Origin of the sequence: Streptomyces griseoluteus, assembly GCF_004784465.1 — a bacterium.
GTDB classification, from domain to species: domain Bacteria; phylum Actinomycetota; class Actinomycetes; order Streptomycetales; family Streptomycetaceae; genus Streptomyces; species Streptomyces griseoluteus.
Window position 1 is genome coordinate 55,478 of the sequence record NZ_SRRU01000014.1, and the last position, 55,993, is coordinate 111,470.

51 protein-coding genes (1 of these 51 only partly in view) are annotated in these 55,993 nt (G+C 72.3%); 18 read left to right on the forward strand and 33 right to left on the reverse strand.

What is annotated here, in order from left to right:
• The 4 genes from E5082_RS29700 to E5082_RS29715 all read left to right on the forward strand — a co-directional run.
• A protein-coding gene (locus E5082_RS29700) for a ribonuclease H family protein (RefSeq protein WP_135794343.1) crosses the window boundary here: on the forward strand, positions 1-509 show its 3' portion. 193 nt of this gene lie to the left of the window's left edge; 509 of the gene's 702 nt are visible here — the last part of the coding sequence; its start codon lies beyond the left edge, outside the window; its stop codon occupies positions 507-509.
• 97 nt (positions 510-606) lie between these two features.
• The gene (locus E5082_RS29705) at positions 607-1,818 is read left to right on the forward strand and encodes an FAD-dependent monooxygenase (RefSeq protein WP_190045445.1); all 1,212 of its coding nucleotides are present in this window, start codon (positions 607-609) and stop codon (positions 1,816-1,818) included.
• 108 nt (positions 1,819-1,926) lie between these two features.
• A complete protein-coding gene (locus E5082_RS29710) occupies positions 1,927-3,414 on the forward strand; it encodes an MFS transporter (protein ID WP_135794344.1) in 1,488 nt (495 codons plus the stop codon).
• Positions 3,411-3,977 carry a TetR/AcrR family transcriptional regulator gene (locus E5082_RS29715; RefSeq protein ID WP_135794345.1) on the forward strand — a complete coding sequence of 189 codons (567 nt, stop codon included), beginning with the start codon at positions 3,411-3,413 and terminating at the stop codon, positions 3,975-3,977. The genes E5082_RS29710 and E5082_RS29715 overlap by 4 nt, the downstream gene beginning before the upstream one ends.
• A gap of 230 nt (positions 3,978-4,207) precedes the next feature.
• On the opposite strand, the gene E5082_RS29720 is transcribed toward E5082_RS29715, so the two are convergent.
• Entirely contained in the window at positions 4,208-4,513 is a 306-nt protein-coding gene (locus E5082_RS29720) for a putative quinol monooxygenase (protein ID WP_135794346.1), read from the reverse strand.
• Positions 4,514-4,738: 225 nt separating this feature from the next.
• Positions 4,739-5,617: a LysR family transcriptional regulator gene (locus E5082_RS29725; protein ID WP_135794347.1), complete on the reverse strand. Its 879-nt coding sequence runs from the start codon at positions 5,615-5,617 to the stop codon at positions 4,739-4,741.
• Positions 5,618-5,754: 137 nt separating this feature from the next.
• On the opposite strand from E5082_RS29725, the gene E5082_RS29730 reads away from it, so the two are divergent.
• Together E5082_RS29730 and E5082_RS29735 are read left to right on the forward strand one after the other, a co-directional pair.
• Positions 5,755-6,666 (forward strand): SDR family oxidoreductase, encoded by a 912-nt coding sequence (locus tag E5082_RS29730; protein WP_135794348.1) that lies wholly within the window; start codon positions 5,755-5,757, stop codon positions 6,664-6,666.
• Between the two features lie 38 nt (positions 6,667-6,704).
• Positions 6,705-7,199 (forward strand): DUF6328 family protein, encoded by a 495-nt coding sequence (locus E5082_RS29735; RefSeq protein ID WP_135794349.1) that lies wholly within the window; start codon positions 6,705-6,707, stop codon positions 7,197-7,199.
• Here the strand turns inward: E5082_RS29735 and E5082_RS29740 are convergent.
• The 6 genes from E5082_RS29740 to E5082_RS29765 all read right to left on the reverse strand — a co-directional run bounded on the left by E5082_RS29740 (position 7,196) and on the right by E5082_RS29765 (position 13,272).
• Positions 7,196-7,849 (reverse strand): DUF2238 domain-containing protein, encoded by a 654-nt coding sequence (locus E5082_RS29740; protein WP_190045441.1) that lies wholly within the window; start codon positions 7,847-7,849, stop codon positions 7,196-7,198. The genes E5082_RS29735 and E5082_RS29740 overlap by 4 nt on opposite strands.
• A 98-nt stretch (positions 7,850-7,947) precedes the next feature.
• Positions 7,948-8,982 (reverse strand): hypothetical protein, encoded by a 1,035-nt coding sequence (locus E5082_RS29745; protein WP_135794350.1) that lies wholly within the window; start codon positions 8,980-8,982, stop codon positions 7,948-7,950.
• 115 nt (positions 8,983-9,097) lie between these two features.
• Complete coding sequence (locus tag E5082_RS29750) at positions 9,098-10,096, reverse strand: polyprenyl synthetase family protein (RefSeq protein WP_135794351.1); 999 nt, start codon at positions 10,094-10,096, stop codon at positions 9,098-9,100.
• Positions 10,093-11,133, reverse strand: a complete 1,041-nt coding sequence (locus E5082_RS29755) for a tetratricopeptide repeat protein (RefSeq protein WP_135794352.1) — start codon at positions 11,131-11,133, stop codon at positions 10,093-10,095. The genes E5082_RS29750 and E5082_RS29755 overlap by 4 nt, the downstream gene beginning before the upstream one ends.
• 176 nt (positions 11,134-11,309) lie before the next feature.
• Positions 11,310-11,987 (reverse strand): AIM24 family protein, encoded by a 678-nt coding sequence (locus E5082_RS29760; protein ID WP_086694711.1) that lies wholly within the window; start codon positions 11,985-11,987, stop codon positions 11,310-11,312.
• Between the two features lie 73 nt (positions 11,988-12,060).
• Positions 12,061-13,272, reverse strand: coding sequence for a serine hydrolase domain-containing protein (locus E5082_RS29765; RefSeq protein WP_135794353.1), 1,212 nt, complete (start codon positions 13,270-13,272; stop codon positions 12,061-12,063).
• Positions 13,273-13,585: 313 nt separating this feature from the next.
• On the opposite strand from E5082_RS29765, the gene E5082_RS29770 reads away from it, so the two are divergent.
• Both E5082_RS29770 and E5082_RS29775 read left to right on the forward strand, forming a co-directional pair.
• Positions 13,586-15,382: a M4 family metallopeptidase gene (locus E5082_RS29770; RefSeq protein ID WP_135794354.1), complete on the forward strand. Its 1,797-nt coding sequence runs from the start codon at positions 13,586-13,588 to the stop codon at positions 15,380-15,382.
• Positions 15,383-15,703: 321 nt separating this feature from the next.
• Positions 15,704-16,243 carry a manganese efflux pump MntP gene (locus E5082_RS29775; RefSeq protein WP_135794355.1) on the forward strand — a complete coding sequence of 180 codons (540 nt, stop codon included), beginning with the start codon at positions 15,704-15,706 and terminating at the stop codon, positions 16,241-16,243.
• Between the two features lie 89 nt (positions 16,244-16,332).
• On the opposite strand, the gene pqqE is transcribed toward E5082_RS29775, so the two are convergent.
• From pqqE to E5082_RS29820, 9 genes are all read right to left on the reverse strand, one after another.
• The gene (pqqE, locus tag E5082_RS29780) at positions 16,333-17,475 is read right to left on the reverse strand and encodes a pyrroloquinoline quinone biosynthesis protein PqqE (protein ID WP_135794356.1); all 1,143 of its coding nucleotides are present in this window, start codon (positions 17,473-17,475) and stop codon (positions 16,333-16,335) included.
• Positions 17,468-17,797, reverse strand: a complete 330-nt coding sequence (pqqD, locus tag E5082_RS29785) for a pyrroloquinoline quinone biosynthesis peptide chaperone PqqD (protein WP_135794357.1) — start codon at positions 17,795-17,797, stop codon at positions 17,468-17,470. The genes pqqE and pqqD overlap by 8 nt, the downstream gene beginning before the upstream one ends.
• A 5-nt stretch (positions 17,798-17,802) precedes the next feature.
• Positions 17,803-18,510, reverse strand: a complete 708-nt coding sequence (pqqC, locus tag E5082_RS29790; RefSeq protein ID WP_135794358.1) for a pyrroloquinoline-quinone synthase PqqC — start codon at positions 18,508-18,510, stop codon at positions 17,803-17,805.
• Positions 18,511-18,514: 4 nt separating this feature from the next.
• Positions 18,515-19,402 carry a pyrroloquinoline quinone biosynthesis protein PqqB gene (gene pqqB, locus E5082_RS29795; protein ID WP_135794359.1) on the reverse strand — a complete coding sequence of 296 codons (888 nt, stop codon included), beginning with the start codon at positions 19,400-19,402 and terminating at the stop codon, positions 18,515-18,517.
• Positions 19,403-19,523: 121 nt separating this feature from the next.
• Positions 19,524-19,619: a pyrroloquinoline quinone precursor peptide PqqA gene (pqqA, locus tag E5082_RS29800; RefSeq protein ID WP_135794360.1), complete on the reverse strand. Its 96-nt coding sequence runs from the start codon at positions 19,617-19,619 to the stop codon at positions 19,524-19,526.
• Between the two features lie 47 nt (positions 19,620-19,666).
• A complete protein-coding gene (locus E5082_RS29805) occupies positions 19,667-21,370 on the reverse strand; it encodes a PQQ-dependent dehydrogenase, methanol/ethanol family (protein WP_135794361.1) in 1,704 nt (567 codons plus the stop codon).
• A gap of 16 nt (positions 21,371-21,386) precedes the next feature.
• On the reverse strand, positions 21,387-21,848 hold the full coding sequence (locus tag E5082_RS29810) for an MSMEG_3727 family PQQ-associated protein (protein ID WP_135794362.1): 462 nt from the start codon (positions 21,846-21,848) through the stop codon (positions 21,387-21,389).
• Between the two features lie 334 nt (positions 21,849-22,182).
• Positions 22,183-24,423 carry a catalase/peroxidase HPI gene (katG, locus tag E5082_RS29815; RefSeq protein ID WP_135794363.1) on the reverse strand — a complete coding sequence of 747 codons (2,241 nt, stop codon included), beginning with the start codon at positions 24,421-24,423 and terminating at the stop codon, positions 22,183-22,185.
• A gap of 40 nt (positions 24,424-24,463) precedes the next feature.
• Complete coding sequence (locus E5082_RS29820; RefSeq protein WP_135794364.1) at positions 24,464-25,858, reverse strand: DNA-binding protein; 1,395 nt, start codon at positions 25,856-25,858, stop codon at positions 24,464-24,466.
• A 319-nt stretch (positions 25,859-26,177) separates the two neighbouring features.
• Between E5082_RS29820 and E5082_RS29825 the strand changes: the two genes are divergently transcribed.
• Positions 26,178-27,386, forward strand: a complete 1,209-nt coding sequence (locus tag E5082_RS29825) for an SGNH/GDSL hydrolase family protein (RefSeq protein WP_229919039.1) — start codon at positions 26,178-26,180, stop codon at positions 27,384-27,386.
• A gap of 7 nt (positions 27,387-27,393) precedes the next feature.
• Here E5082_RS29825 and E5082_RS29830 read toward each other — a convergent pair whose 3' ends face one another.
• Genes E5082_RS29830 through E5082_RS29840 form a run of 3 tightly spaced genes read right to left on the reverse strand, consistent with a single transcriptional unit; the run spans position 27,394 to position 30,883 of the window.
• Entirely contained in the window at positions 27,394-27,744 is a 351-nt protein-coding gene (locus tag E5082_RS29830; RefSeq protein WP_135794366.1) for a UBP-type zinc finger domain-containing protein, read from the reverse strand.
• Entirely contained in the window at positions 27,741-29,210 is a 1,470-nt protein-coding gene (locus tag E5082_RS33510; RefSeq protein WP_135794367.1) for an ATP-binding protein, read from the reverse strand. Before E5082_RS33510 ends, E5082_RS29830 begins: the two co-directional genes overlap by 4 nt.
• Positions 29,207-30,883, reverse strand: coding sequence for an NAD(P)/FAD-dependent oxidoreductase (locus E5082_RS29840; protein ID WP_135794368.1), 1,677 nt, complete (start codon positions 30,881-30,883; stop codon positions 29,207-29,209). The genes E5082_RS33510 and E5082_RS29840 overlap by 4 nt, the downstream gene beginning before the upstream one ends.
• Before the next feature lie 169 nt (positions 30,884-31,052).
• Here E5082_RS29840 and E5082_RS29845 point away from each other — a divergent pair, with 169 nt between their 5' ends.
• Positions 31,053-31,937 (forward strand): universal stress protein, encoded by an 885-nt coding sequence (locus tag E5082_RS29845; RefSeq protein ID WP_135794369.1) that lies wholly within the window; start codon positions 31,053-31,055, stop codon positions 31,935-31,937.
• Positions 31,938-31,940: 3 nt separating this feature from the next.
• Here E5082_RS29845 and E5082_RS29850 read toward each other — a convergent pair whose 3' ends face one another.
• The gene (locus E5082_RS29850; RefSeq protein WP_135794370.1) at positions 31,941-32,687 is read right to left on the reverse strand and encodes an MBL fold metallo-hydrolase; all 747 of its coding nucleotides are present in this window, start codon (positions 32,685-32,687) and stop codon (positions 31,941-31,943) included.
• Between the two features lie 57 nt (positions 32,688-32,744).
• A complete protein-coding gene (locus E5082_RS29855) occupies positions 32,745-33,374 on the reverse strand; it encodes an alpha-ketoglutarate-dependent dioxygenase AlkB (RefSeq protein WP_135794371.1) in 630 nt (209 codons plus the stop codon).
• A gap of 133 nt (positions 33,375-33,507) precedes the next feature.
• Here E5082_RS29855 and E5082_RS29860 point away from each other — a divergent pair, with 133 nt between their 5' ends.
• The 3 genes from E5082_RS29860 (at position 33,508) to E5082_RS29870 (ending at position 37,413) form a co-directional block, all read left to right on the forward strand.
• Positions 33,508-34,122, forward strand: a complete 615-nt coding sequence (locus E5082_RS29860) for a TetR/AcrR family transcriptional regulator (protein ID WP_135794372.1) — start codon at positions 33,508-33,510, stop codon at positions 34,120-34,122.
• Positions 34,123-34,148: 26 nt separating this feature from the next.
• Complete coding sequence (locus E5082_RS29865) at positions 34,149-35,822, forward strand: FAD-binding dehydrogenase (protein WP_135794393.1); 1,674 nt, start codon at positions 34,149-34,151, stop codon at positions 35,820-35,822.
• A 163-nt stretch (positions 35,823-35,985) separates the two neighbouring features.
• Positions 35,986-37,413 carry a M1 family metallopeptidase gene (locus E5082_RS29870; RefSeq protein ID WP_135794373.1) on the forward strand — a complete coding sequence of 476 codons (1,428 nt, stop codon included), beginning with the start codon at positions 35,986-35,988 and terminating at the stop codon, positions 37,411-37,413.
• 3 nt (positions 37,414-37,416) lie between these two features.
• Here the strand turns inward: E5082_RS29870 and E5082_RS29875 are convergent, their stop codons facing one another.
• Positions 37,417-38,637 carry a saccharopine dehydrogenase family protein gene (locus tag E5082_RS29875; protein WP_135794374.1) on the reverse strand — a complete coding sequence of 407 codons (1,221 nt, stop codon included), beginning with the start codon at positions 38,635-38,637 and terminating at the stop codon, positions 37,417-37,419.
• A 141-nt stretch (positions 38,638-38,778) separates the two neighbouring features.
• Between E5082_RS29875 and E5082_RS29880 the strand changes: the two genes are divergently transcribed.
• Positions 38,779-39,501, forward strand: a complete 723-nt coding sequence (locus E5082_RS29880; RefSeq protein WP_135794375.1) for a TetR/AcrR family transcriptional regulator — start codon at positions 38,779-38,781, stop codon at positions 39,499-39,501.
• Here the strand turns inward: E5082_RS29880 and E5082_RS29885 are convergent.
• On the reverse strand, positions 39,467-40,351 hold the full coding sequence (locus E5082_RS29885) for a LysR family transcriptional regulator ArgP (protein WP_135794376.1): 885 nt from the start codon (positions 40,349-40,351) through the stop codon (positions 39,467-39,469). The two genes, E5082_RS29880 and E5082_RS29885, sit on opposite strands and share 35 nt — an antisense overlap.
• Before the next feature lie 66 nt (positions 40,352-40,417).
• On the opposite strand from E5082_RS29885, the gene E5082_RS29890 reads away from it, so the two are divergent.
• Together E5082_RS29890 and E5082_RS29895 are read left to right on the forward strand one after the other, a co-directional pair.
• Positions 40,418-41,035: a LysE/ArgO family amino acid transporter gene (locus E5082_RS29890; protein WP_135794377.1), complete on the forward strand. Its 618-nt coding sequence runs from the start codon at positions 40,418-40,420 to the stop codon at positions 41,033-41,035.
• Between the two features lie 61 nt (positions 41,036-41,096).
• Entirely contained in the window at positions 41,097-42,425 is a 1,329-nt protein-coding gene (locus E5082_RS29895) for an MFS transporter (protein ID WP_135794378.1), read from the forward strand.
• Positions 42,426-42,433: 8 nt separating this feature from the next.
• On the opposite strand, the gene E5082_RS29900 is transcribed toward E5082_RS29895, so the two are convergent.
• Both E5082_RS29900 and E5082_RS29905 read right to left on the reverse strand, forming a co-directional pair.
• A complete protein-coding gene (locus E5082_RS29900; RefSeq protein ID WP_086696486.1) occupies positions 42,434-42,889 on the reverse strand; it encodes a cyclic nucleotide-binding domain-containing protein in 456 nt (151 codons plus the stop codon).
• A gap of 261 nt (positions 42,890-43,150) precedes the next feature.
• Positions 43,151-43,408, reverse strand: coding sequence for a hypothetical protein (locus E5082_RS29905; protein WP_135794379.1), 258 nt, complete (start codon positions 43,406-43,408; stop codon positions 43,151-43,153).
• Positions 43,409-43,558: 150 nt separating this feature from the next.
• Here E5082_RS29905 and E5082_RS29910 point away from each other — a divergent pair, with 150 nt between their 5' ends.
• Together E5082_RS29910 and E5082_RS29915 are read left to right on the forward strand one after the other, a co-directional pair.
• A complete protein-coding gene (locus E5082_RS29910; RefSeq protein WP_135794380.1) occupies positions 43,559-43,996 on the forward strand; it encodes an ATP-binding protein in 438 nt (145 codons plus the stop codon).
• Between the two features lie 50 nt (positions 43,997-44,046).
• A complete protein-coding gene (locus E5082_RS29915; protein ID WP_135794381.1) occupies positions 44,047-44,874 on the forward strand; it encodes a SigB/SigF/SigG family RNA polymerase sigma factor in 828 nt (275 codons plus the stop codon).
• A gap of 9 nt (positions 44,875-44,883) precedes the next feature.
• Here the strand turns inward: E5082_RS29915 and E5082_RS29920 are convergent, their stop codons facing one another.
• The 7 genes from E5082_RS29920 to E5082_RS29950 all read right to left on the reverse strand — a co-directional run.
• Complete coding sequence (locus E5082_RS29920) at positions 44,884-47,046, reverse strand: FUSC family protein (protein WP_373310128.1); 2,163 nt, start codon at positions 47,044-47,046, stop codon at positions 44,884-44,886.
• Between the two features lie 285 nt (positions 47,047-47,331).
• A complete protein-coding gene (locus tag E5082_RS29925; protein WP_229919052.1) occupies positions 47,332-48,726 on the reverse strand; it encodes an NAD(P)/FAD-dependent oxidoreductase in 1,395 nt (464 codons plus the stop codon).
• 201 nt (positions 48,727-48,927) lie between these two features.
• Positions 48,928-49,362, reverse strand: a complete 435-nt coding sequence (locus E5082_RS29930; RefSeq protein ID WP_135794383.1) for an ATP-binding protein — start codon at positions 49,360-49,362, stop codon at positions 48,928-48,930.
• Positions 49,363-49,509: 147 nt separating this feature from the next.
• Positions 49,510-51,414 carry an AMP-dependent synthetase/ligase gene (locus E5082_RS29935; protein WP_135794384.1) on the reverse strand — a complete coding sequence of 635 codons (1,905 nt, stop codon included), beginning with the start codon at positions 51,412-51,414 and terminating at the stop codon, positions 49,510-49,512.
• 256 nt (positions 51,415-51,670) lie between these two features.
• Complete coding sequence (glgB, locus tag E5082_RS29940; protein ID WP_135794385.1) at positions 51,671-53,878, reverse strand: 1,4-alpha-glucan branching enzyme; 2,208 nt, start codon at positions 53,876-53,878, stop codon at positions 51,671-51,673.
• A gap of 3 nt (positions 53,879-53,881) precedes the next feature.
• A complete protein-coding gene (locus E5082_RS29945; protein ID WP_135794386.1) occupies positions 53,882-55,246 on the reverse strand; it encodes a maltokinase N-terminal cap-like domain-containing protein in 1,365 nt (454 codons plus the stop codon).
• Between the two features lie 31 nt (positions 55,247-55,277).
• On the reverse strand, positions 55,278-55,993 hold a 716-nt coding region (locus tag E5082_RS29950), incomplete at its 5' end, for an alpha-glucosidase C-terminal domain-containing protein (protein ID WP_208766261.1).

Genomic DNA, 55,993 nt, shown 5'->3' on the forward strand with positions numbered 1-55,993 from the left:
CCGTCGAGCCGGACGTGCCGCTGGAGGTCCGGATGGACTCCCAGTACGCGATGAAGGCCGTCACCACCTGGCTGCCCGGCTGGAAGCGCAACGGCTGGAAGACCGCCGCCGGCAAGCCGGTCGCCAACCAGGACCTCGTGGTCCGTATCGACGCGCTGCTCGACGGCCGCTCGGTGGAGTTTAAGTACGTCCCCGCCCACCAGGTCGACGGCGACCCGCTGAACGACTTCGCCGACCGCGCCGCCAGCCAGGCCGCCGTGGTGCAGGAGGCCGCGGGCAGCGCCCACGGCTCGCCCGAGCCGCCGCCCTCGCCCGACACCCCGGCCCCCTCCGCCCGCCGCAAGTCGCCCCGGCGGGCCACCGGCGCCTCCGGTTCCGCCTCCTCGCGGACCATCAAGGCCAAGTTCGCCGGCCGCTGCCTCTGCGGCCGCTCCTACGCGGCCGGCGAGTCCATCGCCAAGAACGCGCAGGGCTGGGGCCACCCGGAGTGCCGCACCGCCACCGGCTGACCCGCCACTACCGGATGTCTCCGGGCCCGGCCATGCCCAGACGCTGCTACCCTGCGAGGCCGATCGACTACGTCCGGTGACTTCCAGGGGTGTGCGCGTGAAGGTCGTCTGCGTCGGGGGCGGGCCAGCCGGCCTGTACCTCGCCATCCTGCTCAAGCGGCGGAACCCGTCCCACGACATCACCGTCCATGAACGCGCCCCCGAGGGTTCCACCTACGGCTGGGGCGTCACCTACTGGCAGGGCCTGATGGACCGGCTCCGCGCCCACGACCCAGAGTCGGCGGACGCCATCGCACGCAACTCGGTCCACTGGCACGAAGGTGTCGCCCACGTCCGGGATTCGAGTACCCGTCAGCCCGGCGACCAGGGCTCCGGCATCGGCCGCCACCGTCTCCTCGAACTGCTCGCCGAGCGCGCCCGAACCCTGGGCGTACGGCTGGAGTTCACGAGCGAGATCACCGCACCCCCGGCCGGCGCCGACCTGGTGGTGGCCGCCGACGGCATCGGCAGCGCCCTGCGCACCCGGTACGCGGAGGCGTTCGGCACCCATGTCACCCACGGCCGCAACCACTTCCTCTGGCTCGGCACCACCAAGGTCTTCGACGCCTTCACCTTCGCCTTCGTCGAGACACCGCACGGCTGGATCTGGGCCTATGGCTACCCCTACGACACCGGGCACAGCACCTGCGTCATCGAGTGCTCGCCCGAGACCCTCACCGGCCTCGGCCTGCACAGCGCCGACGAGGGAGACGGGCTCGCCCTGCTGGAGCACCTCTTCGCCGACCTCCTCGACGGCCACCCCCTCATCGGCCGCGCGTCCGACGGCACCAGCGTCCCCTGGCTGAACTTCCGCACTCTCACCAACCGCACGTGGCACCACGACGGCCTCGTCCTGCTCGGCGACGCCGCCCACACCACCCACTACTCCATCGGCGCGGGCACCACCCTCGCCCTGGAGGACGCCATGTGCCTGGCCACCGCCCTGCAGGAGCACCCCGCCCTGCCCGATGCCCTCGCCGCCTACGAGAAGCGCCGCCGCTCCGAGCTGCTGTCCGCGCAGAGCGCCGCCCGCTACAGCGCCCGCTGGTACGAGAGCCTGCCCCGCTACATCGAACTGCCCCCGCACCGCATGTTCGCCCTGCTCGGCCAGCGCCACTCCCCGCTGCTGCCCTACGTGCCGCCGCAGCTCTACTACGGCCTCGACAAGGCGGCCGGACAGCTCGAACCGCTGCGCCGGCTCAAGCGCTGGCTCGGCCCCCGCGCCGCCCGCGCCCTGCACGCCGCGCGCACCCCCGGCCGCTCCCGCTGACCCCCTGCACCCCAGCTCAGGGTACGGGCACCGGTTGGTGAATGGTCATTCACCGGATAGAGTGAATAGCTATTCACCAGTCACGCACATTCCCCCGCAGGAGCGTCGATGGACCCCTCCGCCCCCATACCCGAGCCGCCCGGCACCCTCGCGGCGCCGCCCCGGCTGCGGGAGCGCCTCACCATCCCCGTGCTGGCGTCGGGCGGCATCCTCATGGCCGTCATGCAGACCGTGGTCGTCCCGCTCCTGCCGGACCTGCCCCGGCTCACGGGATCGTCACCGGCCGCCGTCTCCTGGATGGTCACCGCCACCCTGCTCTCCGGTGCCGTGCTCACCCCGGTCCTCGGCCGCGCCGGTGACATGTACGGCAAGCGCAGGGTGCTGACTTCCGCGCTCGCCCTGATGACCGTCGGCTCGGTGCTGTGCGCGCTGTCCTCCGACATCACCGTGCTCATCACCGCCCGCGCCCTCCAGGGCGCCGCCGCCTCCGTCGTCCCGCTGTCCATCAGCATCCTGCGCGACGAACTCCCGCCTCAGCGGCGGGGATCGGCGGTCGCGCTGATGAGCTCCACCGTCGGCATCGGCGCCGCCCTCGGCCTGCCGCTGGCCGCGCTCGTCGTGCAGTACGCCGACTGGCACACCATGTTCTGGCTGACCAGCGCCCTGGGGCTGCTCGGGGTCGCGGCCACCTGGTGGGCGGTTGGGGAGTCGCCGGTACGCGAGGCCGGCCGGTTCGACGTGGTCGGCGCGCTGGGCCTGGCCGTCGCGCTGGTGGCCCTGCTGCTCGCCGTCTCCCAGGGTGGCCAGTGGGGCTGGACCAGCCCCGCCGTCCTCGGGCTGTTCGCCGCCTTCGCCGTGGTGGTCGCCCTGTGGTGGCGCCAGCAGTTGCGGACCGCCCGGCCGCTGGTCGATCTGCGGCTGGTGACCCGGCCGAGGGTGGGCCTGTCCCATGTGGCGGCCCTGCTCACCGGATTCGCGTTCTACGCCAACTCGCTCGTCACCGCCCAGCTCGTCCAGGCGCCCGAGGCCAGCGGCTACGGGCTTGGGCTGTCCATCGTCGCCACCGGACTCTGCCTGCTGCCCGGCGGCGTGACCATGCTGCTCTTCTCGCCGCTGTCCGCCCGGATCTCCGCCCGGCGCGGGCCCCGGATCACCCTCGCCCTCGGCGCCGCGGTCATCGCCTGCGGCTACGCGCTGCGCATCGCCGACAGCCGCGACCTCTGGATGATCATCCTCGGGGCGACCGTGGTGGCCACCGGCACCACCCTCGCCTACTCCGCGCTGCCCACCCTGATCCTGCGCGCGGTACCGGCCGCCCAGACCGCGTCCGCCAACGGTGTCAACGTCCTGATGCGGACCATCGGCCAGGCCGTCTCCAGCGCCGCCGTCGCCGCCGTACTGGTCCACCACACCAGCCTCGTCGGCGGGCTGCCGGTGCCCACGCTGCACGGGTATCTGATGGCCTTCGCCATGGCCGGTGCCGTCGCGCTGGCCGCCTGCGCGGCCGCCCTCACCATCCCCGGCGACGGCACCCCCGACGGCACCCCCCGCGCCGAGGGCGCCACCCTGGGGACCCGTGCCCTGGAGGAGGCGTGACCACCGCACCCGCTCCCGCGCGCCGGGACGCCGAGGCGACCAAGGCGGCCATCCTCAAGGCCGCCCGGCACCTCCTGGCCCGGCACGCGCACGCCGACATCACCCTCAAGGCCGTCGCGGAGCGGGCCGGGGTCAGCCCGCCGCTGGTGGTGAAGTACTTCGGCAACAAGGACGCCCTGTTCGCCCGCGTCATGTCCTTCGACACCGACGCCGACGACCTCCTCGACGCCCCCCTCGCCGGCCTGGGACGGCACATGGTCCAGCACGTCCTGGCCAGCCAGCGCGACCGGGGTGCCGACCCGCTGCTGCGCATCGCCTTCGCCCCGCTGCACGGCGACCACGGCGACGTCCTGCGCGCCAACTTCCGCGCCCAGGTCACCGACCGCCTCGCCGCCCGGCTCACCGGCCCCGACGCCGGGCTGCGCGCCGAACTGGCCGTCGCCGCACTCATCGGGGTCGGCGTCATGTACGGCATCGCCCGCGGCCCCCACCTGCGCGAGAGCGACCCGGACGAGGTGGCCGACCGCTACGGACCGCTCGTCCAGGCCCAGCTGACGCCCTGACTCATCCCTGGGGCGGGTCTTCCGGATCTCGCCGACAGCGCGGGCCCTGGCACGCGCTCTCCCAGGCTCTCCGAGCAGGGGGACCCCAGCCGCGTTGTCGTCACTCGCCGACTTCCCCACGCTGCGCTGCACTCGCGCGGGGCGCCCCCCATCGCGTCGACTCCCTCCTCCGCCTTGAATCTGCACGCACCAGACCCGGCCCCGCCGGGCCGACCGGCCGCCTCCGGTTTTCAGGGAAGTTTGTGGGCGAGAACGTCGAGTCGCTCGATGGAAGGCGGCTGGGAGAACAGATCGCCGGCTCGTTCCATCAGGGCGCTGCCCAGCCGGCCGTTGAGATGGGTCTGACGTGCGGAGTCGGTGGGGAAGGCGTCGAAGATCGCGAAGCCGGTCGCGCTCAGGCGCACGGCGAACCAGGCGACGGTGTCGGGCTCCTCCCGCACGAGGTCAAGGCCGCTGCGGAGAAAGTCGGCGACCTCTTCCTCCTTGCCGGGCTTCGCCTCGACGTATACGTACAGCCCGACCTTGACGTCTGCCATGAGGGGACTCCTATCGGTGCTCGGCCGCCCGCGAGCGCCCAGGCACTTCCGTGACCGGTTGGCATGGAACGAGCCTATTATCGCCGGGTTAATACGCCTTTGCGTACATTCGCCTGTCGCTGGCAGGTCGAATCACCCTCACCCCGCCGCAGGACCCGCGACGGGCGGGCCGGACGCACGGCTCAGGCGGCACCCACAGAGGCACGAAGCTCCGGGGGAAAGGCCCTACGCGCCGGTCAGCACTGCCTCCGCGCAACGGCGGAACGCGGCGAGCAGACGGCTGTTGTCGCCCGCGCGGGTGGCCAGCGCGACATGGCACGGTTCCACGCCGTGCAGCGGGATCGCGGTCAGATCCGGTCGTGCCGGCATCCCCGGCGCGGCCGCCGCGATCGCCAACGCCTGGCCGGACGCGACCAGTTCGAACTTGTCCTCGATGTCCCCGATGAACGGCCCGTCCGGCGCCGGCCGTCCGTCCGGGCGCGGGTCGATCCGCCAGAACGCGTCCCACAGCGGGTCCGGGACGCGGGGGAGGGGCTCGTGCGCGATGTCGTCCAGCGTCACCGACTCCTTGCCCGCCAGCCGGTGGTCCAGCGGGACCACCACCACGCGCGGCTCGTCGTAGAGCACGGTCACCCGCAGCCCGTCCGTGGCGAACGGCAGCCGGGCCACCAGCGCGTCCACCCGGTGGCCGAGCAGCGCCTCCCGCGCCTCGTGCCAGCGCACGTGCGCGGCCCGCACGTCGGCGTCCGGGAACTTGCGCCGCATCTCCCGCACGGCCGGGGTGACCAGCACGCCGGTCGTGTAGCCGACGGTGATCCGGCTGGGTTCGGCGGCCGCCCGCGCCTCCGTCGCCGCCTGATGCGCGGCCCGCAGCAGCGACCTGGCGCGGGGCAGGAAGACCTCGCCGGCCTCGGTGAGCCGGGTGCCCCGCGGGGTGCGGTCCAGCAGCTCGACGCCCAACTCCCGCTCCAGCCGCCGTACCTGACGGCTGAGCGAGGGCTGGGTGATGTGGAGGGCGGTGGCCGCGCGGCCGAAGTGCCGGTGCTCGGCGACGACCGTGAAGTACCGGACCAGCCGGAGATCGAGATCCGCGAAGTCGGACATGCCCTCCAGCGTACGGCCCTCGCACCAGCGGTGATGCCTGGAACGTATTGCGCCATGCGGAAGAAGCCTTGGACGCGCGGCTTCTGTCCGGCCGACGATGGAGGCACTTCCACCGACCATCCGAGGAGAGCTTCACCATGCGTGTTTTCGTCACCGGTGCCACCGGGTTCATCGGCTCCGCCGTGGTGCCCGAACTGATCGGCGCCGGGCACGAGGTCGTCGGCCTCGCCCGGTCGGACGACGGCGCCGCCGCGCTGAAGGAGGCGGGCGCCGAGGTGTTCCGGGGCAGCCTGGACGATCCCGAGGGCCTGGCCCGCGCGGCGGACGGCGCCGACGGTGTGATCCACCTGGCCTTCGTCCACGACTTCGTCGACTTCGACGCGGCCGGTGCCACCGATCTGCGGGCCATCGAGGCGATGGGCGCCGCCCTGGCGGGCTCCGACCGGCCGCTCGTCGTCACCTCCGGCACCGCGATCGCCCCGGCGGGCCGCCTCGTCACCGAGGCCGACGCGCCCGCGCCGGGCACCCACCGCACCCCGTCCGAGGAGGCCGCCGTCGCACTGGCCGAGCGAGGGGTGCGCGGTTCCGTGGTGCGGCTCGCGCCCTCCGTCCACGGGCCCGGCGACCGGGGCTTCGTACCACACCTCATCCGCATCGCCCGCGAGAAGGGCGTCGTCGCCCAGGTCGGGGACGGCGCCAACCGCTGGCCCGGTGTGCACCGGCTCGACGCCGCCCGGCTGTTCCGGCTGGTGCTGGAGCAGGCCCCGGCCGGTACCCGGTGGCACGCGGCCGCCGACGAAGGCGTGCCGTTCCGGGAGATCGCGGAGGTCATCGGCCGCCACCTGGACATGCCCGTGGTGAGCGTCTCCCCGGAGCGGGCGGGGGAGCACTTCGGGTTCCTCGGCCGGTTCGCCGGGGTGGACAACCCCACCTCCAGCGCCGCGACCCGCGAACGGCTCGGCTGGCGGCCCACCGGGCCCGGACTCCTCGCCGATCTGGACCAGGGCCACTACTTCGAGTGGACCAGCACAGTAGAGCCGATCAAGTGAGCGGTTTGAAAGAACGTTTGCGCGGTTAATTGCACCGCATGACCGAGCAGGCACCGCGCAGGGGGCGGGACGAAACCAGGGAAGAGCGGGCCGACCGCAAGTGGGGCGAACTGATCCAGGAGGTACGTGTCGCGCAGACCGGTGTACAGATCCTGTTCGGCTTCCTGCTGACGGTGGTCTTCCAGCCCAAATACGCCCAGCTCTCCAGCGCCGACCAGATCATCTACATCGTCACCGTGGTCCTGGGGGCCTGTGCGACCGGCGCCCTGATCGGGCCGGTCTCACTACACCGCCTGGTCTCCGGGCGCCGGGTGAAACCGGAGGCGGTACGGCTGGCGGGGAGGCTGACCTTCGTCGGCCTGCTGCTGCTCCTGGCCACCATGACCTGCTCGCTGCTCCTGATCCTCCGGGTGGCCACCCACGACGGCTATGTGCCGTGGCTGGTCGGCGCCGTCGTCTGCTGGTACCTGGTCTGCTGGTACGGCCTGCCGATCTGGGCCCGTTTCCGGCACTCGGACCCCGAGGACAGCTAACGCCCGGTACGGGCCGCGAGGGCCGCCAGTGAGCGGTCGTGGACCCGGCTGAGCAGCAGCAGGGAGAGCACGGAGCCGATCAGGGCGCAGAACATGTCCCACTGGGTGTCCCACACATCGCCCTGGGTCGCGAGGAAGGCGTCGGCTCCGTGTCCGCCGATCACGGCGGCCAGCCATTCCAGCAGCTCGAAACAGGCGCTGAAGGCCAGGCAGGCGCACACCGTCAGCGGGGCCAGCCAGCGGCTGCCGCGCAGCGGCGAGGTACGGGTGAGCAGCTCCCGTACCAGGATCGCCGGGACGAAGCCCTGCATCAGATGCCCGAACCGGTCGTACGGATTGCGGCTCAGGTGCAGGGTGTCCCGCACCCAGTCGCCCGCCGGTACCTGTGCGTAGGTGTAGTGGCCGCCGACCGCCAGCACCAGGGCGTGCGCGGCGAGCAGACCGCACAGCAGCCCGGTGAGCGGGAAGCGCCGCCACAGCAGCACCACCAGGGGCAGCCCGATCAGCACCCAGAAGGTCTCCAGGAACCACGTCGTACGGTCTCGCGCGCCCCACGCGGAGACGGCCAGGCCCACGGCGGCCACGCCCGCGAACACGACGGGCGGCACCGTGCGGCGGACGGTCGGCCGGGCGGGGTGGACTGCTGCCATGGCGGGCTCCAGAGGCTGGGCGGTGTCGGTCGCCCCATCGTCCGGCCGCCCGGCGCGCGGGGCATGAGTACCGGTACTCATGCCCCCGCCGCGCGTCCCTAGGGCTTCTCTCCCACGGCGCCGCGCAGCGCGGTGAGGCAGGAGCCGATCGCCTGCTGCAGCTCCTCCAGACGCCGGACCATGTCGTCCTCGTAGAAGTCCCGGGCGTCGTCGAAGGTCAGCTCCTCGAAGGCGCGGGTCGCCTTCTGCAGGCTGCCGTAGAACTTGGTGCGTCGCTCCTGCACCCGGAGTTCGGGGTCGGCCTCGACGGTGTCGGCGACCAGCGTCTTCAGCGTGTCGTACGCCTCCACCGCCCACTCGCCGGTGTCCTCGTCGTCCTCCAGCTCGTCGATCAGCGACAGATGACGCTCGGCCTCCTCGCGCAGCGCGGCGGGGGCGTCGACGGTCTGTCCCGCCGGGGTCCTGATCTGCCCGGACTCCGCGATCTGCCGGACGTAGCCGATCTTGTCGGCGGCGCGGCTCTCGGTGGCGACGGCCTTCTTCAGGTCGTCGGTGCGCACCACGTCCCGCGCCAGCTCGGCCTGGAGCTCCGGGTCCTCCTTGATCCGGTCCAGCAAGGCGGTGCGGGCCGCGCGGGCCGTGGAGGGGTCGGCCAGGATGGCGGCGCGCAGCGCGGTCGGGTTCTCGGCCACCTCCAGCGCCTTGGTCGGCCGGATGCCCTCGGCCCCGGCGGCCTCCGCGATGGCCGTGCCGCGCTCGGACGTGGCGCTGCTACGGGCGGAGTAGTAGCTCAACCAGACGTCGGAGTCCGGGAGTTGGACGTCCTGGCCCGGCTCCAGCGTCTCGAACTGCGGGACCAGGCCGTCGTCGGCGGCCCGGTCCCACGCCCGGTAGTAGCGCATGACCCGCTCCGGGGAGCACTCCGCCAGCTCCGCGAACTCCTTCGCGGACACCTTGGGGGTCTCCCCGGCCGCCTGCCCGCCCGGCCGCACGCTGCGCGCCACCATCAGCGCGAAGGCCCAGCCGCCGGTGCGCGCGTACACCCCGAACTCGCGGGCGTCACGCGCCACCAGGTCGGACAGGGGTGTCGGAGCGGCGGCAGTCGTCTCGGAGGGGTCGATGGCCAGGGTCACGGATGGCTCTCCTGCGTAGGGGGGCTCGGTGGTGCGGCCACCCGGCCGGCCGGGCGACGAGGGCAGCCTATATGGCCCGATAGGCGATGTTTGGCCGCAGCCGCTGCCGGCTCCCTCAGCGCTCGCGGTTGGCGAGCGTGTCCAGCAGGGCGCCCAGCTCGGCGGCCGCGCCCGGCTCCAGCGGCAGCCCGTCGAGCAGCGTACGGGCGGCGGCCATGTGCGCGTGAGCCTCCGCCAGGGCCGCGGCCCGCCCGCCCGCCGCCTCGATCAGCGCCGCCGCCTCCGCCGTACGGTGCCCACGGAGCAGGCCGGGCAGACGGGCGCCCTCGGGGGCGGCGAGTGCGGTCAGTACCGGGTACGTCCTCTTGCCCTCGCGCAGGTCGCCGCCCACCGGCTTGCCGGTGACCTCGGGGCGGCCCCAGATGCCCAGCACGTCGTCCGCGAGCTGGAAGGCGACCCCCGCGTGCCGCCCGGCCCGGTCCAGCGCGGCGACGACCGGGCGCGGAGCCCCGCCCAGCAGCGCGCCGAGCGCGAGCGAACAGCCCAGCAGGGCACCCGTCTTGCCCTCCGCCATCACGCGGTACTCCTCGGGCGCCACCGCTTCCGGGCCGGTCCAGGGCCGGGAGGCGAACAGCAGGTCGTCGGCCTGCCCCCGCATCACGTCGGCCAGCGCGCCCGAGAGCAGCCGCACCCCGCCGGGGACGTCGGCCAGGACGCCGACGGCCAGCGCGAACAGGGCGTCGCCGGCGAGAACGGCGGGACCCGTGCCGTACGCCTTCCACAGTGCCGGGCGGCCGCGCCGGGTGGCGTCACCGTCCATGATGTCGTCGTGCAGCAGCGAGAAGGCGTGCACCAGTTCCACCGCGACCGCGCCCGGCACCCCCGCCCCGGCATCCGCACCGGCCGCCCGCGCCCCGAGCACCGCCAGCGCCTGCCGCACCCCCTTGCCGCCGGCCTCCGCGCCCTCACGCCAGCCGAAGGAGTACGCGGCCATCTCGGCCAGCCACGGGTGCAGCCCGGCGACCGCCTCCCGCAGCGCGGGCCGCACCGACTCACGTGCTCCAGAAAGAATTTGGTCCGCCGAGATCCGCTCAGCGCGGAACACCGCCGTCACCGGGCACCCTCCGCCTCGGGCACGAACTCGGCCTGCGCCCGCGCCACCATCTCCCGCGCGTGCCGCAGCCCCGAGCGCTCCAGCACGAGGGCCAGCTCGGCCAGTTCGGCCGCCGTCTCCTCCGGGTCACGCCCCAGCCGGGCCAGGGACTTGGCCAGACCCAGCCGGGACAGCGCCTCGCCACGGGGTTCGTCCATCGTGCGGAACTCGGACAGCGCCAGGCCGTACAGGTCCCGTGCCTCCTCATAACGCCCGGCGCGGTACAAGACGTTGCCGCGCATCTTGTGGTTGTAGGCGAGCGCGCTGGACAGGTTCATCGTCCGGCACGTCTCCTCCGCCCGCGACAGCAGCTCCAGCGCCCGGCCGGTGTCCCCGTCCCGCGCCGAGAGGATGTCCGCCAGCCCGCGCAGCGCCCAGGCGTGGCCGCGCCGGTCGTCGGCGCGCTCGGCTATCTCCGCCGCCTCCTCGAACAGCGCGTACGCCCGGTCGAAGTCACCGGTGTTGCGGTGCATCTGGGCGATGCCCTCCAGCGCCCACACCGTGTGCCGGGCCTCCCCGCGCCTGCGGGCCTCGGCCAGCAGCTGTTCGTGCAGTCGGCCGACGGCCGCGTAGTCGCCCTGGATGCGGCCGGTCTCCGCCAGCCCGGCCAGCGAGTAGCCCCGGACCACGACGTCGCCGCCGCGCTCACCGAGTTCTGCCGCCAGCCCCAGCAGCCGCCAGGCCAGCGGGAACGCCCCCCGCTGCCGGGCCAGCGTGCCGCCGCTCCACAGCGCCCACGCCATCGCCCCGGTGTCCCCGGCCGTACGGGCCGCGCGGTAACTCGCCTTCCACGCGCGGTCGGCCTCCGCGGTGCTGCCGAGCCGCCGGTGTGCCTCGGCCACCGCGAGACCGCAGCGGGCCACCTCGGCGGGGTGCCCGGCCCGCTCGGCCTCGCGCAGCCGCTCCAGGCCCTCGGCGAGCACCTCGGTCAGCGAGGAATTGACGGACAGGGTGGTCAGGGCGCCCTGATACTCCGGGGCGAAAGCCTTGCCGTACATGTGAGCCCTTCTATACACCACGTGTATACGCGAGGCGTATAGCACGCGGGCGAATCGCCCCGGTCCACCGGGGGGCCGGGGCGTGGTCGGTCGTGGGGCAAGACGCGGGGACGGCGACGGGGGTTGCCCGTGCGACGCGGATCACTCCGAGTGGCGCGGGGAACCCCCGTACGGAATCAGTGCTGTTGGGGCTTCTGCGGGGTGGCCTCGCTGGGCCGCACCACCACGACACCCTCGCCCTGGAGCATGAGCTGGACGGCTTCGCCCGAACCGCCGCGCAGCATCGACCCTATGGACTGCGAGCGGTGGAGCGAGGTGCGCAGGTTCGCGGTCCAGCCGACCACCGCGTCCGTGTCGACGTACACCGGCGCCTGCTCGGACACCGGGATCACCAGCGGGTTGCCCTCGCAGATCAGGCCGAGTCTGCCGTGCCCGCTGAAGACGCTGTTGAACAGGCCGCCGCCCGCGATGCCGGAGCCCTTCACGGTCTTGATCTCGTAGGACAGCGATGCGTCGAAGCACAGCACGTTGCGGCCGTTGACGGTGAACTGGTCGCCGGGCTCCACCTCGACGATGAAACAGTTCTGGGCCTCGTGCGCGAACCACGCCTCGCCCCGCCCGCGCACCGACATCAGCGGGAGCCCCTCGCCGGTCACCGCGCGCTTGAGCATGCCGCCCACGCCCTGGCCCTTGCGCTCGAACTGGAGGCTGCCCCGGTGGGCGATCATCGCGCCCTGGCGGGCGAGCATCTCACCGTCCACCGCGTACCTGACGCACTTGCCGTTCTCTATCGCCATCCCCGGCTCGACGGCCGGACGGACCATGTGCTCACTGGAAAAGAGGTCACCCTTCATGAGCGCATGGTGTCCCGGACGGACCCGTTCCGCCAAGATCACGCGAGTGACGGGCCCGTCCGGGACGGGGAGTTCAGCGCGCCGTGGCCGGGGCGACGTCCGCGTTGCGCTCCACCAGCGCCGGGCCGCGACGCTGCTTGGCGCTCTTGCCGCAGAACGCCGGCTCCAGGGCGCCCGCCAACGCGTTGAGCACCTTGCCGTTGTTGGAGGTGGTGGCCACCGCCGTCAGCGCCCGCTTGCCGTCCTTCGTGGCGAACGCGTAGGTGTAGTAGCCCTGCACGGCGCCGGTGTGCCCGTACACCGACACCCCGCAGGACAGGTCCCGGCGGCGCAGGCCGAGGCCGTAGGCGGTGGTCGCGTCGACCTTGGTGAAGCGCTCCATCTGGGCGAGCCCGGCGGCGGAGAGCAGCTTGCCGCCGAGCAGCGCCGCGTAGAAGGTGTTCAGGTCCTTGGCGGTGGAGATGACGGCGCCCGCGCTCTGCGCCCAGGACACGGTCTGCTCGGTCGCGTCGACCAGCGGGTCGCCGGACCGGTCCGGGGTCAGATAGCCGCGCGCGAACCGGCCGGGAATCCTGGTGTCGGGGTGGACGTAGAAGGTGTCCCGCAGCTTCAGCGGGCCCGTGATCCGGCTCTGGTACGCCTCCTTGACCGGGCGTTTGGTGAACTTCTCGATGAGCATGCCCGCCACCACGAAGTTGGTGTTGGAGTACGAGTACGCCGCGCCGGGCGCGTTGACGCGCGGCTTCTTCAGGGAGAGCGCTACCAGCTGGGGGTAGGTGAACACCTTCTTGCGCACCGCCTCGAAGCCGGAGACGCTCTGGGCGAACATGTCGTTGGTGTAGTCGTACAGCCCGCTGCGGTGGCTCAGCACGTGCCGCACGGTGATGGCGTCGCTCGGCAGCAGCTTCGGCAGGTACCGGTTCACCGGGGCGTCCAGGTCCAGCCTGCCCTCGTCGGCCAGTTGGAGCAGGACGACCGAGGAGAACGTCTTGGTCACGCTGCCGATGCGGAACCGGTCGGCCGTGCTGGCCGCGCGGCCGGTGCCCCGGTCGGCGACGCCCCGGCTGATCAGATGGCTGCGGCCCTGGTCGTCGATCCGGGCCAGCGCGGCCGGGGCGCCCTGGGTGCGGACCGTGCGCAGCACCCCGTCCACGCCCGCCGTGTCGGGCGCGGGGAGCGCGGCCGCCGCGCCCTGCTGCCCGGTCGCCGCCTGTGCCGGGAGGGCGAGGAGCGACAGCGCCACCGCCCCGAGTACCGCGCTCCTGCGCACCGTTGCCGAGACCATCAGGTCACCACTCCCGTCCACACCGCCGTTGCTGCGACACGCGTCACATTCCGGCCTGGAACCTAGGGGATTGACGGCCCGTCTCCCCAGTCGACACACAGTCGGCATGCGGCGATCACTCCGGGGTGTCCTTTGGGTAAAGGATTGTCCCGGAGAGCAGCGAAATGGATCATTCCTTCTTTACGTGGCCATGACTCATCCGAAAGGGTGAACCCTCGGGGCGCGACCCGCCTGCCCCGATGGCTGCCCAACGGCGCCATGTGTCACGGCGGCCGGCGCGTCCGGCCGCCGTCGAACGAAGGAACAACCCCTGGTGCGCAGACCGCACATACGCAGTGTGGCCGTCGCCGTCGCGGTGGCGACGGCGGCCACGGGCCTGGCCGGCACGGCCTTCGCCCGCCCCGCGCCCTCGACGGCCCACAAGGCCGCCGAAGCCGTCCGGACCGCCGCACGGACCGCCCCCGTGGTGAACGCCGCCCGCGCGGCCGCCGTCGCCCACGCCGACGCCTCCGGGGTCGGCACGGGTGACGAACTCCGCGTGCAGGACGTCATGTTCGACCCCGAGGGCGGCCGTCACGTCCGCTTCCAGCGCGCCCACAGCGGCATGCCGGTGCTCGGTGGCGACCTCGTCGTCCACCTCGACCGGCAGCTCGCCTACACGGGCGTGACCACCGCGGCCGGCCAGTCCGTACAGGCCACCGCCTCCGACGCCCGGATCACCCCCAGGCAGGCAGCCGCCAAGGCGGCCGACGCCGCCGAGGGTGATGCCGGCACCGCCGAACTCGTCGTCGACGCGCGCGACGGCGAGACCGCGCTCGCCTACCGGGTCACCGTCACCGGCAGTGCCCTGGACGGCGCGAGCGGCACCCGCACGGTCGTCGTGGACGCCGTCACCGGCGAGGTCCGCAGCAACACCCCGGACGCGGACGAGTTCCTCTCGCCCAAGCTCCGCAAGGCGCTGCGGGCGCGCGGTGAGACGGTCGCCCCGTCCACCTCCGCCCAGAGTGCGCCGGGCCTCCTCGCGGGCATCACCTCGGGCGCCTCCGGCTACCCGGCCACCGCGCGCGGCACCGGCAAGACCCTGTTCGCGGGCAGCGTCCCGCTGACCACCACGCAGACCTCGCGCGGCCACTTCCAGCTCAAGGACCCCACCCGGTACAACACCGAGACGCGGGACGCCAAGGGTAAGTACACCGAGTCCTTCGGCGGCGGCAGCACCATCACGGGTACCAGCAACGTCTGGGGCAACGGCAGCACGAGCAACCGCAACAGCGCGGCCGCCGACGCCCAGTACGGCATCACCAAGACCCTGGACTTCTACAAGAAGACCTTCAACCGGTCGGGCATCGCCAACAATGGCAAGGCCGCCCGCGCGATGGTCCACTGGGGCCGCGGGGTCGGCAACGCCTTCTGGGACCCGGCCTGCGGCTGCATGCTGTACGGCGACGGCGACGACATGATCACGAAGCCGCTGGTCGTCCTCGACGTCACCGGTCACGAGCTGACCCACGGCGTGGTCGACGCCACCGCCAAGCTGGAGCCGACCTACGTCGACCGCGACGGCAACCAGTACGGCGAACCGGGCTCGCTCAACGAGTCCCTCGCCGACATCTTCGGCTCCAACGTGGAGTTCTTCGCCGCCAACGCGAAGAACCCGCCGAACTACCTGCTGGGCGAGAAGCTGGGGCTGAAGCAGAAGTTCCTGCGCCGCCTCGACCACCCCTCCCTGGACAAGCTGGAGGGCACGGTCGACTACTGGTCGAAGGCCACGTACGACACCGAGGTGCACGCCGGTTCCGGCGTCTCCTCGCACGCGTACTACCTCCTGGCCGAGGGCAGCGGCAAGAAGAAGATCGGCGGGGTCTCCTACGACTCCCCGACCTACGACGGCGGCGCCGTCAAGGGCATCGGCCGCGCCAAGGCCACGGCGGTCTTCTACCGCGCCCTGACCCGCTACATGGTCTCCACCACCGACTTCCACGACGCCCGTGTGGCGACACTGAACGCGGCCAGGGACCTGTACGGCGCGACGAGCACCGAGTACCGGACCGTCGACCGGGCCTGGGCCGCGGTCAACGTCAAGGCCGCCAACACCCCGGCGCCCCGCTGACGCACACCGGCTCCGCCAGGGCCCCGTCCCGCGCTCGCGCGGGGCGGGGCTCCTAGGGACTGGATTTCCGTGCCGTGATTTGCCGGAACGCTACGGGCCTGGCGGACGGTCTACGAGCGGTTCGCCCGCAGTTCCGCGCCATCGCCACCCGCCGCGACAAACTCGCCGCCCGCTATCGGGCAGGAAGTTCCGCATCGTGTCGACGGATGAGGTGCGTAGGTTCAATTCTTCCGGAATTGGCTTACCCGGTTTTTATCGCGGACCATCTGAGATATTATATGCAATTATGGCGGTTAGTAGTCGCGGCAGAGTCTTTTCGTCATGATCTGGGAAATACTGGTCCTGGGTTTCGTACTCAGTCTCGACAATTTCCGGGTATCGATCGCGCTCGGCACCGTCCCATTCGGTCTGAAGCGTGCGGTGCAGGTCGCGCTGACCTTCGGGCTGTGGGACGCGATCATGCCCCTGGTCGGGCTGTTGATCGGTCGCCAGATCGGTGAGTCCGCCGGGGACGTCGCCGATCTGATCGGCGCGGCCGCGCTCGGCGGGTACGGTCTCTACCTCGTCATCTCATCCCTCCGGAAGCCCGAACCGGACGAGCTGGACCACCCGTGGGCACTGTTCGGCATTCCGTTGACGCTGAGCCTGGACAATCTGTTCGCCGGGGCGAGCCTGGGGGTCCTCGGGCTCTCGCCGTGGTTCTCGGCCGCCGTCTTCGGCGCCATGACGGCAGTGTTGTCGCTGGTCGGACTGCTGCTCGGACAGGCCGCGGCGCGCCTCATCCGGATCCGCTCGGACCTGCTGAGCGGAATCACCTTGATCATCGCCGCTGCGGCGCTGCCTTTGTGGTTCGGCGGCTAGCCCGCTCACTTGACCCCGGGAGCAGGCTCGGCCCGCTCTCCACCAGGAAGCGACCCGGCAGGGAACAGCGGAAGATCGTCGGCCGTGAGTCAGCCTGGCCGGCGTCGAGCCCCCGGCCGACCAGGTCGTGACCGGGCGACAGGGGGCGGACCGGGTCGGTGCGGGCGGGGAACCAGCGGAGGGTCGTCGTCCCGCGAGCCGGCGTTGGCGGCCTCGACCGCCTTGGCGACCAGGTCGTGGTCAGGCGACAGGTGACAGACCGGGTCGGTGCGGGCGGCGTCGCCGGTGAGCAGGAACGCCTGGCAGCGACACCCGCCGAAGTCCACCTCCCGCCGGGGGCAGCTCCGGCAGGGCTCAGGCATCCAGTCGGTCCCCCGGAACGCGGTCATCACCGGGGACTCGGCCCAGATCCGCTCCAGTGAGTCCTCCCGCACGCTGGCCCGCGGCAATGGCAGGGACTGGGCGGCCGGGCAGGGCAGGACGTCGCCGTTCGGCGTCACGGTCAGCTGCCGGGAGGCCCAGCCGCCCATGCAGGGCTTCGGGTAGCGGCTGTAGTAGTCGGGGATGACGTAGATGATGTCCATACGGTCCCGCAACCGCTCGCCGGCGGCCCGTGCGACGGCCTCGGCCGCCTCGAGCTGGGCCCGGCTCGGCAGCAGCGCGGCACGGTTTCGCCAGGCCCAGCCGTAGTACTGGGTGTTGGCCAGCTCCACCCGGTCCGCGCCCACCTCCTCGGCCAGAGCGAGCACGTCGGCGACGCGGTCGATGTTGTGCCGGTGCAGCACCACGTTCATGGTGAGCGGCCAGCCCAGCTCCTTGACCACGCCCATCGCTTCGATCTTGCGTCGGAAGGAGGTGATCCCGGCGATCCGATCGGACACGGCCGGTTCGTCGGCCTGGATGCTGATCTGCACGTGGTCCAGGCCGGCGGCCCGCAGTTCCTCGGCCTTCCGGCGCGAGAACCCGAGGGCGCTGGTGATGAGGTTGGTGTAGAGGCCCAGGGCGTGGGCGTGCGCGACGAGCTCCACCAGGTCGCGTCGCAGCAGCGGTTCCCCGCCGGACAGATGGCACTGCAGAACTCCCAGGTCCTCGGCCTCGGTCAGCACCCGCAGCCATTCGTCGGTGGTCAGCTCGTCCTGGTAGTCGGCCAGGTTCAGCGGGTTGGAGCAGTACGGGCAGGCCAGCGGGCAGCGGTAGGTGAGCTCGGCGAGCAGCCCGAAGGGGCTATCCATCGGTGAGCTCCACCCAGCGCCGGGCGACGAGCCGGGCCAGGAACTGCCGGACCTCGTCGTCGGGGACGGTCTCATAGCGCGCGCCCAGTTCGGTCACGATCTCGGCCACGGTGTGCCGCCCGTCGCACAGCTCGAGGATGGCCGCGCCGCTGCCGTTCAGAACCACCACCGTCTCGGGGTGCAGCAGGGCCTTGCGCTGCCTGGTCCGGGAGAAGGTGAGCCGGACATGGGCCGCCAACCGGGGGCGGTCCGATCCGGACACCCCGACGCCGGGAGGGGTCGTGCTGCGGGTCCGGGTCGGTCCGGTACGGGTCGGGTCCATGGTGGTCACTCCAGGTAGGCCTGGTCGATGGCGTCCATCAGGCTCCACAGGACGTCACACTTGAACGACAGGGCGTCCACGGCGCGCGCCTGGGACTCGGCGGAGAGGCAGTGCGCGGTGACCACCTCGAGGGCGTGCTCGCAGTCGCGTGGCGCCTGCTCCAGGCGGGCGCGGAAGTAGGCAAGGCCCTCGGGGTCGATCCACGGGTACCACCGCTCGAACGCGGCGAGCCGCGCCGCCATCAGGTCGGGCGCGAACAGCTCGGTGAGCGAGGACGCCACCGCCTCCACCCACGGGCGGGTCCGGGCGAAGTTCACGTAGGCGTCGACGGCGAACCGCACCCCGGGTACCAGGTGCCGGTGGTCCCGGATCTCCTCGCGGGTCAGCCCGGCGGCCTCGCCGAGGCGCAGCCAGGCCTCGATGCCGCCCTCGCCCGCGGCAGTGCCGTCGTGCTCGACGATCCGTCGGATCCAGCGGCGACGGACCTCGAGGTCGGGGCAGTTGGAGAGGATCGCGGCGTCCTTGCGGGGGATGTTCTCCTGGTAGTAGTAGCGGTTGGCCACCCAGCCCCGGATCTGCCGGCGGCTCAGCCGGCCGGCGTTCATCCGGACATGGAACGGGTGCTGGTCGTGGTATCGCCGCGAGTGGGCCCGCAACGTCTCGACGAAGCCGTCGGCGCCGGTCGGTGTGGTTGTGGTGGCTGTCGTCGTCACGGCTCTACACCTGGATCTCGAGGCCGTCCATGGCCACTTCCATGCCGCTCTCCTCCAAGGTGCGCCGCTCGGGCGTGTCCTCCAGGAGTATCGGATTGGTGTTGTTCATGTGCACGAAGATCGTCCGCCCCAGCCCCAGCGACGGGAGCTGTGCCAGACTGCCGTCCGGGCCGTCGATGGGCAGGTGGCCCATCTCCCGTGACGTCTTGCGGGCGAGGCCGAGCCGTATGAGTTCGTCGTCGTGCCAGCAGGTCCCGTCGATCAGCAGGCACGCGCACCCCTCGAGCTCCACGCGGAGTGCGGCGGTCAGCGACTGCACGCAGGGCAGGTACACCAGGCTTCCCCCGCCGCGCTCGTCGGTCAGCCGGTAGCCCACGACGCGGCCGTGGTCCACCCCGGCTCCGAAACGGTCGCGCTTGGTGGTGGGTACGCCGAACGCCCGGCAGGACAGCCCGTCCGCCAGGGCGAAGCCGGTGCCGGGGAGCACTGCCCGCCACTCGACCGGGCAGTAGCGCTCCAGCGTGCGCAGAATCCCCGAGCCGTCGGACAGGGTCTTGCGCACCGCCGGTGTGGCGTACAGCCGCAGGGCGCGGGCCTCGCGCAACAGGAGCAGGCCCAGCGTGTGGTCCAGTTCGGCATCGGTGAGCAGCACCGCCTCCAGCGGCGTCGTCCGGTCGTCGTGCGGGTGCAGGCCGGGAAAGTCCTCGATCTGGGTGGGGACATCGGGCGAGGCGTTGATGAGGAACCACCGGCGGCGGTCGGCGCTGACCACGACCGACGACTGGGTGCGCGCGAGACCGGGCCGGGCGCGAACCGCGGCGCACACCGGGCAGCCGCAGTTCCACTGCGGGGAGCCGCCTCCCGCCGCCGAGCCCAGCACGCGCACCAACACGCCCGCACTCCGTTCATCGTTCCTCGTTCATCGAGGTCCGGGGCCGTCGCCGACCCGGCCGTCCGTGACCTCCCGAGCCGTCGGGCGGCGCCTGACCAGGTCCGGCGCCGCCCCATATCAGCTAGTCCTCCAACCGAGCGAGGTACATGGTCACCTCGGCCGCGACCGCGATCTCGTCGAATTCGGGCGTCTCCCACACAGTTCGCTGAGACTCCATGGATTCACCTCCTCTCCGCCGGGTTCACGGCACGCTCCGGTCACGCGCTACGACGGTTCCGGGAGGGCGAAGACGATCAGGGCGCTTCCGTGCCCCGCGCCGAGCATGCCGGGGAGGAATCCCTCGGCCCATCCGCCCCAGCCGACCGGCACGGCCACGTACTGCCTGCCTTCGACCATGTAGGTGGTCGGGCTGCTGTGGTGGCCGCTTCCGCACTGGAACTGCCACAGCATCTCCCCGGTGCGGGCGTCGAGCGCGTTGAACTCCCCGGACGGTTCACCGGCGAACACCAGGTCACCGCCGGTGGCCAGCGTAGAGGCGCACATGGGGAGTTCGTTGCGCCAGCGCCACTTCTCCTCGCCGGTGGCGTCGAACGCGCTGATGGACCCCGCCATGTCCTCGATGTCCACCTGAACGCCCGCACCCCAGTAGGGAATGCTCTCCTTGAATTCCCGGCGCCGCCGGGTTGCCGTGGCACCGGTGTCCTGGACCGGGACGTAGAAGAGCCCGGTCTTCGGGCTGTAGGACGCGTGGGTCCATTCCTTGGCACCGGCCGGACCGGGGTAGAAGTGGACCGGTTCTCCCTCCTTGTCCGGGTACACCTTGGCCGTCACCTGGCCGTCCCTCGTGATCGCCCCCCAGGTGATGCGGTCGACGAAGGGAGTGATCCCGACCCTCTCGCCGTTCGTGCGGTCGAGGACGAAGAAGTAGCCGTTCTTGTCGAAGTGTCCGAGCAGTTTGCGCCCGTCCTGCTCGAACAGGATGCACTCGGCGATGCTGTCGTAGTCCCACAGGTCGTGCGGGGTGCACTGGTAGTGCCAGCGGATCTGTCCGCTGTCCACATCGACGGCGATGACGCTGTCGGTGAAGAGGTTGTCGCCCTCGCGGACGCCTCCGTCGAAGTCGGGCGCCGGGTTGCCGGTGCCGACGTACAGCAGGTTCGTCTCCGGGTCGAAGGTGCCGGTGACCCAGCAGTTTGCCCCGCCCCGTGCCCAGGCCTCGCCGTCTGCGGGCCAGGTCTCCGAACCGGGCTCCCCCGGCTTCGGCACCGTGTAGCAGCGCCACTGGTGCTCGCCGGTTTCGAGGTCGAACGCGTCGAGGTGGCCGCGTACGCCGAACTCACCGCCGGAACTCCCTACGATGACCATGTTTTTCACGATCAGCGGGGCGACGGTGGCGCTCTCCCCGGCCCGGACGTCTCCGTAGGTCTTGTCCCAGACCCGCTTGCCGGTGGTGGCGTCGAGCGCGAGCAGACGGGCATTCGCCGTGACGAAGAAGACCTTCCCCTCAGCCACGGCCACCCCTCGGTTCACGTTCCCGCAGCACAAGGACACGTCGAAGGGGACCGCATGCTTGTACCGCCAGATCTCCACACCCGTCTTCGCGTCGAGGGCCCAGACCCAGCCGTCCCAGCCGGAGAGGAACATGACGCCGTCGACGATGATCGGGGCGGCCTCGAACGAGTAGGTCGACGCGCCCGCGATCAGGCCGGTCGTGCCGGCCTGGAAGACCCATGCCGGGACCAGGCGCTTGACGTTCTCCGTGTTGATCTGGTCCAGCGGGCTGTACCGCTGCCCGTTGTAGGCGCCGTAGTAGGTGAGCCAGTTCTGGGGTTCCTCGCCGGCATTGAGTATGCGCTCGTAGTTGATGCCTGCCACTACCGGCGGCGCGACGTCCCCGCCCGCGATCTTGCCGCTCAGCTTCCCCTGGTCGACAGCCTCTCCCGCGTCCACGTAGTCGACGGTGGTCATTTGTTCCTCCTTCTTCCTACGGCCGCGGCTGTTCGGGACGGTCGAGGCGAGCCTCCGGCGGAGCGTCCCCCAGGACGACGATGGCACCGGTCAGTCCCCGGCCCTCGTCATTGCCCGTGGGCGAGCTGAACCAGTAGTAACCAGGCCCGTCGAGGTTGAGGTGCGCCCGTCCTCGCGAATGGTTCACCAACCAGATGAACTTCCGGTCGCCATTGCTCGGCAGGAGCGCGCAGTGCGTGTTGTCGTCGTCATTGACGAGCTCGAGCTCGATATCACCGCCATGGGGCATGACCAGAATGGAGGGATCCCAGGTCAGCTCATCCGGCTGGATACGAATGGTGGCCTGCATGCGGCCTTCCGGTCCCTCGGTGGCCTCACTCACACTTCCGGTACACAGCACCTGTCCCAGCGTGGCTTTGTTCTGTGCGTCCAGCCCGATCCTGTCCAGCAGGTCGGCTCGCTCCTGCGCGGTCGTCATCGGGGCTTCACTCCCCTCATCCCGAATCTCTGTTCATTCCGCATCGGCCGCGCTGAAGGCGGCACGTCACAGCCAGCTGCGCGCACCGCGAAATTCCCCTTTGGTATCGCCTGATGTCCGGCTGTAACCGGTGCTAAAGGAGCGCCCCACGCCGAATGAATAGCACCGGAAAGGATGCGAAATCGGTGGTCAGGAAAGACGCTACGCCGGACGAATCACACCGACAAGGCGAGCCCTGTTTCGGGCCGGCTCATACCGTTCGTTCGCGACCGGCTGCCGTTCGTACCCGATGTGCCGCCGTTGAGAGCGGTCGCGCCGCACTGCGACGCGTCGATCAGGCGAGGTCGTACCGATCGAGGTTCATGACCTTGGTCCACGCGGCGACGAAGTCCTGCACGAACTTCTCCTGTGCGTCGTCGCTCGCGTAGACCTCCGCGACGGCACGCAGCTCGGGGTTGGAGCCGAAGACGAGGTCGACGCGGCTACCGGTCCACTTGACCTCGCCGGTGGCGCGGTCGCGCCCCTCGAAGGCTTCCGCGGTCGCGGACGTCGGCTTCCATTCCGTGTCCGCGTCGAGCAGATTCACGAAGAAGTCGTTGGTCAGCGAACCGGGCGCCGCGGTGAAGACGCCCAGCGGCGACTGCTGGTGGTTGGCGCCCAGCACCCGCAGGCCACCCACGAGGACGGTCATCTCGGGCGCGCTCAGGTTCAGCAGGTTCGCGCGGTCGACCAGCAGGTGCTCCGACGGCAGCCGGCCGCCCTTGCCAAGGTAGTTGCGGAACCCGTCGGCGGTCGGCTCGAGCGGGGCGAAGGACTCCACATCGGTCCACTCCTGCGTGGCGTCCGTGCGTCCCGGACTGAAGGGGACCTCGACGTCGTGGCCGGCGGTGCTGGCGGCGTGCTCCACGGCGGCGGCTCCGCCGAGCACGATGAGGTCGGCCAGCGAGATCCTCTTGTCGCCCGCCTGGCAGCTGTTGAAGGACTCCTGGATCCCCTCCAGGGTGTGCAGCACCTGTGCCAGCGTGTCGGGGTCGTTGACCTCCCAGTCCCGCTGCGGCTCGAGGCGGATGCGGGCCCCGTTCGCCCCGCCACGCCTGTCGCTGGCGCGGAACGTCGAGGCCGACGCCCACGCGGTGGAGACGAGCTGGGAGACGGACAGCCCGGAGGCGAGGACCTGGCTCTTGAGCGCGGCTATGTCCGCCGCCCCGACGAGCATGTGGTCCACGGCGGGGACCGGGTCCTGCCAGAGCAGCGTCTCGCGGGGAACCAGCGGTCCGAGGTAGCGGTGGATCGGCCCCATGTCGAGGTGCGTCAGCTTGAACCAGACCCGGGCGAACGCGTCCGCGAGCTGGTCCGGGTTCTCCAGGAAGCGTCGCGAGATCGACTCGTAGACGGGGTCCGACCGCAGAGCGAGGTCCGTCGTCAGAATCGTCGGGGCGTGGGTCGCCGACGGGTCGTGGGCGTCCGGCACTGTGCCGGCCCCGCCGCCGTCTCTCGGGATCCACTGCCACAGACCGGCGGGACTCAGCTCCAGGTCCCACTCGTAGCCGAACAGGGTCTCGAAGAAGCCGTTGTCCCATGTCGTCGGGGTGGGTGTCCACGTACCCTCGAGCCCACTGGAGATGGCGTCCCTGCCCTTTCCGGTGCCGTAGCTGCTCTTCCAGCCCAAGCCCTGCTGTTCGAGGGGGGCGCCCTCGGGTTCGGGGCCGAGGTGGGCGACCGGGTCCGCCGCGCCGTGGGTCTTGCCGAACGTGTGGCCGCCCGCGATCAGCGCGACGGTCTCCTGGTCGTTCATCCCCATGCGCCGGAACGTCTCGCGGATGTCCCGGGCCGCGGTGAGCGGGTCCGGGACGGTGTTCGGTCCCTCGGGGTTGACGTAGATGAGGCCCATCTGGTCGGCGGCCAGAGGGTTCTCCAGTTGCCGGACGCCGCCGTGACGTTCGTCGCCGAGCCAGACGTGCTCGGGGCCCCAGTAGACGTCCTCGTCGGGCTCCCAGACGTCCGCCCGGCCGCCGGCGAAGCCGAAGGTCGTGAGGCCCATCGTCTCCAGGGCGCGGTTGCCCGCGAAGATCATCAGGTCGGCCCAGGAGATCTTGCGGCCGTACTTCTTCTTCACCGGCCAGAGCAGCCGGCGCGCCTTGTCGAGATTGCGGTTGTCCGGCCAGCTGTTCAGCGGCGCGAAACGCTGCATGCCGGCGCCGGCGCCACCACGGCCGTCGTGGATGCGGTACGTGCCCGCGCTGTGCCACACCATCCGGATCATGAGCGGCCCGTAGTGGCCGAAGTCGGCCGGCCACCAGTCCTGCGACGTCGTGAGCACCTCGTCGACGTCCCGCGCCAGGGCGTCCAGGTCGAGAGTCCGGAACTCCGCGGGGTAGTCGAAGTCCTCGCCCATGGGGTCGGCCATGGCGGGGTGTTTTCGGAGAATCGCCAGGTTGACCTGGTCCGGCCACCAGTCGCGGTTGCCCGCGCTCCCGATCGCGCCACCGCGGTGCCCGGCCGGGGCAGAGAGGCCGAGGCCGCCCCCGCCCCCGACGTTCGTCTCGCCGACAACGGCGTCCGGACTGTCGGACACGGGACTCCTCCTTCCGGGAACAGAGGTCGTGCCGGGGCACTCAGATGTCCAGCGCGCGCCGCACGGTCGGCGCGTGCCGCCGGGAAACCGGCACCATCCCGTGCGCCCGGTCATCCATGATCAGAGACAGCTCGCCCTTGAGCCCGCGCTCTATCTCCCTGATGCGGCTCAGGTTGACGACATACCGGCGGTGGACCCGCAGGAAGCCGACATCCGCCAGCTCACCTTCGAGTTTGTCCAGGCTCAGCGAGGCGGCTCGCAGTCGCCCCTGATCGGTGGAGAGCCATACGTCGCTGCCCTGCGCTTCGGCGAAGGAGACTTCCGGCAGCCGCAGCAGCACCATCCGGTTATCCCGGATCGCGACCAGCCGGCGCGGCTGCGCCCGAAGATGCGCGACCCCCTCCGTCTGGGGCACCTGCGCCCCCTCGGAGGCACCGAACGAGACCAGGTTGCCGATCACGCGTCCGGAGGAGAAGACGGGTCGGATGCTGATCGACGTCGGCTCGTCGGCGAGGTGGGCGAAGATCTGCGTCGTGCCGACCCAGTCAGGATTGTGGGCCGCCTGCCTGGTGGCGTACCGGGCGGCAGTGATCAATTCAGGCAGCCCAGGGGTCCATCGCAGCGTGGGATCGACCGCCGGGGTGCATGCCGGGACGCCCAGGAGCACGCTTGCCAAGGCATCGGCGATCACCACCTTGCCCGCGCTGTCCACGGCGGCGAGTGCCGCACCGGAGTGCGCCCTGGCCTGGGCGTAGGCCGCGACCAACTCGGCACCGCTGTCCCGGGCGCGCCTCTTCAGGGGGCACTGGGTCATGGCGGCCGCGTTCGCCAGCCAGCTTTCCGTGGACGCGGGAAGCCGGCCGCGCCAGCGGCAGACATTCAGGACCGCGATCGGTTCTCTGGTCACCACGTCGCGCACCGCGATGCCCGCGCAGACCCAGTTGTGGAGCGCCTGACACCAATGCTCAGCACCCCTGATCGTCACCGGGCCGTGCGCCTCGAGCGCCGTGCCGATGCCGTTCGTGCCGATCGCGCACTCGGACCAGGAGAACCACGGTGCCAGATTGGGGTCGCCGGCTCTGGCGAGCGTGGCCTGGTCACCCCACTCGGCCAGGACCCGGCCAGTGGCATCGGCGACAGTGACGACGCCACCGATGCTCCCCACCTCATGTGCCACGGAGGCAGCACGAAAACCCAGCTCGGCGATTACGACATCGTGCTCGGGCGAATGGTCGAGCTCCGTGAGGGCCACCGGAGCCTCTGTGAGGTGAGGATCGACCCGGTACTGCTCTCGGCAGCGATGCCAGGAGATCGCCACCAGGGGCCGGACATCCGGGACCTGGTCCTCGCCCTGCACGAACCGTTCCCACGCCGCGAACACGGTTCCGTTGTCCAGGTTCGCCGAACCGGGCTCAAGCCGATGTACATCCCTCATGGTTCAGAACCGCCTTGGTCCCTCCCCAACACCCGACGGCGCGCGCCGCGCGCGGCGGTCGCCGCTCGTCGTGGCCGGGTGCGCTTCTTCCTGCCTCGTCACTCGTTCCAGGCTGTGTCACCAACCTGCACTTCCCACCCTAGGTGCCGTCGGCGGCCTGCGCACGTACCTCTCCGGACCGCGTGAGCGAGCAGCGGTACGCAACGGCAAAGGTGGGCCGCTCGCCTTGTACGCACGCGGACACGGAACGTACCGAGGTGCGGGGCGCGGGTGTCGGCGGGACCATCGCAGGCATGGGCCAGACGAAGGAACCGGCCGGGTGAGCGGCCGGGGGAGAGCCTGCCGGGCGGCCGCCGTCCTGCTGCTCACCCTCACCGGTCAGGCGACGGCCGCCCCGGCGGCCACCCCGCCGGCCGGGGCCACCGTACGCGGCTCCGGCGTGGTCACCTGGGCCGCGAGCGCCCAGCGCGTCGGACAGGGCGCCGACCGGGCCTACCGGCTGATCGTGAAGGTCAGCGCGGGCGGGAGCGACCTGCGCATCCGGCTGTCCAACGCCTACGGGGACCACCACCTCACCGTCGACGCCGCCCACGCGGGCCTCCAGTCCGAGGGTGCCGCGCTCAAGCCGCGCACCAACCGGGCACTCACCTTCGGCGGCAGGCAGGCCGTCACCGTCCCTCCGGGCGGGGCCGTCTGGAGCGACCCGATGCCCGGCCGCGTCCCCGCCGGGGCCCGCCTCGCCGTCAGCCTGCGCACGCCGGACGCACGGGGGCCCGCCACGGGCCACGAGCTGGCCCTCACCACCTCCTACCTCGGCCGGGACGCCGACCCCGGCGGCGACGGCGATACCGGCTGGACGCTGACCACCGGCTCCTGGTGGTACCTCGACGCCGTCTCCGTACGCCCCGCACACCCCCGTGCCGGCGCGGTCGTCGCGCTCGGGGACTCCATCACCGACGGCTGGGGGTCCACACCCGGCCTCGACCGGCGCTGGCCCGACGACCTCGCCCGGCGGCTGCGCGCGGACGGCACGGGCGTCGCCAACGAGGGGATATCCGGCAACCGGGTCCTCACCGGCAAGGACGGCGGCCCGAGCGCCGGGCGCCGGCTGGAGCGGGACGTCCTCTCCCAGCCCGGCGCGCGCACGGTGATCCTCTACGAGGGCGTCAACGACCTCAAGGCGGACCATGCCGCCGGCGCGGACGAGATCGTGGCGGGCTACCGGGAGATCACCAAGAGGGCCCACGCGGCGGGCCTGTGCGTGGTCGGCGTCACCGTCGCGCCCTTCCAGGGCTGGCCCCAGTGGGACACGGACGCCGAGGCGGTGCGCCGGGAGGTCAACCACGAGGTGCGTACCGGCGGCGACTTCGACGCCGTCGCCGACGTCGACCGCGCGCTGCGCGACCCCCGCGACCCCGCCCGGCTGCGCCCCGACCTGGACAGCGGTGACCACCTCCACCCCGGCGACGACGGCATGCGCGCCATCGCCGGGGCCGTCGACCACCCGAGCCGGAACTGCCGGCGCTGACGCCGGCTCAGCTCAGCAACCGCACCCAGTCGGCCGGGACCCGTCCGGCCGGGCCCGGCACCGGCTGCTCGAGCGGGTGGCTCTCGGGCGGGGCCAGAGGAGGGCCGGACTCGTACAGTTCCTCGGTGGCGTAGTCCCAGAACCAGCCCTCGCCCGGCTCGAAGCTGCGCAGCACCGGATGGCCGGTTTCCCGGTAGTGCGCGGTGGCGTGCTTGCCCAGCGACTGGTCGCAGCACCCGATGTGCCCGCACCGCGCGCAGCGCCGCAGATGGAACCACCAGCCGTCCGCCTTCTCGCACTCCTTGCACCCCGTACCGCTCGGCGGCACGGACGGGTCGATCGCGGTGTCCTCACTCATGCGCCCTCCTGGGCTCTGTCGGTTTCGCCGGCCGCGGTGTCCGCGGTCAGCGGGAGGCGGACCTGGAAGCGGGTGTCGCCGGGGGCCGACTCCAGCCGCAGGGTGCCGTGGTGCTTGTCGACGACGATCCGCCGCGAGATGTCCAGCCCGAGACCGGTGCCCGCGCCGACCGGCTTGGTGGTGAAGAACGGGTCGAAGATCTGCTCCCGGATCTCCGGCGGCACACCGGGCCCGGTGTCCGCGAACTCCACCAGCGCCGACTCCCCGTCCCGCGCCGTCCGCACGGTCAGCGTGCCCCCGCCGCCGTCCTGGGTCATCGCGGACACCGCGTTGTCGATCAGGTTGGTCCACACCTGGTTCAGCTCCGCCGGATAGCCCGGCAGCGAGGGCAGCGTACGGTCGTAGGCGCGCACCACCTCGATGTGCGGACCGAGCTTGCCGGACAGCATCAGCAGGGTGCTGTCGAGGAGTTCGTGCACGTCCACGACGCGGAACGGCACCCGGTCGAGCTGGGTGTACTGCTTGGCGGCGTCCACCAGTTGGGAGACGCGGGTGGTGGCGTCCTCGATCTCGTTCATCAGCAGCTCGGTCTCGATGGTGTAGTTGAGCCAGCCCACCGCGCCGCCCAGGATCTCCTGGTCCACCGTGGCGGCCACCCGCTCCAGCCAGTCGGCGTCCAGCCCGGCCTGCACGAACACCGGCGCGAGCCGCCAGCCGTCATCGATGCCGTGGTCGGTCAGCCAGTCGGCCAGCGCGTCCTCCCGGTCGGCCGCCTCCAGCGGACCGAGCGCCGGTGCCTTGGCGACCCGCTCGGCGGTGCGCTCCTGGATCTCGATCAGGCTCGCCAGCGCGTCGCGGGAGAACGGCCCCTCCGCGATCAGCGCCAGTTTGCGCCGCATCCGGGCCACCCGTTCCCGCAGGGCGGAGGTGGCCCGCACCGCGGCCGCCGCCGGGTTGTTCAGCTCATGGGTGAGCCCCGCCGACAACGAGCCCAGCGCCAGCAGCCGTTCGCGCTGCCCGATGGCGGCCTGGGTGCTCTTGGAGCCGAAGAACAGCCCCTCCAGCAGATGCACCGCCATCGGGAACCAGGCCCGCATGACCTCCGCGAACACCGGCGCGGGCAGTACGAAGAACCGCGTCGGCTCCGTCACCCGCATCGAGTTGTTGTACAACTGCCGCACCCGGTCCCCGAGATACGCCTGCATCGCGCCGCCGTACACCCCGCGCTGGGAGGTCCGGGACACCTCCACCTCCTCGGCGCCGATCCGCCGCGAGAGTACGACAGCGCCCTCGATCAGTACGTAGAAGCAGGTCGCCGGGTCGCCCTCGGTGTACACCGGGCCCGGTTCGAACAGCTCCACCCGGCCCTCCCGGCACAGCCGTCCCAGCTGATCGGGCGACAGCCGCTCGAACAGGAACAGGCTGCCGATCTCGCCGGGGCTGCACGGCAGCGGCCGCCCGCTCACGACTGCTCCAGATACCGGTGGACGAGCATCACGGCCATGGCTCCCTCTCCTACGGCGGACGCGACCCGCTTGGCCGACTCGGCGCGCGCGTCGCCCGCCACGAACACGCCCGGCACACTGGTCTCCAGGTGGTACGGCGGCCGGTCCAGCTCCCAGTCCCGCGGCAGCTCCCCGCCCACGGTCAGATCCGGGCCGGCCAGGATGAACCCCCGCCCGTCCAGCTGCACGGTCCCGTCCAGCCAGCCGGTCAGCGGGGCCGCTCCGATGAACACGAACATCCACTGCGCCTCGACCTGGTCGGCCTCACCGGTGTCCACCCGGCGCAGGGTCAGCCGCTCCAGCCGGTCCGAGCCGTGCGCCGCCTCCACCTCCGTGCGGGCGCGCACCGCGATGTTCGGGGCCTCGGTGATCTGCTGGACCAGGTAGTGCGACATCGACGCGGACACACCGGGCCCGCGCACCAGCAGCGTCACGGACTTGGCGAACCGGGACAGGTACATCGCCGCCTGCCCGGCCGAGTTGGCGCCGCCCACGATGAACACGTCGTGCCCCTGGCAGGACGGCGCCTCGGTCAGCGCCGACCCGTAGAACACCCCGCAGCCGGTCAGCCCCGCGCAGCCCTCGGCGGTCAGCCGCCGGTACTGCACCCCGGTCGCCAGGATCACACTGTGCGCGCCGATCGCCGAGCCGTCCGCGAACCGCACGATCCGTGCCGCGCCGTTGACCTCGAGTCCCGTCACCTCGCGCGCGGTGAGGATCTCCGCGCCGAACCGGGTCGCCTGGCGGCGGGCGCGTTCGGTGAGCTGGGCGCCGGAGACGCCGTCGGGGAAGCCGAGGTAGTTCTCGATACGGGAGCTCTGCCCGGCCTGGCCGCCCGTCGCCGAACGCTCCAGCAGCACCGTGCGCAGCCCCTCCGAGGCCCCGTAGACCGCCGAGCCGAGCCCGGCCGGGCCGCCGCCGATCACCACGAGGTCGTAGAAGTCGGCCGTCGGCGTCGTCGCCAGACCGACCCGCGCGGCCAGCTCCGGGGCCTCGGGCTCGACCAGCACCCCACCGTCCGGGGTGATCACCAGGGGCAGCCGCAGTCCGTCCTGCCCGGCCGCCGCCAGCAGCCGCCGCCCCTCGGGGTCCTCCACCGAGTACCAGCGGTAGGGCACCTGGTTGCGGGCCAGGAACTCCCGTACGTCCGAGGACCGCGCCGACCAGCGGTGGCCCACCACCTTCATGAACGGCACCGGCCGGTGGTCCCCGGCCCGCCAGGCGGCCAGCAGGTCGTCCACCACCGGGTACAGCTTCTCCTCCGGCGGGTCCCAGGGCTTGAGCAGATAGTGGTCCAGGTCCACCACGTTGATCGCGTCGATGGCCGCCCCGGTGTCCGCGTACGCGGTCAGCAGCACCCGCCGCGCGCCCGGATACACGTCCATCGCGCGCTCCAGGAACTCGATGCCGTTCATCACCGGCATCCGGTAGTCCGCCAGCAGCACCGCCACGGAGTCGCCGCGCAGCTTCAGCTCGCGCAGCGCCTCCAGCGCGGACGGTCCGGACTCCGCGCGCACCACGCGGTACGACGCGCCGTAGCGGCGCCGCAGATCGCGGGCGACCGCGCGGGACACGCCCGGATCGTCGTCCACGGTCAGCAGGACGGTCCGGGCGGCGTCGGTCGGCTCTGCCATGCGTTCTCACCCCGGCCGGTCGGGTGCACGGGACGGTCTCGCCCATCGTATGTGCGTTTGCCCCGCTTCGCCCCGGTGTGCTCCGGGCGCCGGGTGGTGGACGGACCCGCCCGCTGTGGCAGGGTCATGGCGACGACGGAACAGGCCGGACGACGAGGAGGCCCAACGCATGACACGCCCGATCACGGCAGGGGTGGACGGTACCGAGGAGAGCCTGGCCGCGCTGGACTGGGCGGCCCGCGAGGCCGTGCGCCGGGGGCTGCCGCTGCGCGTGGTGCACGCCTGGGAGGAGGTCGGGGAACTGCCCGCCGACCGGGACACCCAGCGGGCCTGGGTCGAGGAGGGTATCGGCCGTGCCGTCGGCTCCCTCGCCGAACGGCACCGGGGCCTGGACACGACCGTGGAGCTGACCGAGGACGACGCGGTGGACGCGCTCCTCGCGGCCGGCGCGGACGCCGAGGCGCTGGTCCTCGGCACCCGTGGGCACGGCGCGGTGGTCGGCTTCCTGCTCGGCTCGGTCGGCCTCCGGGTCGTCGCGGAGACCGCCCGGCCGGTGATCCTGGTGCGCGCCGGGGACCGCCCGGAGGCCGAGTCCGCCGGACGGGAGATCGTCGTCGGCCAGCACGGCACCCCGGAGGACAGCGCCGCCGCGCTGCGCTTCGCCTTCGAGACGGCGGCCGCCCGCGGTGCCACCCTGCGCGCGGTGCGTGCCTGGACCCTGCCGCCCGTCTTCGCCTACAGCCCCGGCTCGCTCAAGCTGCTGGACGAGGCGGGTGGCCTCGAACCGTACGAGAAGCGGGCGCTGGCCGACGCGCTGCGGCCCTGGCGGGAGCGGTTCCCCGGCGTGCCCGTCGCCGAGCACGTCGAGATGGGCAGCGCCGGACAGGTGCTGGTCTCCCAGGCCGCGCGGGCCCAGCTCCTCGTGGTGGGCCGCCGGGCGCGCCGTACGGCGGTCGGCGCCCGGATCGGCTCGGTCGCGCACGGGGTGCTGCACCACGCGGGCAGTCCGGTCGCCGTAGTCCCGCAGGACCGGCCCGGCGACGGCCCGGTCTGACGGTCAGGACGCCCGGTCGCGGGCCTGCTCGGCGGCGGCCCGCACCGGGCCCCGGTACAGCGGGCCGTGGCCGGGCAGCAGCACGTCACCCTCCAGTTCGGCGATCAGCGCCAGCGAGGTCACGGCCTGGTCCGTCTCGTGGTGGAAGAAGCCGTGCAGCATCTGCGGGCCCCGGACGCGGGAGGTCGCGTGCCCGGTGATCAGGGCGTCGCCGGAGATCACGACGCCCGCCTCGGGCAGGTGGTAGACGCAGTGCCCGCCGGTGTGGCCCGGCGTGTGCACGGGCACCGGGCGCCCCGGCACATCGAGGGCGCCACCGGGCTCGAACGGCTCGGGCTTCACCACCGGGTTGTGCTCGGTGCCGCCCGCCTTGATCACATGTACCGCCCACGGCACCACACCGGGCCGCCAGGCGTTGCGCACCACATCACCGATCGAGCACTGCTGGAGGAAGTCCCGCCGGGCATGCGGCACTTCGGCCGGATGCAGCAGCACCGGCGTGCCGTGGGCGGCGCGCAGGTACTCGGCCGAGCCCAGGTGGTCGTTGTGGGCGTGGGTGATCAGCACCGCCGTCACCGCCTCGGGTGAACTGCCCACGGCGGCGAGGGAGTCGAGCAGCCCCTGCCGGTCTCCGGGATACCCGGTGTCGACGAGCGTGACGTCCTCACCGTCCTTCAGGATCACCCAGTTGACGTGGTGACCCCGCACCAGGTGGACGCCGTCCGCGACCTGCTCTGCCTGTGCCCGCATGTTCCCCTCGGATTCCGGCCGGTGACCTGTCCGGCGTCAGCCAACCAGATACCGGGGTCAGCGCACTCCGCGCGGGCGGAACTGGATGCTGATCCGGGGCCCGGCGGCCCGTGCCGACTTGGGGACGCAGTGCTCCCAGGTGCGCTGGCAGGAGCCGCCCATCACGATCAGGTCGCCGTGCCCGAGCGGCCGGCGCACGGCCACCGGGCCACCGCTCGCCGGACGCAGCAGCAGATCGCGCGGGGCGCCGACCGAGAGGATGGCGACCATCGTGTCCTGGCGGCTGCCCCGCCCGATCCGGTCGCCGTGCCACGCCACGCTGTCCCGGCCGTCGCGGTAGTAGCACAGCCCGGCCGTGACGAAGGGCTCGCCCAGCTCCGGCCCGTAGTGCGCCGAGAGCACCTGGCGGGCCTCGTCCAACACCGGGTGGGGGAGTGGGTCCCGGTCGCGGTAGAAGGACAGCAGGCGCGGTACGGACACCACGTTGTCGTACATCCGGCGCTGCTCGGCCCGCCAGGGGACCTCCGCGGCGAGCTGTTCGAACAGCGCGTCGGCCCCGCTCAGCCAGCCCGGCAGCACGTCGATCCAGGCCCCCGAGCCCAGTACGGTCCGCTCCAGCCCGTCCAGGGGGCCGAGGCTCAGCTCGTCGGCCTGGTCGAACAGCGAACTCTGGAGGTGCGTGGACATGGGGACAGCGTACTCCTTAATCGAAAATGTGTTCTAGCGATCATGAGGTGCCCTCTCGCGGGCCCCGGCTCGCGCGGCTCTTTCGATACATCAGTATCGGATACGTTTCTGTACCGAAAGCGAGGTGCGGGCGATGACGGCCGAGGAGAAGACGCCGCGGGTCACCAAGCGGCGGGCGCGGACGCGGGCCGAACTGCTCGCCGCCGCCTTCGCGGTGTTCGCGGCCAAAGGGTTCGGGCGGGTCTCCATCGAGGAGGTCTGCGAGGCCGCCGGATACAGCCGCGGGGCCTTCTACTCCAACTTCGCCACGCTCGACGAGCTGTTCTTCGCCCTGTACCAGGAGCGCGCCGACCTCATCGCCGCCCAGGTCGCCGAGGCGCTCGCCCAGGACGGCCCCGCGCTGGACGTGGCCGCCTGTGTGGACCGCGTCGCCGAGGTGCTCCTCCTCGACGTGGACTGGCTGCTGGTGAAGACCGACTTCCTGGTGCACGCCGCCCGTGACCCGGCCGTCGCCGAGACCCTGCTCCGGCACCGGGCCCGGCTGCGCGAGGCCGTCGCCGACCGGCTCCGGCGGGCCGAGGCCACCGCCGCTCCGCCCGGCGGAGTGGACGCGGCCGCCCGCGCGGTGGTCGCCGCCTATGACGGCGTCACCGTCCAGCTCCTGCTGGACAAGGACGTCGAGGCCGCCCGTGACTGGCTGAAACACCTGCTCACGCCCCTGCTGTCCGGCAGCGGCGACCCGGAATGAACGCTGGAACGAAGGACGAGGACTCCATGGACGCGGACGTCATAGTCGTGGGAGCGGGCCTGGCCGGCCTGGTCGCGGCGCACGAACTCACCAGCCGGGGCCGGAAGGTGGCCCTGCTGGACCAGGAGAACGCCGCCAACCTCGGCGGCCAGGCGTTCTGGTCCTTCGGCGGCCTCTTCCTGGTCGACTCGCCCGAACAGCGCCGCCTCGGCGTCAAGGACTCCCTCGACCTCGCCTGGAACGACTGGCGGGGCAGCGCCGGCTTCGACCGGATCGACGACGAGGACTCCTGGGCGGTGCGCTGGGCCCGCGCCTACGTCGAGTTCGCGGCCGGGGAGAAGCGGTCCTGGCTGCGCGGCCACGGCATCGAACTGCTGCCCACCGTCGGCTGGGCCGAGCGGGGTGACCTGCGCGCCGACGGCCACGGCAACTCCGTACCCCGCTTCCACGTCGCCTGGGGGACCGGTACCGGCGTGGTCGAGCCCTTCGTGCGGTACGCCCGGCAGGCGGCGGGGGACGGGCTGCTGACCTTCCACCACCGGCACCGTGTCGACGAGCTGCTCATCGACGGCACCACCGCGCGCGGGGTGCGCGGCACCCTGCTGGCTCCCGACGACTCGCCGCGCGGTGTGGCCTCCAGCCGGGAGACGGCCGGGGAGTTCGAGCTGACCGCGCAGGCCGTCGTCCTCACCACCGGCGGCATCGGCGCCAACCACGACATCGTGCGCCGCTACTGGCCCGACCGGCTCGGCACGCCCCCGGCCGACATGGTCACCGGCGTACCCGCCTACGTCGACGGCCGCATGCTCGACATCAGCGCGGAGGCCGGGGTACGCCTGGTCAACCGGGACCGCATGTGGCACTACACCGAGGGCCTCGCCAACTGGGACCCCATCTGGCCGGGCCACGGCATCCGCGTCCTGCCCGGCCCCTCCTCCATCTGGCTCGACGCGCGCGGCCGCCGCCTGCCCGACCCCTGTCTGCCCGGCTACGACACGCTGAGCACCCTGCGCCACCTGCGCACCACCGAGGATATCGCGGGCCACGACCACTCCTGGTTCGTCCTCACCCGGAAGATCATCGAGAAGGAGTTCGCGCTCTCCGGCTCCGAGCAGAACCCCGACATCACCGCCAAGGACCGCAAGGCCGTGCTCCGCGACCGGGTGCTGGGCAAGGGCGCCCCGGGGCCGGTGCGGGCGTTCCTGGACAAGGGCGAGGACTTCGTCACCGCCGGCACGCTGGAGGAACTGGTGGCCAGGATGAACGGCCTCACCGGCGAGGCCCTGCTGGACCCGGCCGAGGTGCGCCGCCAGATCGAGGCCCGCGACCTCCAGATGGCCAACCCCTACAGCAAGGACTCCCAGGTCCAGGGCATCCGCAACGCCCGCCGCTACATCGGGGACCGGCTCGGCAGGGTCGCCGCGCCGCACCGCATCCTCGACCCCGAGGCGGGCCCGCTGATCGGGGTCCGGCTGCGCGTGCTGACCCGCAAGACCCTGGGCGGCATCCAGACCGACCTCGACTCCCGCGCCCTGGGGCTCGACGGCAGCCCGGTCGACGGGCTCTACGCGGCCGGTGAGGTCGCCGGCTTCGGCGGCGGAGGGGTGCACGGGTACAACGCGCTGGAGGGCACCTTCCTCGGCGGCTGCCTGTTCTCCGGCCGCGCCGCGGGCAGGGCGGCGGCCCGGCAGACCGGCTGAGGCGGCGCGACCGGGCCCCCGGCGGTCTGCTCCGGCAGGGTGCCGAGGGGCCTTCGGGACCTTCGGCTCCCCGTCGGCGCGATGCCCCTGGAGCGCAGGACAGCCGGGGGTCCGGCGCCCTAGTCTGTGGCGGAGCGATCATCCTCGTCCCGAAGGAGCGCATGTGACGTCCTCCCGCCGCCCGGCCGCACGACGCCGCACCGCCCTCCTCCGGCGCGAGACCGTCCTCGCCACGGTCCCCCTCGCGGTCGCCGCCCTCCTCGGCTCCGCCGCTCCACTCGGCTCCGGCACCACCGGAGCACCGGGCGCCGGTGACCCTTACTTCCCGCTGAGCGGCAACGGCGGCTACCACGTACGCCACTACGACCTCACGCTCGGCTACGACCCGGCCGGCCGGCACCTGGACGGCACCGCCGTCCTCACCGCCCGTGCCACCCAGCGCCTCAGCCGCTTCGACCTGGACCTGAGCGGCCTCACCGCGACCTCCGTGCGCGTCGGCCGCGAGGACGCCCGCTTCACCCGCAAGGGCCAGGAACTCGTCGTCACCCCCAAGAGCACCCTGCGCGAGGGGCAGGAGTTCAAGGTCACCGTCCGCTACAAGGGCACGCCGAAGCCGGTCACCGACCCGGACGGCTCGACCGACGGCTGGATTCCCACCGACGACGGCGCCTTCGTCGCGGGCCAGCCGCAGGGCGCCATGACGTGGTTCCCGGCCAACAACCACCCGCTGGACAAGGCGTCGTACGACTTCACCATCACCGTGCCCGAAGGCCGTACCGCCGTCGCCAACGGCGTGCTGCGCGGGCAGCGCACCGCGCACGGCCGCACCACCTTCCGCTGGCACCAGGCCGAGCCGATGGCCGCCTACCTGGCCACCGCCACCGTCGGCACCTTCACGGTCCGGCGCAGCACCCTGCCCGGCGGCATCCAGCTCTACGACGCCGTCGACCCCAGGGAGGCCCGCGCCGCCGACCCGGTGGTGAAGAAGCTGCCCTCGGTGCTGAAGTGGGGGGCCGGACTGTTCGGCCCCTACCCCTACCGGGCGGCCGGCTCGATCGTCGACCACGCCCCGGACGTCGGCTACGCCCTGGAGACCCAGACCCGGCCGGTGTACAGCTCGGCGCCCGACCTGGACACCCTCGTGCACGAAACCGCCCACCAGTGGTTCGGTGACTCCGTCTCGCTGACGAAGTGGCAGGACATCTGGCTCAATGAGGGCTTCGCCAGCTACACCGAGTGGCTCTACGAGGAGCAGCACGGCGGCGACAGCGCCCAGAAGACCTTCGACGGCCTGTACGCCCGCCCCGCCAAGGACAAGCTGTGGGCCTACCCGCCCGGCGACCCCGGCGACGGCGGCAAGATCTTCGGCGACCCCGTCTACGACCGGGGCGCGATGGCCGTGCACCAGGTGCGCAAGACCGTCGGCGACCGCGCCTTCCTGCGCATCCTGCGCGCCTGGGCCGCCCAGCACCGCGACGGCCATGGCACGACCGAGCAGTTCACCCGGCTCGCCGAGAAGGAGTCCGGCAAGAAGGTCGCCCCGGTCCTGCACACCTGGCTCTACACCAAGGGCAAGCCGAAGACCGCCTGACGGTCACTGCTCGCGCAGCCCCCACGGGGAGCCGTACGCGGTCAGCAGGTCCAGGAAGGGGCGGGCGGGGAAGGCCTCCGGGCCCAGCACGCCCGCGCCCGACCAGGCGCCGGTGGCGAGGAGTTCGAGGGCGACGACCGGGTTCACGGCCGTCTGCCAGACCACGGCCTGGGAACCGTACTCGGCCATCGACCACTCGTTGTCGACCACGTGGTAGAGGTACACCTCGCGCGGCGCCCCGTCCTTGGTGCCCCGGACCCAGGTGCCCGCGCAGGTCTTGCCGCGCATCCGGTCGCCCAGCGTCGCCGGGTCGGGCAGCCCGGCGGCCACCACGTCACGCGGCGAGACCGCCACCGGACCGTCCGGGCCCGGCACGGTCACCGGAACGGTGCGGTCCAGGCCCAACTGGTGCAGCGTGCGCAGCGTGTCGGTGAACTCGCGGCCCAGCCCGTACTTGAAGGTGACCCGCCGTGCGTCCGTCCAGCGCGGTATCAGCAGCACCTCCTCGTGCTCGACGTTCACGCACTCCACCGGGCCGATGCCCTCGGGGAAGTCGAACACCTCCGGCTCGCTGAACGGCTCGGTGGTGAACCAGCCGCGCCCCTCCTCGTAGACCACCGGCGGGTTCAGGCACTCCTCGATCGTGGTCCAGATGCTGAAGGAGGGCGCGAAGTCGTAGCCGTCCACGGTGAGGTTGGCGCCGTCGCGGACGCCGATCTCCTCGATGGTGTCGAAGAGTTCGTCCGCCGCGTACCGGGCGAACACGTCGGACAGGCCGGGCTCCACGCCCATGCCCACCAGCGCCAGCGCGCCCGCCCGCTCCCAGTCGGCGGCGAGCGCGAACTGCTCGTCGCCGAGCTTCACCCCGCACTCCTCGTACGGGCGCTCCGGGTGCGGCCGGGACAGCGACATCGCCATGTCGACATAGGTGGCCCCGGCCTCGCGGGCGGCCCGGAACAGCGGCATCACGAATCTGGGGTCGGTGGCATTCAGCAGCACGTCGCAGCCGTGCCGGGCGAGCAGCCCGGCGACCGCCGCCTCGTCGGCCGCGTCCACCCGCTCGGGTACGAACCGGTCCGCGTCCGCGCCGAGGGCCGCGACGGCCGCCTCCGCGCGGGCGGGGTCGTAGTCGGCCACCACCATCAGGTCGAAGAACGGACGGCGGGCCGCGATCCGGGTGACGGCGGTGCCCACACCACCGGCGCCCACGAGCAGTACACGCATGACGGAAACTCCCTGCCTGACACGGACGGAGAACGAGAACGGGACAGGCGCGCCTTGCCGTGAATCCAACGCCCCGCGTCACGTTAAGGTCAATGGCGTTGGCATAAGGACCGCAAGGACCACCGCAGAGAGGGCCCCGCCGTGCCCAAACCCGTCGTGCCCGAGGAGAAGCGCCGCAGGCGCCGGCCCACCCGCAGCGGCACCGTGCTCACCGAGGAACTGATCGTCACCACCGCGCTGCGCCTGCTGCGCGAGCACGGCAGCGCCGGGCTCACCGCGCGCCGCCTCGGCCTCGCCCTGGACTGCGACCCCAGCACCCTCTACCGGTACTTCCGGGGCATGGACGACCTCACCCTGGCCATCGGGGACGCCCTCATCGGCCAGGCCCTCGACGGCTGGCGCCGCACCGGCCGATGGCGCGCCGACCTGCGCGCCATCGGCACCCGCATCCACGCCGCCTACGTCGCCCACCCCCAGGCGGCGCTGCTGACCGTCAGCCGGGTCACCGGCCGCGCCCATGAACTCGCCGTCGACGAGGCGGTCCTCGACGTGCTCGCCCGCGCCGGGTTCCCGCTGGCCGAGGCGGTACGGGTCTACCACGCCTTCATCGACCAGACCCTCGCCTTCGCCGCCCTGGACGCCGCCACCCTGGCCCTGCCCAGCGCCTCGCAGCGGGCCGACGAGGACCAGTGGCACTCCACCTACGCCCGGCTGCCCCGCTCCACCCACCCGCGCATCGCGGAGGCCGCCCCGCTGCTCGCCCGGCAGATGGTGCACAGCGCCTACCCGACCGCGCTGGAGATGCTGCTGGACAGCGCGGCCGCCCGGCTCAGCGGCGCAGCGTCCGCGCCGCCGTCGCGCTGACCGCCTCGGCGAGCGCCGCCAGCGCGGGGGAGTCCAGCCGCCACTGCTGCCAGTACAGCGCGACGTCCAGCCACCGCCCCGGCGCGAGCGGCACGACCCGGCCCGCCGCCAGCAGCGGCTCCGCCTGCGACTCCGGGACCATCCCCCAGCCGAGCCCGCGCGCCACCGACTCGGCGAATCCCTCCGAGGTCGGCACGTAGTGCCGCACCGGGCCCGCGCCCGGCCCGCCGAGCCCGCGTACGAAGGCGTCCTGGAGGCCGTCCTTGTCGTCGAAGACCATCACCGGCAGCGCGCCCAGCGCCTCGGCGAGCAGCCCGGACGGCAGCCGCGCGGCCAGCTCCGGCGCCGCCACCGGCAGATACCGCAGCCGTCCCAGCGGACGCACCGAGCAGCCGGGCACCGGCTCCGCCGACCCCGTCACCGCCGCCATCACCAGACCCTCGCGCAGCAGCGCGGCCGTGTGGTCCTCGTCCTCCCGGCGCAGCTCGAAACTGAGCCCCGGCACCTCGGTGAGCGCGTCCAGGAACCAGGTCGCCAGGGAGTCGGCGTTCACCGCGACCGACACCCGCGTCGGCTCCCCGGCACCGCTCATCCCCAGCTCGTCCCGCGCGTCCCGCTCCAGCCGGGCGAGCTGGCGGGCGTACCGCACCAGGACCGTGCCGGAGTCGGTCGGCCGGACCGGCTTGGTGCGCTGGAGCAGCACCCGGCCGGTGCGCTGTTCCAGCGCCTTGACCCGCTGGCTCACCGCGGACGGCGTCACATGCAGCGCGGCGGCGGCCGCGTCGAAGGTGCCCTCGTCCACCACCGCCAGCAGCGTCCGCACCTGCTCCAGGGGAAGCTCGTTCATCACGAGAGCTAAGGGTACGTAAGAATCTTTAGCTGTACGCGCGGTGATCCGGTCCTTAACGTCGAGGGCATGAACAACGCGCTCACCGCCGCGGCCGCGGGCTTCGGCACCGGTCTCTCCCTCATCGTCGCCATCGGCGCCCAGAACGCCTTCGTCCTGCGCCAGGGGGTCCGCCGGCACGCCGTCCTGGCCGTGGTGGGCATCTGCGCGCTCTCGGACGCCGTGCTCATCGCCCTCGGCGTCGCGGGGGTCGGCGCCGTCGTGGTGGCCTGGCCGGACGCGGTACGGGCGGTCGGCATCGTCGGCGGCGTCTTCCTGCTGTGCTACGGCGCCCTCGCCGCCCGGCGCGTCCTGCGCCCCGGCACCGGCGGGCTGAGCACGGACGGCGAGGCGGCCGGGTCGATCCGGCGCGCGGTGCTCACCTGCCTGGCGATGACCTGGCTCAACCCGCACGTCTACCTGGACACCGTCTTCCTGGTCGGCTCCCTGGCCGCCGACCGGGGCCCGCTGCGCTGGACCTTCGGGCTGGGCGCGGCGCTGGCCAGCCTGTGCTGGTTCGCCGCCCTCGGCCTCGGTGCCCGGCTGCTCGGCCGGGTGCTGGCCCGTCCCGCCGCCTGGCGGGTGCTGGACGGGCTGGTCGCCGTCACCATGCTGGGTCTCGGGACGATGCTGCTGATCGGCACCTGAGGAGGCAAAGGGTTCGGCTTTCGCCGGGCGTTGCTGCGATAGTGAGGCCCGAAATCGAAAGATGTATCGAGCAACCAGGACCTCCGTGGACACGAGCGAGAGCAGCAGCACCACCGACGCGGGCACGACCGGGACGCCCGGAGGGGACCCGCCGGCACGCGGCTGGCGCCGCTGGGCGATGGACACCCGCCCCCTGCGCATCCCGGCCTACCGGCGCCTGTGGTCGTCGACCATCGTCACCGCCGTCGGCAGCCAGCTCACCGCGGTCGCCGTGCCCAAGCAGATCTACGACATCACCCAGTCCTCGGCCTGGGTCGGCTACGCCAGCCTCGCCGGGCTCGTGCCCATGGTGGTCTTCGCGCTGTGGGGCGGAGCCGTCGCGGACACCGTGGACCGGCGCAAGCTGCTGCTGGTCACCAACATCGGCATCGCGGTGACCTCGCTGCTGTTCTGGGCCCAGGCCGTCACCGGCCTCGACTCGGTGCCGGTGCTGATGGTCCTGCTCGCCGCCCAGCAGGCGTTCTTCGGCCTCAACCAGCCCGCCCGCAGCGCCTCCGTCGCCCGGCTCGTCCCGGCCGGGGAACTGCCCGCGGCCAACGCGCTCGGCACCACCGTCATGCAGACCGGCCTGGTAGCCGGCCCGCTGCTCGCCGGTGTGCTGATCCCGGTCGTCGGACTGCCCGAGCTGTACCTCATCGACGCCGTCGCGCTGACCTTCACGGTGTGGGCGGTGTTCCGGCTGCCCGCCCTGCCCCCGCTCGGCGAGGGCACCGCCCGGCGTGCCGGGGTGCGGGAGATCGCGGCCGGGTTCCGGTACATCGCCGGGCACACGGTGCTGCTGCTGTCCTTCCTCGCCGACATCGTCGCCATGGTCTTCGGCATGCCCCGCGCCCTCTTCCCGCAACTGGCCGCGCAGACCTACGGCGCCTGGGGCTCGGGGCTCGCGCTCGGACTGCTCTTCGCCGCCATCCCGGTCGGCTCGGTGCTCGGCGGCCTGTTCTCCGGCGTGTTCTCGCGGGCCCGCAGGCACGGACTCATGGTCATCGGCTCGGTGGTCGGCTGGGGGCTCGCCGTCGTCGGGTTCGGGCTGAGCGGCAACCTCTGGGTGGCCGTCGCCTTCCTCGCCGCCGGAGGCGTGGCCGACATGGTCTCCATGGTCTTCCGGGGCGCCATCCTGCTCTCCGCCGCGACCGACGAGATGCGCGGCCGGATGCAGGGCGTCTTCACGGTGGTCGTCGCCGGCGGCCCCCGCCTCGCCGACGTCCTGCACGGCACCGCCGGATCACTGTTCGGCACCCGCGCAGCCGTCGCGGGCGGTGGGGCGCTGGTGGTCGTCGTCATGCTGGCGCTGGCCGCCGCCATGCCCGCGCTGCGCCGCTACCGGATCTGACCGGGACCCTACAGGGGGGTGATCCGCCGGATCGCGTACTGGTCCATCAGCTTGCCTCGGGTCGTCTCCAGCCGGTGGGCCAGGATCTCGGCCACCGTGCGCACCAGCGACAGCCCGAGCAGCGGGTCCTCCACGCACAGCGCGAGCACGGAGGGCCCGTCGAACTCGTAGGCGCGGACGTTGCTGAACGCCACCGCTCCGAAGTCCCACTCGTACGGCGGAAAGAGCCAGGACCAGCCGAGCAGGTCACCGGCGCCGAGCGTGGCCACGGTGATGTACTGCCGGGAGGTCACCTGCTGGTCCAGGGAGACCGCGCCCGAGCGGATCACCCAGAACCGGTCCGCGACGCCGCCCGCCTCGAACACACGGGTGTCCTCCGGGAAGGAGACCTCCTTGGCCAGCTCCATCAGCCGTTCCCGCTGGGCCTGTGGCAGGGCGGTGGGCAGTTTGATCGCTTTGGTCATACGCGGGGCTCCTCACCGGCGGCCGTTCGGGTGGTTCCCTTTAGCCCATTGGAGCCGCTGCCGCCGCGCGGGGCACCTCGAAGGGGCGGCCGCGCGCGGGCCCGCCCTGCCGAGGGCAGGAAAAAGCCCTGGCTGGACGGGGGAAGCCAGCCAGGGCAGTCAATGCGGAAGCGCGCGGAACACACGGGTACCGGTCCGGGTCGCGCCCCGATATGGGTGAACGATAAACCACAGGGCGTCCGACCGGTATGGATACCGGCGTCACGTGACGTGCCTCACTCCCGTCGCTCCCGTCCCCTCGGCGTCCACCGGCCGGCTGCCCGGCGCGATGATCTCCGTCAGCACCCCGGCCACCACCTGGTACGTCAGCGCGCGTTCGGTCGCCTCCCGCGCCCGGTCCGGATCTGTGGCCGTCAGGCTCTGCGCCCGCTCCAGCCACACCCGCTCCTCCTCGGCGGCCAGATCCCGGCTCCGCCGGATGCGCCGCAACAGTTCGTCCGCGTCCACGACATCGCTCATGCCGGGCTCCTACCCGTTCAGCGCGCGGTAAAGGCACGCGGGCGGACGGTGTTTGACATCGCCGCGCGGGGTGAGCCGCAAGGAAGAGACCCCGGCCGTCCGGCAGCCCCCCCGGAAAGACCGGGCGCCACGCCTGGGAGGGACGACACCATGTGCGAGCAGCACGCGACCAGTGCCCCGGCCGTGCCGCGGCAGAGCCGCAGGACCATGGCGTACCGGCCGGCCGACGCCCGCAGAGACGTACGCCGCGCGGTGACCGAACGCTGTCGTGACCGCGCGCTCACCTGCGCCGACGAGACCCTTGAGGACGCCCTGCTGGTCGCCTCCGAGCTGACCGCCAACGCCATCCTGCACGGCGGCGGCATCACCCGCTTCGAGGTCGACGTCGACGCCCGCGGCGTACGGCTCTCGGTGAGCGACCGCAGCGACGAACTCCCGGACACCACTGCCCGGCTGGACACCGAGCCCGACCGGAGCCGCACCGGCGGCCGGGGGTGGCCCATCGTCAGCCTCCTCGCCCGTGACGTACGGGTGGCCGGACTCCCGCGCGGCGGCAAGTGCGTCACCGCCGTCGTACCCCTGCGCTGAACACGGCCCCCTCCCGGCCGCGCACCCGCCACCGTCAGGAGCGCTCGTTCATGCCGATCCACCCCGCGAACACCTCTTCCGCCGAAGCCGCCCGGCCTCGGCGGAGCCACGACGACGCGCCCGACACCACCGCCCTCTTCACCCGGCTCGCCGCACTGCCGGACGGCCCCGAACGCGATGCCCTGCGTGCGGAACTCACCACCGTGTGGCTGCCCATGGCCCACCGCATCGCCGGCCGCTTCCGGGACCGGGGCGAGAACGTGGAGGACCTGCGCCAGGTGGCCGCGCTCGGCCTGGTCAAGGCCATCGACCGCTTCGACCCCGGACGCGGCGCCTTCGAGAGCTACGCCGTGCCGACCATCACCGGCGAGGTCAAGCGGCACTTCCGGGACCGCACCTGGGCGCTGCGGGTACCGCGCCGGGTGCAGGAGCTGCGCAAGCGGGTCCGCGTCGCCCGCCGCGACCTCACCGACCGGCCCGGCGGCCAGGCGCCCAGCGTGGCGGGCATCGCCGGGCACACCGGGCTCACCGAGGCGGAGGTCACCGCCGGGCTGGAGGCGCTGGACAGCTACACCACCCTCTCCCTGGACGCCCAACCGGCCGGCGAGGGCAGCACCCTCACCGACAGCCTCGGCGCCCCCGACCCCGCCTACTCCGTCGTCGTCGACCGCGAGGCCGCCCGGCGCAGTCTGGGCCGCCTGCCCGAACGCGACCGGGACATCCTCTACATGCGCTTCTTCGAGGACCTCTCCCAGAGCCGCATCGCCGCCCGCCTGGGCATCTCCCAGATGCACGTCTCCCGCCTCCTGCACCACATCTGCGCCCGCGTCCGGGACGAGGTCCAGGACCCCCGCGCTGACGGGCCGCTCAAGCGGTAGGGGCGGCCGTCACTTCTTCGCCGCCTCCACCTTCACCGGGACGCCCAGCGGGCGGGCGAGACCGGAGACCGCCTCGTCCAGGCGCTGGAGGTGGCGCAGGACGCGGTCGGTGACGCGGCCGTAGCGGGGGGTGGCCAGGGTGCCGGGTTCCAGCATGGAGGCGATGCTCGGGCCGGCCTCCAGCTCGGCCGGGGAGTGCGGGTCGCGGACGTGGTCGGCGAGCGCCTCGATGTTGTGCACGATCCGGCTGCACACCCCGCTCAGCCGGGGATCGGCCGCGATCGACGGGTTGCTGGGCAGCAGCTCCGCCGTGGCCGCCAGCGACCGCCCGTGGTACGCGCAGGTCTCCAGCAGCGCCACCACGTACCGCGCGGTGTCCCGGCGGGAGCGCAACGGGGTGACCGGGTGGGTCAGCGGCTTGGTCGCGGCGCGCAGATCGGCCAGCGCCTGGTCCAGCTCCCGGGCCTGGTCCACCAGATCCGTGTGCGGCCGCCCGCTGAGCTGGTCCACGGCCGCCTGCGTCAGCTCGGCCAGCTTGTCCAGCACCTTCACCAGCAGCTCGTTGGTACGCCGGTCGGTGCGCACCGGCAGTACGACCGCCGCCGTGATCACCCCGCAGGCCGCGCCCAGCGCCGTCTCCTCCACCCGCAGTACCAGCACCGACGCGCTGTACGTGTTCAGCAGCGTGTAGAGCAGCCCCAGCGCCGCCGTCACGCAGAACGACATCAGCGTGTACGACAGGGGAGCGGTGTAGAACATCGCGAACACGAACACCAGCACCAGCGCGAACGCCGTCCACGTGTGGTGTCCCACCGCGCCGGCCAGCCCGATTCCGGCGACCACCCCGAGGACGGTGCCGAGCAGCCGCCGGCCGCCCTTCACCAGGATCTCCCCGGTGGAGGTGGTGTTGATGAACACGATCCAGCAGGTCAGCACCGCCCAGTACCAGCGCTGGTGGGACAGCAGCTCACCGCCCATGATGGCCAGCGACGCCCCCACCGCCACCTGGATGGCCGCCCGCGTCGTGGGGCGCCGGAGCCCGGTCTCCCCGGGCTTCTCCGCGTCGGGTTCCTCGTCGATCTCGATCGCCGCGTCCTCGGCGTCCAGCTCCTCACGGGACCGGCTGGTCGCCGGGGTGTCGTCGGACTCGTCCTGCGGGCCGTCCAGCGCGGTCCGCAGACCCAGCACCGCGCGCGCCGCCTCACCGATGCCGCGGAACACGTCCTGCACGGCCGGGGACGCGTCGGGCAGGTTGTCCTCCTCGCGGTAGCCCAGCAGCCGGTTGCGCACCTGGGCCAGCGCCGTGCCGGACGTCTCGCCCACCGGGCGCAGCACCAGCAGCCGCAGCGCCTCCAGGTCCCGGCGCATCGTCTCCGTCGCGGGGTCCCGCACCGGCAGCATCCGGCCGGGCGGCACCGGCGCGCCCGGCAGATGCAGGGTGAGGGTGTCGGTCCGCTGGGCGCTGCGCGCCGTGAGCAGCATCAGCCCGAGCCGCTCGGCGGCGATCTCGGCGTCCGCGATACGCCGCTGCACCAGCCGGGCCATCGCGTCGTCGGAGGTGCCCCGCTCCAGCCGGCCCTGGATCATCAGCGCCGTCTCGTGCAGCCGGGCCGTACCGGTGCGCAGGTCCTCCACGACCTTGTCCACGTCCTCCGGGCCGGCGTCCAGCAGCTCGATCTGCGTGCCCAGCAACTGCCCGAGCCGGGCCCGGAAGGCCCGCCGCAGCCGGTCCAGCGTGCCCGCCTCCGTCTGCGGCATAAGCACGAACCGCGCGAACGCGCTGCACCCGACCCCCACCGTGATCACGATGTACAGCGAGGGGAGCATCGACGGCGTCGCCCGTACGAACAGCGACAGGAAGTAGACCTGGAAGCCGATCAGCCCGAGCCCGGTGGCCCGGTCGCCGAACCGGCGCGCGTAGACCGCCGCGAAGATGATCAGCAGGAAGGAGATGTCGCTGACCAGCGGCCATTGGTTCAGCACCGCCCCCGCCGACACCGCGGCCAGCGCCACCGGCAGGGACAGTGCCACCGTGACGGCCTGCTTGCGGCGGTCCGTCTCCCGGACGGCGAAGGTCGCCGCCATCGCCGCCATCGCGCCCGCGACCAACTGGGGGACCGGGAAGCGCAGCGAGGCCAGCAGGATCAGGGTGAGGGCGATCGCGGCCACCATGCGCAGGCCCGCGATCAGCCGCAGCAGTCCCGGATCGGACGCGGCGAGCCGGTCCCACAGCCGTACCAGAAGCGCCCGTCCCCTTGCCTTCACGCCGCCGCGCTCTCTCTCCCGTGCCGGACCATGATCTACGACCCAGGATGTCACGACGCCCCACCAAGCTCGCCGCTGGCCAGCGGACACGGGCCCGGCGCGCCCGCGCCCCCGGGATCACGGGCCCCGGGTTGCCGGAGGCCGCCGCCCCCGCGACGGGACGGCGGCCTCCGGCAACCCGGCTCACCCGGTTCAGCCCCCGGTCACCTTCCCCCGCACCTTGCCCTCCGCCTCGGCCTTCCGCACCTCTTCCCGGACCTGGTCCGGTGTCAGATAGGAGTCGGTGTACTCGAAGTCCTTGAGCTGGGCCGGCTTGCGGGCCTGGAAGCCGGTACGGACGAAATCGTCACCGGCGACGGCGTTCAGCAGCCAGTTCACCATCACCCGCGCCTTGGCGACCCCGGTGCGCAGCGCGGACCAGTGGTAGCCGCGCGCCACGGCCTGGGCGAGGATGCCGTGCAGCTCGATGCCGAGCGGCCGGGACACCGCGTCCTTGCCGCCGAGGTCGACCACGAGACCGAGGTCCTTGTGGACGTACGGCTCCAGCGGCTCGCCGCGCAGCGAGTGGATGATGTTGTCCGCCACCTTCGGGCCCTGCCGCATGGCGTGCTGCGCGGTCGGCGGGCAGATCGCGCCCTCCTCGCCCTTGGCGAGGTCCGGCACGGCCGCCGCGTCACCGAGCGCGAACACCCCGTCGTGGCCCGGCACGGTCATCTCCGGGGTCACCGCGAGCCGCCCGCGCACCGTCTCGGCTTCCATCGTGCCGATCAGAGGGCTCGCGACCACACCGGCCGTCCAGATCAGGGTGTGCGACGGGATCACCCGGCCGTCGGTGAAGGTGACCTCGTTCTCCGTCACCTTGGCGACCGACACCCCGAGGGAGACGTCGATGCCCCGGTCGCGCAGGATCTTCAGCGCCTGCTTGCCGAGCCGGTCGCCCAGCTCCGGCATCAGCTTCGGCGCGATGTCGATCAGATGCCAGCGGATCAGGCTCGGGTCCAGCCGCGGATAGCGCCGGACCGCCGCGTGGGTGAGCCGCTGCAGGCAGGCCGCCGTCTCCGTGCCCGCGTAACCGCCGCCGACCACCACGAACTGCAGCCGCGCCCTCCGCTCCTCGGGGTTGTCGCTGGCGTCCGCGAGGTCGAGCTGCGAGATGACGTGGTCACGGATGTACGCGGCCTCCGCCAGCGTCTTCATGCCGAAGGCGTGCTCGGCGAGGCCGGGGATGTCGAAGGTGCGGGTCACGCTGCCCGGCGCCAGCACCAGGTAGTCGTAGGGCTCGTCGATGATCTCGTCGGTGATGCTGCGGATGACGCAGACCTTCGCCTCCAGATCCACCCCGATCGCCCCGCCCGGAATGATCCGGGTGCGGTACTTCTTGCTGCGGCGCAGCGAGACGGCGATCGACTGCGGCGTCAGCACGCCGGAGGCGACCTGGGGCAGCAGCGGAAGGTAGAGCTGGTAGGAGAACGGCGTCACCAGGGCGACGTCCGCCTCGTCGGGGCCGAGTTTGCGCTCCAGCCGGCGGACGCACTCGACTCCGGCGAAGCCGGCGCCGATCACCAGAATCCTGGGTCGTCGTGTCACGGTGTTGTTCCCTTCTGCGGCTCCCGTCGGTCCGGGTGGACGCCGTTCGCATGCCCGGGACCACTGCCACCACACCCGATCCCACCGTGCTCCGAGCCGTTCCGCCAGTCGGAAGCACCCGGCGGCGAACGCGGGGGCAGCAGCCTGCCCCTCCACGCACCGGAGTAACCCGATTCCGCACCGGTACACCTCCCGGCGCTCTCACCAGGGCAGGAAGGCGTGGATGTCCTTGCCGTCCTCGACCACCACCACGCTGACCTGGTCGCACAGGGTGTGCACCAGATGCCAGCCGATACCGCCGCCGCCCGAACTCGGCCTGAACGGACGCGGCTCGGGCACCACCGTGCTGGTGTCGTGCATGGTGACATGCACCCCGTCGAAGGTGCGCCGCATCCGCAGTCCGAACGGGCCCGGCGCGAACTGGACCGCGTTGGCCGCCAGCTCCGTCACCACCAGCAGGATGTCGTCCCAGTACTCCGGCGCGCTCGGCGGAGCCTCCCGGGCGAGCCCGCGCAGGAACTCCTCGGCGGCCAGCCGCGCGCCCGTGACGTTCGGAAGTTCGCCGGGGAAGCTGTAGGCACGCTCGTGCGCCCTCTCGGAGGGAGGTGTGCCGTCCCAACGCCGTTCTGTCGCCATCTCGCATTCCCCGGCCCGGTCTCCCGGAGCCGGCCCGGATACGGGCCTCGCACTCCGGGGCGGTCATCGTCGCTGGTCAGTTCACCAGGGCGGGTTCCCAGCGCGACGCGGATTACGCGTGATCGAGTCGCCCAACGGGGGAGCGGCTCACCGGAACACGTCGTCCGGCTCGTCCCAGTCCGCCGGTTCCGGGCTGCGCCCGCCCCGCGCGGCACGCGAACGAGCCTTGTACATCGCGTCGATCTCGGCCGCGTAGTGCCGCGCGATGACGTCCCGGCGCAGCTTCAGCGACGGCGTCAGCAGACCGTTGTCCGGGGCGAACGGCTCCTGCACGACCCGGTAGACCCGGATCGACTCGGCGCGCGACACGGTGCTGTTGGCCGACGCGATGGCACGGGCCAGCTCCTCGCGCAGCGCGCTCTCCTCCCGGCTCTCCCGTCCCTCGAAGTCGCCCTGCAGCGCCAGGGCGGCCCGCCAGTGCGAGAGGAACTCCGGGTCCAGGGTGATCAGCGCGCCCATGCAGGGCCGGTCCTCGCCGACCACCACCGCCTGATGGATCAGCGGGTGCATCCGCAGCCGCTGTTCCAGCGGGGCGGGCGCCACGCTCTTGCCGCTCGAGGTGACGATGAGGTCCTTCTTGCGGCCGGTGATGGTCAGATATCCCTCCCGGTCCAGCCGCCCGATGTCCCCGGTCGACAGCCAGCCCCCGCGCAGCACGCCGCGGGTGCGCGCCTCGTCGCCGATGTAGCCCTGGAACACCGACGGGCCGTGCAGCAGGATCTCCCCGTCCTCGGCCACCCGGACCTCGGTGCCCGGCAGCGGCACGCCCACCGTCCCCGACTTCTCCCGGCCCAGCGGCTGCATGGTGATCCCGCCGGAGGTCTCCGTCAGTCCGTACCCGTCGTGGATGTACAGGCCGATGCCCTCGAAGAACAGGGACAGTTCACGGCTCAGCGAGGACCCTCCCGAGGTGCCCCGCCGGGCCCGGCCACCGAGCGCGGAGCGGAGCTTGCGGTACACCGTCCGCTCGTACAGGGCGTGTTGGAGCCGCAGATCCAGTCCGGGGCCCGTGCCGATGCCGAGCCGGGCGCGCTCCTCGGCCTCCGCGAAGTCCCGCGCGGTCTGCGCCGCCCGCTCGAACAGCGCGCCCCGGCCCGCCTGCTGAGCCGTCCTCAGGAACGTCTTGTACAGCTTCTCGAACACCGAGGGGACGCCGTAGAGATACGTCGGCCGGAAGGTGCTCAGCGCCGAGGCGAGCGCCTCCTGGGACACCTCCGGCTCGTGCGCCATCAGGAAGCCGCCGCGCAGGCACAACGTCTGGATCATGATGCCGTAGACGTGCGAGAACGGAAGGAACGCCAGTACCGAGGGCTGCTCGCCCGGCTGCGCCGCCGTGTGGCCCCAGCCGGCCAGCAGCACGTCACACGGGTAGGCGAGTCCGCGGTGGCTGAGCGCGCAGCCCATCGGACGGCCGGTGGCGCCGGAGGTGTAGGTGACCGCCGCGGTGGAGTCGGGCAGCACGATCCGGCGCAGCGACTCCACGGTGGTCAGCGGGATGTCCACGCCACGCTCGGTGAGTTCGGTCAGCGCGCCCGCGTCCAGCTGCCAGACGTGCTTGAGCCGGGGGAGCGCCGCGCACACCGTGCCGACCGTCATCACCCCCAGTTCGTCCTCGACCGCCACCGCCACGCAGGCCGCGTCCCGGAGCATCCACTCCACCTGGTCCCGCGAGGACGTCGGATGGATCGGGACGATCTCCGCGCCCACGGTCCACAGCGCGTGCGCCAGCACCGTCCACTCGTAGCGGTTGCGGGCCATCAGGGCGACCCGGTGGCCCGGTGAGATCCCGGCGGCCACCAGCCCCTTGGCCAGCCCGACCACCTCGTCCCGCAGTTGGCCGGCCGTGACCGTCTCCCAGCCGTCGGGGGCGCCCTGCGCGTGCCGGGCGAGCAGGGGGAGTCCGGGGTTCTTCTCGGCTCTCTCGAAGACAGTGTCGGCGAGCCCGCCGGCGGGCGGCGGGAACGCTGCCGGAGCGGAGGCGACGTCGCGCATGCGCTGCTCCTGGAAGTACGGAGGGTGACCCCGCCGATCGGCTCTGTGTCGGCGGTGCACGAATGTAGCGCGGGGAAGCGGTTTCGGTGCGGGGAAGGAGAAAGTCGTGATCCCCTGATGACCTGCGGGTGTCCGGTGGGTCCCGGGTGTCGCCGTTCCGTACGGGTATCGGCGCGGGCGCCGGGGCGCGCCGAGAGGGGCGGCCGGGGTCGTCGTGACCCCGGCCGCCCCTCGTCGGGCGCCGGTCGCGGCGGGCTCAGCGGGCGGGCGTGAGCCAGACCGTGGCGAGCGGCGGCAGCGTCAGCCGCAGCCGGCCGTCCTCCGGGCAGAGCTTGCCCGCGTCACCCACCTGGACACCGCTGCCGCCGTAGCGCACCGCGTCGGTGTTGAGCACCTCCTGCCAGGCGGTCACCTGCTCGGGTGCCCAGAGCCGGTAGTCCTCCCGGACGACAGGCGAGAAGTTGGACACCGCCAGCAGCGGGGTGCCGTCCTCGCCGTACCGGACGAACGCGAAGACGTTGTCGTCGGCCGCGTCGCACATCGACCACTGGAAGCCGGCCGGATCGGTGTCCCGCTGCCACAGCGCCGGGGCGTCCCGGTACACCGTGTTCAGGTCCCGCACCAGGTCGCGCATGCCCCGGTGGTCGCCCGCCGAGTGGTAGTCGTCGCCCAGCAGCCACCACTCGGGCCCGTGCTTCTCCGACCACTCGGCACCCTGTGCGAACTCCTGCCCCATGAACAGGAGTTGCTTGCCGGGGTGGGCCCACATGAAGCCCAGGTACGCCCGGTGGTTCGCGCGCCGCTGCCACCAGTCGCCGGGCATCTTGGACACCAGCGCCTGCTTGCCGTGCACGACCTCGTCGTGGGAGATGGGCAGCACGTAGTTCTCGCTGTACGCGTACACCATCGAGAACGTCATCTCGTGGTGGTGGTACTTGCGGTGCACCGGCTCCTTCTGCACGTACTCCAGCGAGTCGTGCATCCAGCCCATGTTCCACTTCAGCCCGAACCCGAGACCGCCGCTGTCGGTCGGCCGGGTCACGCCCTCCCACGCCGTCGACTCCTCGGCGATCGTCACCACACCCGGACAGCGCCGGTACACGGTCGCGTTCATCTCCTGGAGGAACGCCACCGCGTCCAGGTCCTCGCGCCCGCCGAAGACGTTCGGCGCCCACTGCCCGGAGTCACGCGAGTAGTCCAGGTAGAGCATCGAGGCCACGGCGTCCACGCGCAGCCCGTCGATGTGGAACTCCTCGCACCAGTACACCGCGTTGGCGACCAGGAAGTTGCGCACCTCGGTCCGGCCGAAGTCGAACTCGTAGGTCCCCCAGTCCGGGTGCTCCGCCCGCCGGGAGTCTCCCGGCTCGTACAGCGGGTCCCCGTCGAACCGGGCCAGCGCCCAGTCGTCCTTGGGGAAGTGGGCCGGCACCCAGTCCATGATCACGCCGATGCCCGCCCGGTGCAGCGCGTCCACCAGGAACTTGAAGTCGTCCGGCGACCCGAGCCGCGGGGTGGGCGCGTAGAACGAGGTGACCTGGTAGCCCCACGACCCGCTGAACGGGTGCCCGGCCACCGGCATCAGCTCGACATGCGTGAAGCCCAGGTCCCGCACGTAAGCGGGCAGTTCCCCGGCCAGCTCGCGGTAGGTCAGCCCCGGCCGCCAGGACGGCAGATGCACCTCGTACACCGACATCGGAGCCCGGTGCACGGGGGTGTCGCCCCGGTGCGCCATCCACTCGGCGTCGTTCCACGCGTAGCGGGAGGAGGTGACGACCGAGGCGGTGTCCGGCGGGACCTCGGTGAGCCGGGCCATCGGGTCCGCCTTCAGGAACCGGTGGCCGTACCGCGAGGTGATCTCGAACTTGTACCTGGCGCCCTCACCGATCCCCGGCAGGAACACCTCCCACACCCCGGCCGCGCCCAGCGAGCGCATCGGGTACTGGGTGCCGTCCCAGAAGGTGAACTCGCCGGCCAGCCGCACTCCTTGGGCGTTCGGCGCCCACACGGTGAACCGGGTGCCCTGGACCCCTTCGTGGGTCATCGGCTCGGCGCCCAGCGCCTTCCACAGCTCCTCGTGCCGGCCCTCCCGGATCAGATGCAGATCCAGCTCACCGAGCGCGGGCGGGAAACGGTACGGGTCGTGCACCGTCTGCTCGCCGTCGTCGTAGGCCACCACCAGCTCGTACGCGGGGATCTCCGGGTACGGCAGCACGGCCGAGAAGAGACCGTCGCCCTCGGAGACGAGCGGCGAGCGCACCCCGTCGGCCAGGACGCTCACCTCCCGCGCGTTCGGGCGCAGGGCACGGAACAGGACGCCGCCCGGCACCGGGTGGGCGCCCAGCAGTGCGTGCGGGTCGTGATACGCGCCGCCCAGCAGGCGGTCGCGCTCCTCGCCCACGAGGGCAGTGCCCGAGGTGCGGACGGGGCCCGAGGTCTCGGGCAGCGAAGTGTCGCGCAGTGCCATGATTCAGCCTCTCCACTCGGCGAGCCGCTCGATGGCCGCCATCGGGACCGGAAGCCAGTCCGGCCGGTGTCTCGCCTCGTACAGCACCTCGTACACCGCCCTGTCCGTCTCGTGCGCGCGCAGCAGCGCGTGCTCCTTGCGTGGGTCCCAGCCCGCACGGGCCGCGTAGCCCGCGCAGAACGCCTCCCGGCAGCGGCTCGCCCACTCGGGCCGCCAGGGGCGGCGCTGCCGGGCCGCGTAGTCGAAGGAGCGCAGCATCCCGGCGATGTCACGCACCGGGGACTGCGCGGTCCGCCGCTCGGCGAGCGGACGGGAGGGCTCGCCCTCGAAGTCGATGACGAACCAGTCGGTCCCGGCACGCAGCACCTGACCCAGGTGCAGATCCCCGTGGACGCGCTGGGCGGCCGGACCGGAGTCGTGGGCGGCCAGCGCCCCGAACGCGGCCCTGAGGCCCGGCACATAGGGCCGCAGCCCCGGCACCGCCCGCGCCGCCGCGTCCAGCCGTACGCACATCGCGTCGGCCGTGACGCCGTTCTCGTCCCCGCCGGCCGCCGGGAACGCTCCGGCCAGGGCGAGGTGCACCTCGGCCATGGCACCGCCCAGCTCGCTCGCCTCGGTGGTGAAGCCGTCGCCCCGGGCCAGCGCCCCGAGCGCCAGTTCCCAGCCGTCGACCGCGTCCGGCAGGAACGGCTGGAGCACGCCCAGCGTGGCCGGGCGCGGCGCGGTGGTGCAGAACCACGCGACCGGCGCGGGCACCCGCGCACACCCCTGCGCGGCCAGTGCCTGCGGCACCTCCAGATCCGGATTGACGCCCGCCTGGATGCGGCGGAACAGCTTCAGGATGTACGAGTCGCCGTACACGATCGACGAGTTGGACTGCTCGCTGGTCAGCAGCCGGGGCGCGAGACCGCCGGGCACCTCGGCGGCCTCGTCCACCCCGAAGCGCAGCGGCCCCGCCTTGCCGGGCTGCCGCAGCCGCTCCAGCAGCAGGTGCGCGCAGCGCGGGTCGTGCAGCGCGTCGTACACGGCGAACCCCGCCAGCGGCCCGTGCTCGGCACGTCCGATGTAGGCCCGATCGAGGGCCGGCGCGGGCCGCTCGCGCACGCCGAGCAGCAGTTGGTAGCAGTCGCCGGGCGGGGGAGTGCCGCCGGGCGTGGGCACGGGAGCGTGCGAGGCGTTCACCAGCAGGTGCAGGCAGCCCGGGAACAGTTCGGTGACGGACAGCACCGACAGATCGGTGGCCGGGCGGTCCTTGCCCGCGAACCAGCGCTGCCGGGGCAGCCAGTCGCGCAGCAGGCCGCCGAGCGAGGCCAGGAGCCCGTCGGTACCGGTCGCCGCCGGGGGGCTGAGGGTGATGGTCTTCGGCATGGTGACGCGTCCTTTCCTCGGCGCCGGGCGCTCAGCGGCGGCGGCCGATGCGGGATGCGGGTCGGGTGAGCCGGAACCAGTAGAAACCGTGGCCCGCGAGGGTCAGCAGATACGGCAGCTCGCCGATGGCCGGGAACTTCACCCCGCCGATCAGCTCCACCGGGTGCCGTCCGTCGAAGGCCCGCAGATCGAGTTCGGTGGGCTGCGCGAACCGGGAGAAATTGTGCACGCACAGCACCAGGTCGTCGCCGTATTCGCGGAGGAACGCGAGCACCGCCGGGTTGGACGAGGAGAGTTCCGTGAAGGACCCCAGTCCGAAGGCGGGGTTCTGTTTGCGGATCTCGATCATGCGGCGGGTCCAGTGCAGGAGGCTGGACGGGGAGGACATGGAGGCTTCGACGTTGGTGACCTGGTAGCCGTGGACCGGGTCCATGATGGTGGGCAGGAAGAGCCGGCCGGGGTCGCAGGAGGAGAAGCCCGCGTTGCGGTCGGGGGTCCACTGCATGGGGGTGCGGACGGCGTCGCGGTCGCCGAGCCAGATGTTGTCGCCCATGCCGATCTCGTCGCCGTAGTAGAGGATCGGCGAGCCGGGCAGGGAGAGCAGGAGGGCGGTGAAGAGTTCGATCTGGTTGCGGTCGTTGTCGAGGAGGGGGGCGAGGCGGCGGCGGATGCCGATGTTGGCGCGCATACGCGGGTCTTTCGCGTATTCGGCCCACATGTAGTCGCGTTCCTCGTCGGTGACCATTT

Bases quoted from the DNA above. Each gene is read 5' to 3' on its own strand.
- E5082_RS29710 (WP_135794344.1), top strand. From the start codon at position 1,927: ATGGACCCCTCCGCCCCCATACCCGAGCCGCCCGGCACCCTCGCGGCG.
- E5082_RS29720 (WP_135794346.1), bottom strand. From the start codon at position 4,513: ATGGCAGACGTCAAGGTCGGGCTGTACGTATACGTCGAGGCGAAGCCC.
- E5082_RS29725 (WP_135794347.1), bottom strand. From the start codon at position 5,617: ATGTCCGACTTCGCGGATCTCGATCTCCGGCTGGTCCGGTACTTCACG.
- E5082_RS29730 (WP_135794348.1), top strand. From the start codon at position 5,755: ATGCGTGTTTTCGTCACCGGTGCCACCGGGTTCATCGGCTCCGCCGTG.
- E5082_RS29735 (WP_135794349.1), top strand. From the start codon at position 6,705: ATGACCGAGCAGGCACCGCGCAGGGGGCGGGACGAAACCAGGGAAGAG.
- E5082_RS29740 (WP_190045441.1), bottom strand. From the start codon at position 7,849: ATGGCAGCAGTCCACCCCGCCCGGCCGACCGTCCGCCGCACGGTGCCG.
- E5082_RS29755 (WP_135794352.1), bottom strand. From the start codon at position 11,133: ATGTACGGCAAGGCTTTCGCCCCGGAGTATCAGGGCGCCCTGACCACC.
- E5082_RS29760 (WP_086694711.1), bottom strand. From the start codon at position 11,987: ATGAAGGGTGACCTCTTTTCCAGTGAGCACATGGTCCGTCCGGCCGTC.
- E5082_RS29765 (WP_135794353.1), bottom strand. From the start codon at position 13,272: ATGGTCTCGGCAACGGTGCGCAGGAGCGCGGTACTCGGGGCGGTGGCG.
- E5082_RS29775 (WP_135794355.1), top strand. From the start codon at position 15,704: ATGATCTGGGAAATACTGGTCCTGGGTTTCGTACTCAGTCTCGACAAT.
- pqqE (WP_135794356.1), bottom strand. From the start codon at position 17,475: ATGGATAGCCCCTTCGGGCTGCTCGCCGAGCTCACCTACCGCTGCCCG.
- pqqD (WP_135794357.1), bottom strand. From the start codon at position 17,797: ATGGACCCGACCCGTACCGGACCGACCCGGACCCGCAGCACGACCCCT.
- pqqA (WP_135794360.1), bottom strand. From the start codon at position 19,619: ATGGAGTCTCAGCGAACTGTGTGGGAGACGCCCGAATTCGACGAGATC.
- E5082_RS29805 (WP_135794361.1), bottom strand. From the start codon at position 21,370: ATGACCACCGTCGACTACGTGGACGCGGGAGAGGCTGTCGACCAGGGG.
- E5082_RS29810 (WP_135794362.1), bottom strand. From the start codon at position 21,848: ATGACGACCGCGCAGGAGCGAGCCGACCTGCTGGACAGGATCGGGCTG.
- E5082_RS29820 (WP_135794364.1), bottom strand. From the start codon at position 25,858: ATGAGGGATGTACATCGGCTTGAGCCCGGTTCGGCGAACCTGGACAAC.
- E5082_RS29830 (WP_135794366.1), bottom strand. From the start codon at position 27,744: ATGAGTGAGGACACCGCGATCGACCCGTCCGTGCCGCCGAGCGGTACG.
- E5082_RS29840 (WP_135794368.1), bottom strand. From the start codon at position 30,883: ATGGCAGAGCCGACCGACGCCGCCCGGACCGTCCTGCTGACCGTGGAC.
- E5082_RS29845 (WP_135794369.1), top strand. From the start codon at position 31,053: ATGACACGCCCGATCACGGCAGGGGTGGACGGTACCGAGGAGAGCCTG.
- E5082_RS29850 (WP_135794370.1), bottom strand. From the start codon at position 32,687: ATGCGGGCACAGGCAGAGCAGGTCGCGGACGGCGTCCACCTGGTGCGG.
- E5082_RS29855 (WP_135794371.1), bottom strand. From the start codon at position 33,374: ATGTCCACGCACCTCCAGAGTTCGCTGTTCGACCAGGCCGACGAGCTG.
- E5082_RS29860 (WP_135794372.1), top strand. From the start codon at position 33,508: ATGACGGCCGAGGAGAAGACGCCGCGGGTCACCAAGCGGCGGGCGCGG.
- E5082_RS29865 (WP_135794393.1), top strand. From the start codon at position 34,149: ATGGACGCGGACGTCATAGTCGTGGGAGCGGGCCTGGCCGGCCTGGTC.
- E5082_RS29875 (WP_135794374.1), bottom strand. From the start codon at position 38,637: ATGCGTGTACTGCTCGTGGGCGCCGGTGGTGTGGGCACCGCCGTCACC.
- E5082_RS29890 (WP_135794377.1), top strand. From the start codon at position 40,418: ATGAACAACGCGCTCACCGCCGCGGCCGCGGGCTTCGGCACCGGTCTC.
- E5082_RS29895 (WP_135794378.1), top strand. From the start codon at position 41,097: ATGTATCGAGCAACCAGGACCTCCGTGGACACGAGCGAGAGCAGCAGC.
- E5082_RS29900 (WP_086696486.1), bottom strand. From the start codon at position 42,889: ATGACCAAAGCGATCAAACTGCCCACCGCCCTGCCACAGGCCCAGCGG.
- E5082_RS29905 (WP_135794379.1), bottom strand. From the start codon at position 43,408: ATGAGCGATGTCGTGGACGCGGACGAACTGTTGCGGCGCATCCGGCGG.
- E5082_RS29910 (WP_135794380.1), top strand. From the start codon at position 43,559: ATGTGCGAGCAGCACGCGACCAGTGCCCCGGCCGTGCCGCGGCAGAGC.
- E5082_RS29915 (WP_135794381.1), top strand. From the start codon at position 44,047: ATGCCGATCCACCCCGCGAACACCTCTTCCGCCGAAGCCGCCCGGCCT.
- E5082_RS29920 (WP_373310128.1), bottom strand. From the start codon at position 47,046: ATGGTGGCCGCGATCGCCCTCACCCTGATCCTGCTGGCCTCGCTGCGC.
- E5082_RS29930 (WP_135794383.1), bottom strand. From the start codon at position 49,362: ATGGCGACAGAACGGCGTTGGGACGGCACACCTCCCTCCGAGAGGGCG.
- E5082_RS29935 (WP_135794384.1), bottom strand. From the start codon at position 51,414: ATGCGCGACGTCGCCTCCGCTCCGGCAGCGTTCCCGCCGCCCGCCGGC.
- glgB (WP_135794385.1), bottom strand. From the start codon at position 53,878: ATGGCACTGCGCGACACTTCGCTGCCCGAGACCTCGGGCCCCGTCCGC.
- E5082_RS29945 (WP_135794386.1), bottom strand. From the start codon at position 55,246: ATGCCGAAGACCATCACCCTCAGCCCCCCGGCGGCGACCGGTACCGAC.